The 56,953-nt window shown below is 65.5% G+C and carries 51 protein-coding genes (2 of these 51 only partly in view); 26 read left to right on the top strand and 25 right to left on the bottom strand.

Translation table 11 applies throughout. The annotated features are described in order from the left end of the window. The 3 genes from arsB to glpK all read right to left on the bottom strand — a co-directional run. Window positions 1-160: the beginning of an ACR3 family arsenite efflux transporter gene (arsB, locus tag EPL01_RS13800; RefSeq protein ID WP_135825858.1), read on the bottom strand. 893 nt of this gene lie to the left of the window's left edge; 160 of the gene's 1,053 nt are visible here — the first part of the coding sequence; its start codon is at window positions 158-160; its stop codon lies beyond the left edge, outside the window. Next, window positions 157-567 (bottom strand): ArsR/SmtB family transcription factor, encoded by a 411-nt coding sequence (locus EPL01_RS13795; protein WP_135825857.1) that lies wholly within the window; start codon window positions 565-567, stop codon window positions 157-159. The genes arsB and EPL01_RS13795 overlap by 4 nt, the downstream gene beginning before the upstream one ends. Window positions 568-650: 83 nt before the next feature. Then, a complete protein-coding gene (glpK, locus tag EPL01_RS13790; RefSeq protein ID WP_135825856.1) occupies window positions 651-2,192 on the bottom strand; it encodes a glycerol kinase GlpK in 1,542 nt (513 codons plus the stop codon). Window positions 2,193-2,225: 33 nt separating this feature from the next. On the opposite strand from glpK, the gene EPL01_RS21730 reads away from it, so the two are divergent. The 4 genes from EPL01_RS21730 (at window position 2,226) to EPL01_RS13775 (ending at window position 6,988) form a co-directional block, all read left to right on the top strand. Then, window positions 2,226-2,393 carry a hypothetical protein gene (locus EPL01_RS21730; protein ID WP_168215916.1) on the top strand — a complete coding sequence of 56 codons (168 nt, stop codon included), beginning with the start codon at window positions 2,226-2,228 and terminating at the stop codon, window positions 2,391-2,393. Window positions 2,394-2,608: 215 nt separating this feature from the next. Continuing rightward, the gene (glpA, locus tag EPL01_RS13785) at window positions 2,609-4,357 is read left to right on the top strand and encodes an anaerobic glycerol-3-phosphate dehydrogenase subunit GlpA (protein WP_135825855.1); all 1,749 of its coding nucleotides are present in this window, start codon (window positions 2,609-2,611) and stop codon (window positions 4,355-4,357) included. Next, on the top strand, window positions 4,347-5,663 hold the full coding sequence (glpB, locus tag EPL01_RS13780; protein WP_135825854.1) for a glycerol-3-phosphate dehydrogenase subunit GlpB: 1,317 nt from the start codon (window positions 4,347-4,349) through the stop codon (window positions 5,661-5,663). Before glpA ends, glpB begins: the two co-directional genes overlap by 11 nt. A 2-nt stretch (window positions 5,664-5,665) precedes the next feature. Then, window positions 5,666-6,988 carry an anaerobic glycerol-3-phosphate dehydrogenase subunit C gene (locus EPL01_RS13775; RefSeq protein WP_135825853.1) on the top strand — a complete coding sequence of 441 codons (1,323 nt, stop codon included), beginning with the start codon at window positions 5,666-5,668 and terminating at the stop codon, window positions 6,986-6,988. Between the two features lie 58 nt (window positions 6,989-7,046). Here EPL01_RS13775 and EPL01_RS13770 read toward each other — a convergent pair whose 3' ends face one another. The 10 genes from EPL01_RS13770 to EPL01_RS13725 all read right to left on the bottom strand — a co-directional run bounded on the left by EPL01_RS13770 (window position 7,047) and on the right by EPL01_RS13725 (window position 20,510). Beyond that, window positions 7,047-8,009 carry a DUF368 domain-containing protein gene (locus EPL01_RS13770; protein ID WP_135825852.1) on the bottom strand — a complete coding sequence of 321 codons (963 nt, stop codon included), beginning with the start codon at window positions 8,007-8,009 and terminating at the stop codon, window positions 7,047-7,049. A 640-nt stretch (window positions 8,010-8,649) separates the two neighbouring features. Beyond that, window positions 8,650-11,832 carry an oligosaccharyl transferase, archaeosortase A system-associated gene (locus EPL01_RS13765; RefSeq protein ID WP_135825851.1) on the bottom strand — a complete coding sequence of 1,061 codons (3,183 nt, stop codon included), beginning with the start codon at window positions 11,830-11,832 and terminating at the stop codon, window positions 8,650-8,652. A 67-nt stretch (window positions 11,833-11,899) separates the two neighbouring features. After that, window positions 11,900-13,348 carry a lipopolysaccharide biosynthesis protein gene (locus tag EPL01_RS13760; protein WP_135825850.1) on the bottom strand — a complete coding sequence of 483 codons (1,449 nt, stop codon included), beginning with the start codon at window positions 13,346-13,348 and terminating at the stop codon, window positions 11,900-11,902. Next, window positions 13,349-14,467: a sulfatase-like hydrolase/transferase gene (locus EPL01_RS13755; RefSeq protein ID WP_135825849.1), complete on the bottom strand. Its 1,119-nt coding sequence runs from the start codon at window positions 14,465-14,467 to the stop codon at window positions 13,349-13,351. Between the two features lie 4 nt (window positions 14,468-14,471). Further along, the gene (locus EPL01_RS13750) at window positions 14,472-15,422 is read right to left on the bottom strand and encodes an alkaline phosphatase family protein (RefSeq protein ID WP_135825848.1); all 951 of its coding nucleotides are present in this window, start codon (window positions 15,420-15,422) and stop codon (window positions 14,472-14,474) included. Between the two features lies 1 nt (window position 15,423). Further along, window positions 15,424-16,392 (bottom strand): alkaline phosphatase family protein, encoded by a 969-nt coding sequence (locus tag EPL01_RS13745; protein WP_135825847.1) that lies wholly within the window; start codon window positions 16,390-16,392, stop codon window positions 15,424-15,426. 3 nt (window positions 16,393-16,395) lie between these two features. Further along, on the bottom strand, window positions 16,396-17,355 hold the full coding sequence (locus EPL01_RS13740) for an alkaline phosphatase family protein (RefSeq protein WP_135825846.1): 960 nt from the start codon (window positions 17,353-17,355) through the stop codon (window positions 16,396-16,398). Further along, complete coding sequence (locus EPL01_RS13735) at window positions 17,352-18,587, bottom strand: glycosyltransferase (RefSeq protein ID WP_135825845.1); 1,236 nt, start codon at window positions 18,585-18,587, stop codon at window positions 17,352-17,354. Before EPL01_RS13735 ends, EPL01_RS13740 begins: the two co-directional genes overlap by 4 nt. Window positions 18,588-18,633: 46 nt before the next feature. After that, on the bottom strand, window positions 18,634-19,776 hold the full coding sequence (locus EPL01_RS13730; RefSeq protein ID WP_135825844.1) for a glycosyltransferase: 1,143 nt from the start codon (window positions 19,774-19,776) through the stop codon (window positions 18,634-18,636). Window positions 19,777-19,883: 107 nt separating this feature from the next. Further along, entirely contained in the window at window positions 19,884-20,510 is a 627-nt protein-coding gene (locus EPL01_RS13725; protein ID WP_135825843.1) for an archaellin/type IV pilin N-terminal domain-containing protein, read from the bottom strand. Window positions 20,511-20,781: 271 nt separating this feature from the next. Between EPL01_RS13725 and aglJ the strand changes: the two genes are divergently transcribed. Further along, entirely contained in the window at window positions 20,782-21,687 is a 906-nt protein-coding gene (gene aglJ, locus EPL01_RS13720; protein ID WP_135825842.1) for an S-layer glycoprotein N-glycosyltransferase AglJ, read from the top strand. Between the two features lie 95 nt (window positions 21,688-21,782). After that, a complete protein-coding gene (locus tag EPL01_RS13715) occupies window positions 21,783-23,471 on the top strand; it encodes an acetate--CoA ligase (RefSeq protein ID WP_135825841.1) in 1,689 nt (562 codons plus the stop codon). Window positions 23,472-23,701: 230 nt separating this feature from the next. Here the strand turns inward: EPL01_RS13715 and EPL01_RS13710 are convergent, their stop codons facing one another. Next, entirely contained in the window at window positions 23,702-24,031 is a 330-nt protein-coding gene (locus EPL01_RS13710) for a hypothetical protein (protein WP_135825840.1), read from the bottom strand. Window positions 24,032-24,379: 348 nt separating this feature from the next. Between EPL01_RS13710 and EPL01_RS13705 the strand changes: the two genes are divergently transcribed. Beyond that, window positions 24,380-25,543, top strand: a complete 1,164-nt coding sequence (locus tag EPL01_RS13705) for a thiolase domain-containing protein (protein WP_135825839.1) — start codon at window positions 24,380-24,382, stop codon at window positions 25,541-25,543. Then, window positions 25,540-25,944, top strand: coding sequence for a Zn-ribbon domain-containing OB-fold protein (locus tag EPL01_RS13700; protein ID WP_135825838.1), 405 nt, complete (start codon window positions 25,540-25,542; stop codon window positions 25,942-25,944). The genes EPL01_RS13705 and EPL01_RS13700 overlap by 4 nt, the downstream gene beginning before the upstream one ends. 30 nt (window positions 25,945-25,974) lie before the next feature. Here EPL01_RS13700 and EPL01_RS13695 read toward each other — a convergent pair whose 3' ends face one another. Further along, window positions 25,975-26,928 (bottom strand): alpha/beta fold hydrolase, encoded by a 954-nt coding sequence (locus tag EPL01_RS13695; protein ID WP_135825837.1) that lies wholly within the window; start codon window positions 26,926-26,928, stop codon window positions 25,975-25,977. A 539-nt stretch (window positions 26,929-27,467) separates the two neighbouring features. Here EPL01_RS13695 and mvk point away from each other — a divergent pair. The 4 genes from mvk (at window position 27,468) to idsA3 (ending at window position 32,188) form a co-directional block, all read left to right on the top strand. After that, window positions 27,468-28,454 (top strand): mevalonate kinase, encoded by a 987-nt coding sequence (gene mvk / locus EPL01_RS13690; protein WP_135825836.1) that lies wholly within the window; start codon window positions 27,468-27,470, stop codon window positions 28,452-28,454. A gap of 1 nt (window position 28,455) precedes the next feature. After that, window positions 28,456-29,220 carry an isopentenyl phosphate kinase gene (locus tag EPL01_RS13685; RefSeq protein ID WP_135825835.1) on the top strand — a complete coding sequence of 255 codons (765 nt, stop codon included), beginning with the start codon at window positions 28,456-28,458 and terminating at the stop codon, window positions 29,218-29,220. A gap of 546 nt (window positions 29,221-29,766) precedes the next feature. Beyond that, window positions 29,767-31,119: a ribonuclease J gene (locus EPL01_RS13680; protein ID WP_135825834.1), complete on the top strand. Its 1,353-nt coding sequence runs from the start codon at window positions 29,767-29,769 to the stop codon at window positions 31,117-31,119. 7 nt (window positions 31,120-31,126) lie between these two features. Then, window positions 31,127-32,188, top strand: coding sequence for a geranylfarnesyl diphosphate synthase (idsA3, locus tag EPL01_RS13675; RefSeq protein ID WP_135825833.1), 1,062 nt, complete (start codon window positions 31,127-31,129; stop codon window positions 32,186-32,188). Between the two features lie 266 nt (window positions 32,189-32,454). Here idsA3 and EPL01_RS13670 read toward each other — a convergent pair whose 3' ends face one another. Next, window positions 32,455-32,856 (bottom strand): DUF7344 domain-containing protein, encoded by a 402-nt coding sequence (locus EPL01_RS13670; protein ID WP_210424150.1) that lies wholly within the window; start codon window positions 32,854-32,856, stop codon window positions 32,455-32,457. A 283-nt stretch (window positions 32,857-33,139) separates the two neighbouring features. On the opposite strand from EPL01_RS13670, the gene EPL01_RS13665 reads away from it, so the two are divergent. Further along, window positions 33,140-34,420 (top strand): RNA-guided endonuclease InsQ/TnpB family protein, encoded by a 1,281-nt coding sequence (locus EPL01_RS13665; RefSeq protein WP_135825832.1) that lies wholly within the window; start codon window positions 33,140-33,142, stop codon window positions 34,418-34,420. Between the two features lie 50 nt (window positions 34,421-34,470). On the opposite strand, the gene EPL01_RS13660 is transcribed toward EPL01_RS13665, so the two are convergent. Further along, window positions 34,471-36,594, bottom strand: coding sequence for a bacterio-opsin activator domain-containing protein (locus EPL01_RS13660; protein WP_135825831.1), 2,124 nt, complete (start codon window positions 36,592-36,594; stop codon window positions 34,471-34,473). 113 nt (window positions 36,595-36,707) lie between these two features. Here EPL01_RS13660 and EPL01_RS13655 point away from each other — a divergent pair, with 113 nt between their 5' ends. Beyond that, complete coding sequence (locus tag EPL01_RS13655; protein ID WP_135825830.1) at window positions 36,708-38,432, top strand: glutamate--tRNA ligase; 1,725 nt, start codon at window positions 36,708-36,710, stop codon at window positions 38,430-38,432. A gap of 486 nt (window positions 38,433-38,918) precedes the next feature. Here EPL01_RS13655 and EPL01_RS21725 read toward each other — a convergent pair whose 3' ends face one another. After that, a complete protein-coding gene (locus EPL01_RS21725) occupies window positions 38,919-39,080 on the bottom strand; it encodes a DUF8014 family protein (RefSeq protein WP_168215915.1) in 162 nt (53 codons plus the stop codon). 157 nt (window positions 39,081-39,237) lie between these two features. Between EPL01_RS21725 and EPL01_RS13650 the strand changes: the two genes are divergently transcribed. Next, window positions 39,238-39,525, top strand: a complete 288-nt coding sequence (locus tag EPL01_RS13650) for a DdfA family disk-determining factor (protein WP_135825829.1) — start codon at window positions 39,238-39,240, stop codon at window positions 39,523-39,525. A 14-nt stretch (window positions 39,526-39,539) separates the two neighbouring features. Here EPL01_RS13650 and tmcA read toward each other — a convergent pair whose 3' ends face one another. Then, a complete protein-coding gene (gene tmcA / locus EPL01_RS13645) occupies window positions 39,540-41,921 on the bottom strand; it encodes a tRNA(Met) cytidine acetyltransferase TmcA (protein ID WP_135825828.1) in 2,382 nt (793 codons plus the stop codon). 241 nt (window positions 41,922-42,162) lie between these two features. Between tmcA and rpl7ae the strand changes: the two genes are divergently transcribed. The 7 genes from rpl7ae to EPL01_RS13610 all read left to right on the top strand — a co-directional run bounded on the left by rpl7ae (window position 42,163) and on the right by EPL01_RS13610 (window position 47,196). Next, the gene (gene rpl7ae, locus EPL01_RS13640; protein WP_135825827.1) at window positions 42,163-42,525 is read left to right on the top strand and encodes a 50S ribosomal protein L7Ae; all 363 of its coding nucleotides are present in this window, start codon (window positions 42,163-42,165) and stop codon (window positions 42,523-42,525) included. 12 nt (window positions 42,526-42,537) lie between these two features. Next, window positions 42,538-42,765, top strand: a complete 228-nt coding sequence (locus EPL01_RS13635) for a 30S ribosomal protein S28e (RefSeq protein WP_135825826.1) — start codon at window positions 42,538-42,540, stop codon at window positions 42,763-42,765. Window positions 42,766-42,768: 3 nt separating this feature from the next. Beyond that, window positions 42,769-42,960 carry a 50S ribosomal protein L24e gene (locus EPL01_RS13630; RefSeq protein WP_135825825.1) on the top strand — a complete coding sequence of 64 codons (192 nt, stop codon included), beginning with the start codon at window positions 42,769-42,771 and terminating at the stop codon, window positions 42,958-42,960. Further along, complete coding sequence (gene ndk, locus EPL01_RS13625; RefSeq protein ID WP_135825824.1) at window positions 42,957-43,424, top strand: nucleoside-diphosphate kinase; 468 nt, start codon at window positions 42,957-42,959, stop codon at window positions 43,422-43,424. The genes EPL01_RS13630 and ndk overlap by 4 nt, the downstream gene beginning before the upstream one ends. 189 nt (window positions 43,425-43,613) lie before the next feature. After that, a complete protein-coding gene (locus EPL01_RS13620) occupies window positions 43,614-44,267 on the top strand; it encodes a glycerophosphodiester phosphodiesterase (protein WP_168215914.1) in 654 nt (217 codons plus the stop codon). A gap of 98 nt (window positions 44,268-44,365) precedes the next feature. Then, a complete protein-coding gene (locus EPL01_RS13615) occupies window positions 44,366-46,771 on the top strand; it encodes a penicillin acylase family protein (protein ID WP_135825822.1) in 2,406 nt (801 codons plus the stop codon). Beyond that, window positions 46,768-47,196, top strand: coding sequence for a hypothetical protein (locus EPL01_RS13610; RefSeq protein ID WP_135825821.1), 429 nt, complete (start codon window positions 46,768-46,770; stop codon window positions 47,194-47,196). The genes EPL01_RS13615 and EPL01_RS13610 overlap by 4 nt, the downstream gene beginning before the upstream one ends. Window positions 47,197-47,379: 183 nt before the next feature. Here EPL01_RS13610 and EPL01_RS13605 read toward each other — a convergent pair whose 3' ends face one another. Further along, entirely contained in the window at window positions 47,380-48,114 is a 735-nt protein-coding gene (locus EPL01_RS13605) for a helix-turn-helix domain-containing protein (protein WP_135825820.1), read from the bottom strand. An 89-nt stretch (window positions 48,115-48,203) separates the two neighbouring features. Here EPL01_RS13605 and EPL01_RS13600 point away from each other — a divergent pair, with 89 nt between their 5' ends. Next, a complete protein-coding gene (locus EPL01_RS13600) occupies window positions 48,204-49,316 on the top strand; it encodes an MBL fold metallo-hydrolase (RefSeq protein WP_135825819.1) in 1,113 nt (370 codons plus the stop codon). Between the two features lie 3 nt (window positions 49,317-49,319). Then, complete coding sequence (locus EPL01_RS13595) at window positions 49,320-50,612, top strand: MFS transporter (protein WP_135825818.1); 1,293 nt, start codon at window positions 49,320-49,322, stop codon at window positions 50,610-50,612. Window positions 50,613-50,866: 254 nt separating this feature from the next. On the opposite strand, the gene EPL01_RS13590 is transcribed toward EPL01_RS13595, so the two are convergent. Then, window positions 50,867-51,934, bottom strand: coding sequence for a methionine synthase (locus EPL01_RS13590; RefSeq protein WP_135825817.1), 1,068 nt, complete (start codon window positions 51,932-51,934; stop codon window positions 50,867-50,869). Further along, window positions 51,931-52,944 carry a 5-methyltetrahydropteroyltriglutamate--homocysteine methyltransferase gene (locus tag EPL01_RS13585; protein ID WP_135825816.1) on the bottom strand — a complete coding sequence of 338 codons (1,014 nt, stop codon included), beginning with the start codon at window positions 52,942-52,944 and terminating at the stop codon, window positions 51,931-51,933. The genes EPL01_RS13590 and EPL01_RS13585 overlap by 4 nt, the downstream gene beginning before the upstream one ends. A 131-nt stretch (window positions 52,945-53,075) precedes the next feature. Between EPL01_RS13585 and EPL01_RS13580 the strand changes: the two genes are divergently transcribed. Both EPL01_RS13580 and EPL01_RS13575 read left to right on the top strand, forming a co-directional pair. Further along, the gene (locus EPL01_RS13580) at window positions 53,076-53,609 is read left to right on the top strand and encodes a hypothetical protein (RefSeq protein ID WP_135825815.1); all 534 of its coding nucleotides are present in this window, start codon (window positions 53,076-53,078) and stop codon (window positions 53,607-53,609) included. Between the two features lie 112 nt (window positions 53,610-53,721). After that, the gene (locus EPL01_RS13575; RefSeq protein WP_135825814.1) at window positions 53,722-54,417 is read left to right on the top strand and encodes a hypothetical protein; all 696 of its coding nucleotides are present in this window, start codon (window positions 53,722-53,724) and stop codon (window positions 54,415-54,417) included. Between the two features lie 11 nt (window positions 54,418-54,428). Here EPL01_RS13575 and EPL01_RS13570 read toward each other — a convergent pair whose 3' ends face one another. The 3 genes in view from EPL01_RS13570 to EPL01_RS13560 are tightly spaced (each overlapping or abutting the next) and all read right to left on the bottom strand, a layout consistent with a single transcriptional unit that may run on beyond the window. Then, window positions 54,429-55,025, bottom strand: a complete 597-nt coding sequence (locus EPL01_RS13570; RefSeq protein ID WP_135825813.1) for a HemK2/MTQ2 family protein methyltransferase — start codon at window positions 55,023-55,025, stop codon at window positions 54,429-54,431. Beyond that, window positions 55,022-56,203 carry a mechanosensitive ion channel family protein gene (locus EPL01_RS13565; RefSeq protein ID WP_246045701.1) on the bottom strand — a complete coding sequence of 394 codons (1,182 nt, stop codon included), beginning with the start codon at window positions 56,201-56,203 and terminating at the stop codon, window positions 55,022-55,024. Before EPL01_RS13565 ends, EPL01_RS13570 begins: the two co-directional genes overlap by 4 nt. Further along, window positions 56,200-56,953 carry the 3' portion of a 16S ribosomal RNA methyltransferase A gene (locus tag EPL01_RS13560; RefSeq protein ID WP_135825812.1) on the bottom strand. 182 nt of this gene lie beyond the right edge of the window, so only the last 754 of its 936 coding nucleotides appear in the window; its start codon lies beyond the right edge, outside the window — the gene reads right to left on this strand; the stop codon is at window positions 56,200-56,202. The genes EPL01_RS13565 and EPL01_RS13560 overlap by 4 nt, the downstream gene beginning before the upstream one ends.

The following is a 56,953-nucleotide window of genomic DNA, read 5'->3' as shown; positions in this document are numbered from 1 at the left end:
AGAGTCCGACCGCGATGGGGAGACTCGTCCCGTTGAACGTGACCGCGTTCAGCAGGTCGGCGATGCCGGGCACCGCGTAGCCGAGGCCGACGCCGAGGACCATCGCCAACCCGATCCAGACCGTGAGGTAGCGGTCCAGCACGCCGATATCGTCGCTCATTGGTCGCTCACCTCACTCTCCTCACTCGCCCCGCGGTCGGCCGCGGCGAACAGTCCGTCGGCGAGGTCGGTGCTGTCGTAGTAGCGCCAGTTGCCGTCCTTCCGGCGGGAGACAAGTCCGGCGTCAACGAGGTCCGAGAGCGCGTGGCTGACGGCGCTCTCGCTCACGTCTACCAGCGGTTCGAGTTCGCAGACGCAGAGTTCGTCGTCCGCGACGGCGAGGACGCGGGCGAGTCGATACCGCGTCTCGTTGCCGAGAACTGCGAACACCGGCCGACTCGCGTCGTCCGCGAAGGCGTCGTCCGCGAGTCGTTCGAGTTCCGTGAGGCGGCGGTCTACGTCCGCGTCACAGCACTCGCCGAGTTCGTCTGCGACGAGTCGGCGGAGTCGGGATGAAGCAGTAGCCATCGAGTACTGATTGAAGGAGCATTCAGATAACTACTTCGATGTGAATCTCTGTTCAGATAGCCCGCCGTATATTTTCGCAGAACTCACGAATCGCTGTCGGTTGCCCAGTCGCGGGACCGCTCGACCGCCTCGGCCCAGCGGTCGTACTTGGCGTCGGCCTCGTCTTCGTCCATCTCGGAGTCGAACTCGCGGTCCACGCGCCAGTTGTTCCGGAGTTCTTCGAGGTCGTCCCAGTAGCCGACCGCGAGACCCGCGGCGTAGGCCGACCCGAGCGCGGTGGTCTCGTCAACTTCGGGGCGGACGATTTCCGCGCCGATGATGTCGGCCTGTAGTTGACAGAGGAAGTTGTTCTTGACCGCGCCGCCGTCCACCTTCAGGCGGTTCATCTCGATGCCGGAGTCGGCTATCATCGCCTCGGCCACGTCGCGGGTCTGGTAGGCGACGGATTCGAGCGTGGCCCGGACGACGTGGCCCCGGCGCGTGCCGCGGGTCATCCCGACGATGGTGCCCCGAGCGCGCTGGTCCCAGTGGGGCGCCCCGAGGCCCGTGAACGCCGGGACCACGTAGACGCCGTCGGTCGAATCGACGCTCCGAGCGAGGGTCTCGGACTCGGCGGCGTCCTCGATGAGCGTCATGTCTTCGAGCCACTCGATTGCCGCGCCCGTGACGAAGATTGCCCCTTCGAGGGCGTACTGGACCGGTTCGCCCGACCGCTGGAATCCGACCGTGGTCAGCAGGCCGTGGTCGCTGTCCACCGCCTTATTGCCGGTGTTCATCAGGAAGAAGCTCCCGGTCCCGTAGGTGTTCTTGGCGTCGCCCGCGTCGAAGCAGGTCTGGCCGAAGAGCGCAGCCTGCTGGTCGCCGAGCGCGCCAGCGACCGGGATTTCCGCGTCGAGGAAGCTCTCGGGGTCGGTGGTCCCGTAGTACTCCTCGTCGCTGGAGGGCCGGACCTCGGGCAGGCAGGCCTCGGGCACGCCGAACTCGGCGAGGAGGCCCCGGTCCCAGTCCATCTCGTGGATGTCGAACAGCATGGTCCGGGAGGCGTTGGTCACGTCCGTGACGTGGTTGCCCGTGAGGTTGTAGACCAGCCACGAGTCTACGGTCCCGAACAGGATTTCGCCGTCTGCGGCCCTATCGCGGAGGTCGGCGGGCCGGGCGCGCCGGGTCTTGATGGGGTCGGCGTTCTCCAGCAACCACTCGGCCTTGGTCGCCGAGAAGTAGGCGTCGGCTTCGAGGCCGGTCTTCGCGCGGATGGCCTCGGTTTTGCCCTCCTGTTCCAACTGCTCGACCCGGTCGGTCGTCCGGCGGTCCTGCCAGACGATGGCGTTGTGGACCGGCTTGCCGGTGTCGCGGTCCCACAGCAGGGTGGTCTCGCGCTGGTTGGTCACGCCGATTGCGGCCAACTGGTCGGCGTCGAGACCCGCCGTTTCGAGCGCCGACTGGACGACGGACTGGGTGTTCTCCCAGATTTCGAGGGGGTCGTGCTCGACCCACCCGGGTTCGGGGTAGATTTGCTCGTGGGTCTCGTAGGCTTCCGTGACTACGGTCCCGCCGTGGTCGAAGACCATGAACCGGGTGCCGGTGGTTCCCTGGTCGATGGCTCCGACGTACGTTTCGAGTGGCACGCCCTCTCATGGGTGTGCCAGCACGATAAGGATATGCCACGGAATCTCGTCCGGCGAAAGCGGTCGGCGCGCGCTGGCGCGACCCTGTGTCGCGCCATCGTCGCGCGAGGGATGAGGACCGCAGGCCGGAGTGAAACGGAGGCCGAGGACCGCAATCGGTTGGGGAGGACGTGGCCCGCGGTCGCGGGGCGGTTGCGGTGACGCCTCGGTTCGAGCCTAGAGCTAACTTTGCTTTGGCTCCCCTCCGCCGCCGACTAGAAAGAAACAAATGAATTTATTCATATAATTAATACAAGTATTAAACAAATATATTTATTTCCCTCGACCGCAGGCTGTGACCAACGAGACGCACCCCTAAACGAGAGCAATCCCCGACAGCAGTAGACTCAAGTCCGACCAAACTAACCTCAAAGCGAATGACCGACACCGAGGTCCTCGTCGTCGGGGGCGGTTCGACCGGGTGCGGGGTGGCCCGCGACCTCGCCATGCGCGGGGTGGACGTGACCCTCGTCGAGAAGGGGAACCTCACGAACGGGACGACCGGGCGGATGCACGGCCTGCTCCACAGCGGGGGTCGCTACGCGGTCTCCGACCGGGCCAGCGCCGAGGAGTGCATCGAGGAGAACCGGGTCCTCCGGGACATCGCCGGGCACTGCGTCGAGATGACCGGCGGGCAGTTCGTCCAGTTGGAGGGCGACCCCGACGAGTACTTCGAGGAGAAGTTGGAGGGGTGCCGGGAGTGTGGGATTCCCGCGGAAGTGCTGACCGGCGAAGCGGCCCGCGAGGAGGAACCCTACCTGACCAAGGACGTGAAGCGCGCGATTCGAGTCCCCGACGGGGCCATCGACCCCTTCCGGCTCTGCGTGGCCAACGCCGCGAGCGCCCAGCAACACGGTGCCCGAATCGAGACCCACGCCGAGGTCACGGACGTACTCGTGGACGACGGCGGGACCGCCGAGTCGGGCCGCCGCGTCCGCGGTCTGGAAGTCCGCCACACCTCCGGACCGGGCAAGCGCGAGCATCGCCAACCCGGCGAGACGGAGGAAATCACCGCCGAACACGTCGTCAACGCCACAGGCGCGTGGGCCGGGCAAATCGGCGAGATGGCCGGGGTGGACGTGGAGGTCCGGCCCTCGAAGGGCGCGATGGTGGTGATGAACTGCCGACAGGTAGACACCGTCGTCAATCGCTGTCGGCCGAAGGGCGACGCCGACATCGTGGTGCCCCACGAGACGACCGCAATCTTGGGCACGACCGACGTGGAGGTCGAGGACCCCGAGGACTACCCCGAGGAGCAGTGGGAAGTCGATTTGATGATAGACGAACTCTCTCGGTTGGTTCCCATCCTCGACGAGGCCCGGACCGTCCGGTCGTTCTGGGGCGTCCGCCCGCTGTACGAACCGCCTGAGATGGGGACTACCGACCCCACCGACATCACCCGCGACTTCTTCCTGCTCGACCACGCCGACCGCGACGGCCTCGCGGACTTCACCAGCATCGTCGGCGGGAAGTTCACGACCTACCGGATGATGGCCGAGAAAATCTCGGACCACGTCTGCGACAAACTCGGCGTCTCCGCGGAGTGCCGCACCGCCGACGTGCCCCTGCCGGGGAGCGAGGACTTCTCGGTCCTGCGCGACTACATGGACGAGTTCGGCCTGCGCTCGCCCATCGGCAGGCGGAGCGTCCAGCGGCTCGGGAGCAGGGCCGACGACGTGCTGGACACCGACGGACCGAATCCCGTCCTCTGCGACTGCGAGGCCGTCACCCGCGCCGAGGTCCAGGACGCCATCGACCAGTCGGGCACCGACCTGAACGCGGTCCGCATCCGGACGCGGGCCTCGATGGGCAACTGTCAGGGCGGGTTCTGCTGTCACCGGATGGCCGCCGAGTTGCATCCCGAGTACGACGAACCGCAGGCCCGCGAGGCGCTGGACGAGCTTTTTCAGGAGCGCTGGAAGGGCGAGCGCCACGCCCTCTGGGGCGAACAGCTCTCGCAGGCCGCCCTGAACTACGCGCTCCACGCGACCACGATGAACCGGGACCGCGACCCGGCCGACCGCGAGGACGCGATTTCGTTCGAGGAGTTCGACTCGGGCGCGTCAGCGTCGAAGGGCGACGAATCGAAGACGAGCGAGACGAAGGAGGCCCGGCATGGCGATTGAGGACGACGTCCTCGTCGTCGGCGGCGGCCTCGCTGGCATGACCGCGGCGCTGGCGGCGGCCCGGGAGGGTGCCGACGTGCGACTCCTCTCGCACAAGGACTCGACGCTCCGGAGCGCCAGCGGACTGGTGGACGTGCTGGGATACGATTCAGCAGGAACTCTGCTGGCCGACCCCTTCGACGCGATCGCGGACCTGCCGGAGTCCCATCCCTACCGGCAAGCGAGCGTCGGCGAGTCGGGCGTCCGCGAGGGCCTCGCTCTCTTCGACGAGGTCGTCGGCGAGAGCTATCGGGGCGGCCACACCGACCGAAACGCGCTCGTCTCGACTCACGGCGGGACCGTCAAGCCGACCGCCAGATACCCCGCGAGCGCCGCGGCGGGGGTCGCAAGCGACGACCGCGAGGTCCTGCTGGTCGGCTTCGAGACCGTGACCGACTTCGACGCGCCGCTGGCCGCCGACCACCTCCGGGCCGCGGGCGTTCCCTTCGAAGTCGAGGGCGTCACGGTTCCCTTCCCGGGGGACTTCCGGGCCGACGCCGCCCGGACCCGACTCGCCGACGCCCTCGACGCGAACGAGCGCCTCGAAGTCGGGGGGAACCGCCCTGCCGTCTCCACGACGCTCCCGGCCCGGAAGGCCCTCGCCGAGGCGGTCACGGACCACCTCGGGAGCGCCGAGCGCGTCGGCTTCCCGGCACTCCTCGGCCAGCACGAGACAGAGGCGATTCGAGCCGACCTCGAAACCGAACTCGGCGCGGCCGTCTTCGAGGTCCCGATGGGGTCGCCGAGCCTACCGGGGATGCGTCTGGAGGGCAAGTTCCGGAAAGCGTGCCGAGAGGCGGGCGTCCGGTTCACGACCGGGAATCCGGTGGTGGACTTCGAGGAGGACGAAGAGAGCGGTTCAGGGGTGATTGGGGCGGTCCGCGTGGACAGAAACGGCGCGGCCATCCCCTTCCACGCCGACCAGTTCGTGCTGGCGACCGGCGGATTGGTCGGCAAGGGCGTGGACTCGGACCGAAACGGGGTCGAGGAGCCGATTTTCGACTGCCACGTCCCGCATCCGAGCGACCGCTACGACTGGTTCGCCGACGAGGCCTTCGGCGACCACCCCTTCGCGCGATTCGGCGTGAAGGCCGACGACGACCTGCGACCCCTCGACCGGGGAGAGGAGGTAGAGTTCGACAACCTGCGCGCGGCCGGTGCGGTGCTGGGAGGCTGCGACTTCGCCGCGGAGAAGTCCGGGTCCGGCGTCTCGCTCGCCACGGGACTCGCCGCCGGGCGGAGCGCGGCGCGAGAGGTGACTAAGTGACTATGAGTGACGCAGAGAGCGGGGGCGACCCCCACGATGCGAGAAACGAGGAGACGGTCGAAAGCGACGAGTTCGAACCCGTGCAGGTGTTCCCCGAGAGCGAGGAGATGGACCTCAGGCCGGGGAGCGACGACTGCTACAAGTGTTCGACCTGCGACTCGGTGTGCCCGGTCGCGGAGGTGGACGACGAGTTCCCCGGCCCGAAGTTTCAGGGGCCCGAGCAGTGGCGGCTCAAGCGCAAGGACGACCGGGATATCGACGACTCGGTGATGTCCTGCTCGAACTGCATGCGGTGTGACTCGTCGTGTCCCTCCGACGTGCCCCTGAGCCAGATGCACAACACGGCCCGGGGGCAGTTCGTGCAAGAGCAGATGGAGAAGCTCTCCCAGGAGTATCTCCGGAATCGGATTCTGGCGAACTACCGATTCTTCGCCGAGTTGGGAAGCAAGGTGCCCCGCCTCACCAACTTCCTGATGGGCAACGTCGTAGTCCAGTCGGTCAACGAGAAACTGCTGGGCATCACCAGCGAGCGCGAGTTCCCGGAGTTCGCCGACGAGACGTTTCGGGAGTGGTGGACCAATCGGGGCGGAGCAAAAATCGAATCCGACGAGAAGCGCGTGGCCTACTTCCACGGCTGTTACTCCAACTACAACACCCCGGAAGTCGGCAAGTCTTTGGTGCGCCTGTTCGAGTACTTCGGCTACGAAGTCCTCGTCCCGCCCCAGAAGTGTTCGGGCACGCCGATGTTCGCCAACGGGATGCTCGCCGACGCTCGCCGCGCGGCCGAGACCAACGTCTCCGAGTTCGCCGCCGCAATCGAGGAGGGCGCGGACGTCATCGCTTCCTGTACCTCCTGTTCGATGTCGCTCCGACAGGAGTACCCCGAACTGTTCGACTTCGAGGGCACCGCCAGCGTGGCGGCCCAGACCTACGAGGCCGTCGAGTACCTGCGACTCCACGAGGACTTGGCGGCCGAACTCGAACGGGCGGAGGTCGAGGACGCCGACTTCGCCTACCACGCGCCCTGCCACGCCCGGAATCAGGGCCTCGCGGGCCAAGCCGTCGAGATGATGGACCTCCTCGGCGGCGCGAGCGCCGAGGACGTCGGCGAGTCGTGTTCGGGCATCTCGGGCACCTACGGGTGGAAGGCGGAGAAGTACGACACCTCGATGGAAATCGGCGCGGAGATGTTCGACCACATGGAGGACGCCGAGGCCGAGACGGGCATGACCGAGTGTCCGACCTGCGCGATGCAGATGGAACACGGCACGGGCTACGAGATTCGCCACCCGCTGGAGGTCATGGCCGAGGCGTTGGTGGAGTAGCGAGCGTCGAAAATGGGGCGGTGGAAAATCGGAGCGGTGGAAAACCGGAGCGATGGAATCAGTCGTTTCGCGGTGCCGGGGCGGGGTCGGCGCGCTCGTCCTCGACGTAGTCCAAGTCGTCGGTGTAGTAGTCGACCAGCAGGACCGCGAACGCGCCGACCAGACCGGCGATGAGGACGTTGGCGGCGTGAGTCGGCGTCCACGCCGCGGTCTCGCCGATAATCTTGAGGACGGGATAGCGGAGCGCGCCGACCATCAGCGCGACGAGGAAGGTCAGCGTGAGTTGGTGGTAGTTCGACAGCGCCCACTCCACGACGCGGGCGAAGGTGAGGATGCCGACCGCCGCGCCAGCGAGAAAGGCGACGATGTTGACCAGCGAGTCGAGCGCGGTGCCGACCGTCCCCGCGAGGAGGGCGTCGATGAAGCCCTGTAGCTCCCCGACCATGAACTCGTACTGACCGAGGAGAAGGAGCAACAGCGACCCCGAGACGCCGGGTAGGACCATCGCGCTGATGCCGAGCGCCCCGGCGAGGAACAGCAGGGGCACCGCGTGGGGGAGTCCGGACCCCGAGGAGATGCCCGCGACGACGAACGCGAGGCCGAACCCGACGAGTGCGGCCGCGATTTCGCCGGGGGTGTCGAGTCCGACCTCGCTCCAGAGGACGATAGCCGACGCCAGAATGAGGCCCGCAAAGAACCCGAACACGATTGCTGGGGCGGCCTCCAGCGCGTGTTCGAGGAGTCCGGTCACCGCGATGACGGCGGTGATGACGCCGCTTCCGAGGACCAGCAGGAACGCGATGTCCATCTCGCGGAGCATCGCGGCGATTCGCCCGCGGGCCTCGGGGTCGTAGGCCTGCGGCAGGTCGGGCAGCACGCGGGGGTCGAAGGCGGCGATGGCCCCGACGAGGCGTTCGTAGATACCGGTTATCAGCGCGATGGTGCCACCGGAGACGCCGGGCACGGCGTCCGCGGCACCCATGAACACGCCCTTGAGGTAGATGGAGAGCCACTCTCGCATTGGGAGTGGGGTACGACGACGGGCCGGAAAACGGTTTGCTTTCTCGGAGGCGCGCGCGACTGTTAGTCCGACCCTTTAGGATGTTTTTAATATGTTTAGGCATTGTTTTTAATTCTTAAACGATTGTTTTGATTTTTCAGAGGTCTGGTCTCGGGCCGGCGCGCGCTGGCGCGCTCCTCGTGAGCGCGCCAATCCGTGCGAGGGATGAGCATCGCAGGGAGGAGCGTAGCGACGACCGAGAAGCGCAAGAGGTTGGGGAGGTGTGAAGCCCGCGCTCGGTGGGACTTTCCACGGGCAGATACCCGCCGAGCAACCGGCAGAAAGCTCTGCCGAACAAACCACCGCGGGTGGATGAAGGGGCCAGCCGCTGGCGCGTCGTTTAGTCGCTGAGTGACCTCTATCCGACGCAACTACGTCCGTCGGATATGTCGCTCAGCGACCGCCAGCGGCCGGGGGCTTCAAGAGACGTTCACGGCTACGAATCTCCTCGAATCGGTTGCAATCTAACGCCACCGGCTGGGGGCTTCAAGAAACGTTCATCGTGGCTGTTCTGCTGCTCACACTCTCGGTTCCATCGAACAGAAAGCCACGCCAAAAACGGCCGGTTCAAAAACCGACTCGAAACCAAAACGACGCTACTTCAGTCCCGCCCAGCAACCACGAGCGCACCGGCCCACGCGCTGACCAGACCGACGCGCGCCGGGGCGGTCTCCTCGCGGTCGGGCAGAGCGTCGGCGGGCGTCGGTCGAACCTGCGTGCCCGACTCGGCGGCCGCGCTCGGGGCGGTCATCGCCGACGTGTTGCTACTTTGATTGCCCGAGTCCGACCCGTTCGCAACCGAGTCCGTGCCGTTGGGTGCGGTCTCGTTGCCGGAGGCCGTCTCGTTGCCGGGCGCGGTCTGGTTGCCAGACGAGTTGTTCTGGTTCTGCTGGAGGTCGATCGACTGCTGGGTCAGTTCGACCGAGACGTTCTGGTCGGCCTCGCCGATGACCTGTGCCTCGCTGACGTTCGCGGTGGCGTTGTGGAAGTTCAGCGTCCCGTTGTCGAAGTTCCGGGGCGTGTAGAACTGGTAGGGACCCTGCGCTCGCACGCTGACGTTCGTGTAGCCCTGCTCGGGACCCCAGTTCTCGTAGCCCTCCGTCGAGTAGGGCAGGGTCATCGTGAACTGGCCGTTCGGACCGGTCTCGGCCTGCTGGGTGTAGGTGAACGACCCGTTCTGGCCGGACGGCGACATCCGGACCTGCGCCGTGACCGTCGTGTTGGCCGGGGCGGTGCCCGTCACCGTCGCGCCGGGGACGCGCTCGAAGGTCTTGACCCACGACGGCGAGGTGCGGAACAGCGCGTTCGGGTTTTGGATGCCGCCCTGCTGGAGGAGACGGAGTTCGCTCCGGAGCGTCTGGACGTAGCTCCGGGAACTCGTGCCCGAGGCGTTGGACTGCTCGACGACGCGGTAGTGGTTCAGCGCCTTCACCGGTTCGCTGGGGAAGGGACCGATACCGCCGATCTGGGACGTGCTGTCGTTGGCGACGAACGCTTCGGCCTGTTCCATCGACTGGAAGCGTCGGACGATGGTGGCGTTCGGTCCCTGCGGAGCCGTCTTGTACGAGGCGGTCTGTCCGTCGGGCGTCTCGTATGTCTGGGCGTTCCAGTCCACGACGATGGGACTCGCCTCGACGCGACTTCCGTGGTAGAGGTAGAGGCGCGCCACCTGACTCTGGTAGTAGCGCTGGTCTTTCATCCGGAAGGCGACCTGAAGGCCCTGTCCCTGCTGGCTCTGCTGGTAGACGGGACTGTAGAAGTCACCGGCCGAGACGTTCTCGTTGAACACCGTCGGCGCGGAGAACTTCGAGGAGGGCTCGACCATTTTCCAGTCGACCATCACGTAGCGAGTCTCCTCGCTGTCGTTGCTCATCGACTCGAGGACGGTGTTCGCGCGCTGTTCGCTCGGCGCGAGGAGGTAGTTCGCGGCGGTCTTCGCGCCTTCCTGGAAGGGGTTGGCGTTCGGAATCCGGTTGCCCTCGACCGTAATCCAGTGGCCGTAGTCCCACCACGACATCACGCCGTAGGCCCCTTCGGGGTAGTCGAAGTCGCTGTCGCTCTGGTGGTAGGTGCCGTAGTAGTCGAGTTGGTCCGCGTTGTTCGCACCGCCGTAGTCGCCTTCGGCGGGCGTGTTGTTGGCCATCCAGTCGAGCGAGCCGTCCCACTTGGTGACCGCGCCGGGCGCGGTCTGACCGGCCTGCATCGCGGTGTTGGTCTGGTCGATGGAGGCGTAGCCCGACGACCCGAGGTTGGCGGGCCAGACGAGGACGGGGGTCACCAGCAGGAAGACGAACACGATGGCGACCACCTGATAGCCCTCGATGTCGGTCAGCGACTCGCGGCTGGTCAGGTCCGCGAATCCGAGAATCTGCTTGACAAGATACGCGTTCAGCACCGCAATCGGCACCGCGAGGTAGTAGTTGAACCGGACCTGCGTGAACGCCGCCGCGGTGATGAACGCGGCCCACACCAGCACGAGGAGGTACTCCGCGCGGTGGTCGTCGGTGCGGTAGGTCCGCCAGACGAGCCAGAGCGCGCCGACGACGGCCGTGAACAGCATCAGGCCGTACTCTTGGACGATGACGTCGTACCACTCGATGCCGAACCGGGGCTGGGCCCGCGAGAGGAAGGGCTGGGCCTCGCCGATGGTCCGGGTCTCAGCGCCGGTGCTGAACCCGACGACGCGCACGATGTTGTTGCTGACGAGCTGGTAGAGCGACGGGAGCGCGACGTAGACGAAGCCGACGAGCGCGGCCACGAGGCCAGCGACCGTCGCGGGGTAGAGCGCCGTCGCCACGTCGCGGGCGTCGAACTCGCGGGCGAGCCACGCCATGAAGACACAGCCGCCAGCGACCGCGAACGCAAGCAGCGGCTGGAGCGGCGAGAACTTGGTCGGACTCAGGCCGAGCGTGCCCAGCGGGACCAAAAGGAGCAGTCCCGCCACGGTCATGCTGACCGCGCCGACGAACGCGAGGTGGTCGGGGCTGACGCCGCGAGCGTAGTCGGCGGTCAGCTTGATGCCGAAGAAGATGCCGAAGATACCGACCAGCAGGACGCCCGGCGGCCACGTCCAGAGGTAGAAGGCGGTGGCGACGCCAGCCAGCGCGCTGTAAATCATCGGTCGGCGGAGCGCCGCGAAGTCGCGGTCGGCGACCAGTTCGTAGACGGGCTTCTCGCGCTCGCCGACGGTCAGCGCAATCATCATGGCGAAGACGGCCAGTCCCTGGAAGAACGGCTCGGCGATGTTGTGGTCGGCGAAGCCGACGAGACTCCGACGGAGGAAGGTCCCGGGGAACAGCGCCAAGACGATGACGCCGAAGAGGCCGCCGGGCCGACCGCCGAGGCGCTTGCCGATGAGGTAGGTCGGAATGACGATTAGCGCGCCGAAGACGGCGGGCGCGACGAGGAGGGTGATCGCAATCGTCTGGTCGGAGGGGTTACCGAGACCGACGATTAGCGCGGCGGTGGCGACCAGTTGGTCGTAGAGCGTGCCGAACTGCCCCACGCTGGTCCCGTAGGGGAAGTAGGTCCACGGGTCGTAGGGCATCGTCGCGGGCCAGTTCTGCACGGTGTACTGTACTTGCCGGAAGTGATACCAAGCGTCGTTGCCGGAGAAGAACACCTCTCCGTTCTGGATGAATTTTCCGTACGACTGGAGCCGTACCCACAGCATGAACGCCATCGCGGCGGCGAGCACGGGGACGTGATACCAGTCCTCGAACGAATCGAGGACCGAACCGACGGTGTCGGTCGAATCCTCGACCTGCTCAGTCTGCTGGCTCATTGCGTTGAGAAAGTGCCAAAAAGCGCATAAGCCTTGTGATAGCCGTTTCGCGTCGTACGACTCTCAATTACGCGATCTGTCCGACTTGACGCACTATCGGCGAAAGAACGTTGCGAGCGGTGAGCCGGAAGTGAGAACTCGTAACCGACAGGACCGCGAAGTAGACCAGCGCGCCGGTCCCGACGAGCGCGACGACCGGCACCCAGTTGTCGAGCGAGAGGAAGGTTTCGAGCCACGTGATAACGCCGAACATGACCGCGGCGCTCGCAATCTGGGCCGCGATGGGGCGCGGGAAGATGAACCCGTCGAACACGTCCCGGCAGAGATACTGGTAGACGAGGAACATCACGACTTCGCTGACGAGCGTCGCCGCGATGACTCCCAGCAGGCCGTAGGCCCGCCCCAACGCGATACCGAAGGGCAGGTAGCCGATTAGCCCGACGAGTTTCACTCGGAACACCAGTTCCGGCTTGTCGGTCCCGCTAATCGCTGATTCGAGCGGAATCTGGTAGATGTGGAAGACGTAGAACAGCGCGATGCCGACCAGCGCGATTCCCGCGTCACCGAATCCCTTGCCGTAGAACGTCTGCATCAGCACGTCCGGAAGCGCCAGCGCGCCGAAGAACATCGGGATGCCGAACAGCCCCGCGTAGGACAGCGCGTTCGCCACGTCGTCGCGCACCTCCTCGCCGAGCGACGACTGCCCGCTGGCTTTGACGTGGAGCGGGTTGCTGATGGACGCCGCGAGTTGCGAGGCCGGGAGGACCAGTCGGAGCGCGGTCTCGTAGAACCCGACCGCGCTGGCCCCGGCGAAGATACCGATGAGAATCGGGTCTGCGCGCTTGTAGAGGTCTCCGACCATCGCTGTCGGGACGCTCCAGCGCGCGAACTCCCCGGTCGAGCGCACCGTCTCGCGCGTCGGGACCGAGGGCCGGACGCCGCTGGCGACCGCGACCATGGCCGCGGTCAGGACCGTCGCGGCCGCCAGACCGACGAGGAGACCGAACGCTTCCATCCCTATCCAGAGCAGGGCCAACTGGAAGCCGAGCGTGAAGACGCTCCGGACGGTGTCGAACCACAGCGACGCGCCGGGGTTACCGATACCCGAGTAAATCTTGTTGAGGATTTGGAACAGGCCGACGCTCCCCAGCACGAGGAGGATGCCGAGTATCTCCTCGGTGGCGACCTCTTCGAGCGGGAGGTAGGGCGCGAGTAGGAAGGCGAGGACGCCGACGACGCCGAGGTACACCGCGTGGGCGATGAGACCCACCGAGAGGTACTCCTCGGGACTCCTGCCGACCTCGCTGACGCGCTTCTTGATGGCCTTGGCGATGCCCGCGGGCACCCTGACCAGCGAGATGGCGACTGCGAGCGCGAAGTAGTAGCGACCCGCGCCCCCGGGACCGAGGACTCGGGCGAAGATGATGACGCCGACGAACCCGAACACGGACATCGTCAGCTTCGCCACCAGCGAGACCAGCGCCTCTCTGCCGATGTCCAAGTCAGCCGTACTCATTTATAGGTAGCCGAGGGCTTCGAGGTCGTCGTGCGGGAGGTCGTCTTTCGAGACGGGGCGCTCGCCCGACCCGGTGAACTCCTGCTGAGCGCGGGCGAGTTGGGGGTCGTCGGCCGGGTCGCCGTCGAGGGTCCGGACGCCCTCGTCGGTGGCGATGTGGTCGCGGTTCATCGCGGCCTGCCGACCGCTCTGGGCCGCGAAGGCGACCTCGCGGTCGAGTCGGCCCTGTCCGAAGTCCTCGCCCGCGAGGTAGGAGGGCACGTCCACCAGACTCACCACGTCGCTCTCGACCGGGACGTTCCGGGTGGCGAACGGGACCCTGAGGATGCCCGGCAGGAGGTGCTTGTGGTGGCCCCACTGGCCGTCCTCGCCGATGAGTTCGCCGTGGTCGGCGCAGAAGACGACGCGGGTGTCCTCGGGGATGGAGTCCCAGAGTCGCGCGAGTTCGCGGTCTAACTCCTCGACCTCGCCGCGGTAGAGCTGCTGGGCGATGCGGTTGTCGCGCTCGCTCCCCCGACCGTCGAGGACGCGCCGACTGATTTGTTGTGCCTCGCTCCGCGAGACGGGCGCGTCGTTCGGGTTGTACGGGTGATGCGGCTCCATGAAGTGAAGCCAGCCGAACCAGTCGTCCCGGCCGTCGGTCTTGGTCAGGAACTCCTCGACCACGTCGTCGGCGGCCCGGTACTCCCGGCCGACTTCGCCGACTGTCCCCTGCACGCTCTGGACGACGTTCCAGACGCGGGAGGCCACCCCGTAGAGGGTACTCTTGGGGTTCATGTGGCGCGCGACCTTGTCCTTGATTCCTTCCTCCTCGCGGCTGGGTTCGGTGAAGTCGTCGAACCCGATGGTGTAGCCGTACCGCTCGGAGAGGAACCGGTTGGTCGAGATGCCGAGTTTGTACTCGTTGTCTATCGACGGGACGACCGTGGTGTCGGCGTCGATGCCGACCTCGCCGGGGTAGATGCCGCCGATAATCGACTGGAAGCTCCCCGGCGTCGCGGTAATCGTGGCGAACGCCGCGGGGTGGGAATCGCCGAGGAACTCCCGCGTTCGCTCCATGTACTTGTAGTGGTCGTAGCGCAGGGAATCGACGGTCACGAGTAGCGTGTTTGCTGTCATGGTATCACCTGTATCCGAGTGCCTGAAGTCGCTGTTGTACGTCGTCGCCGGTCAGGTCGGCGTCTGCCGTCTCGGTCTCGGGTTCGTAGGTGCCCGAGTCGGTCGCCGAGGTAGTGACCCACGGAACCTCCTTCAGCACCGAAATCGGCACGTGGCGGTAGTGGCCGTACAGGCCCCACTCGCCGAACGCCTCGCCGTGGTCGGCCGTGAGGACGACCGTTTCTGCGTCTATATTCTCCAAGAGCAGTTCCACGTCGTCCAGCACCCACCGGAGATTATCGCGGTAGGCCGCCCAGACCTCCTCGTGAGAGAGTTCGCCGATTTGGAGCAGGTCCCAGACCTTCCCGGCGTCGGCGTCCTGCTGGTCGCCGACGCTCCAGTCCATGTCGAGCGACCGGTAAGGCGCGTGAGGTTGCATGTAGTGGACGACGAGGCGCTCCGGGTCGCGGGTCCGCATCGCGTCGATGGCCCGGTCGGTCACCGGTCGCGGCGGGATGCCGTCGAACTCGTCGTCCCACGCGTACTCCCAGACCTCGTCCAGCAGGCCGAACCACTCGGGGTCGGCCTCGAACTCGTCGCCGAGTCGCCTGGTGTGGGCGTTGCCCGTCACGTAGGCCGTCCGGGCGATCTCCTCGCGGTAGGTCTCGTTGAAGTTGTCGGCCATCCACTCCCACGAGGTCGAACCCAGCGACGTGAACGCCGGGATGCGCTCGGGGAGGAAGTCGTACTCGTCTGCGACCTCCGCGAGGACGTCGGTCCGACAGGTGTCGAGGACCACCAGCACGTCCCAGTCGCGCTCGTAGATGCCGGTCCCCGACTGGTCGAGTCCGAGTCGGTGGCACGCCCGGCGCGCGAATCCGCCCCAGAGGTCCAGTGCGGCCGACTGGACGCCGCCGGAGAGTCCGTAGTCGTCGATTTTGTGCTTCGACTCCCGAAGCCAGTCTGCGAACGTCATGCTACTTGTACCCGAGTGCTTCGAGGCGACTCGACACCTCTTCGTCGGTCAGCGATTCGGATTCGGGTTCGACCTTTGGCTCGTGCTCGCCGGTGTCGGTCGCCGAGGTCCGGACCCACGGGACCTCCTTCACGACGGGCACCGGGATGTTCTCGGGGTGGGCGTAGATGCCCCACTCGCCGAACGCCTCGGCGTGGTCGGCGGTGAGAACCACGTCGTCGGCGTCGATATTCCGCAGGAGCGTATTGATACCGTCGTCCAGCACCCACCGGAGCGTGTCGCGGTACATCGGCCAGAGCTCCTCGCGGGTGATTTCGCCGTGGCGGAGCTTGTCCCAGAGGCTCCAGTCGGTCGCGCAGTGGCGGAGTCGCTCGCCTCGGGCATCCTCCTCGGCTTCGTCCGCCTCGAACCAGTGGGGGTACTTCTCGACCAGTTGCCGGTACGGTTCGTGGGGTTGCATGTAGTGGACGATGAGCCGTTCGGGGTCGTGGTTGCGCATCACGTCGATTGCGCGGTCGGTGACCGGCTCCGGCGGAATCGACTTGTACTCGTCGTCCCACGCGTAGCGCCAGACCTCGTCGAGGAGGCCGAACTTCTCCTCGTCGTGGCCGTCCGAGAAGGGGTTGGCCGTGACGTAAGCCGTCTCGGCGAGGTCGTCGTGGTACTCCGGAGCGAAGTTCTTCTCCATCCACTCGGGCGAACACGACGCGATGGAGGAGGTCGTGGGCACCTCGGCGGGGACGTACTCGTAGTCGTCGGCGACCTCTTCGAGGACGTCGGGGCGGCAGGTGTCGAGGACCACCAACACGTCCCAGTCCTCCTCGAAGACGGGCGTGCCGTAGTTCCAGCGCTCGCCGACGCGACAGAGCATGCCGGTCCAGAACGCCTTGGCGGCCTCGATTCCGCCGGTCTTGACGCCGTGTTCTTCGATTCTATCCTGCGACTCGTTGAGCCAGTCTGCGAGAGTCATTGTTTATGCGTATCCAAGTGCCCGTAGTCTGTCTGTCACGTCGTCGTCGTTGACGTGTATGTCTTCGGGTTCGACCTGCGGTTCGTACTCGCCGGTGTCGGTCGCCGTGGTCCTCGCCCACGGCACGCGCTTGAGGACCGGGAGCGGCGCGGTGCTGCTGTGGCCGTAGTACCAGTACTCGCCGAAGCCCTCGCCGTGGTCGCTGGTGAGGACGACTTTCTCGGCGTCCACGTTCCGCAGGAGGGGTTCGACGCCCTCGTCTAACACCCATCGGAGGTTGTCGCGGTAGCCCTCCCACACCGTCTCGGTGTCGATGCGACCGGTGCGAATCTGCTCCCAGATGGTGAGTCCGGCCCCGCCCTCGCTGTCGAACCCGACTCGCCCGTCCGGAAACCGGTCGAGCATCGAGCGGTAGGGCGTGTGGGGTTGCATGAAGTGGACGACCACGCGGTCGAAGTCGCGGGTACGCGATACGTCTACCGCCCGGTCCATGACCGTTTCGGGCCGGACCGTCCGGTAGTCGTCGTCCCACGCGTACTTCCAGAGTTCGTCAAGATAGCCGAGGGCGTCGGGGTCCGGCAGGGTCCGGGTGTAGGGGTTCGCGCTCACCAGCGCGGTGTTCGCCAGTTCGTCGGCGGGGACCGTCTCGGGTTCGAACGTCTTTCGAGTCCACTCGGCCGACCGGGACCCGACCGACTGGTGGACGTTTCGGTTCGGGTCGTAGCCCTCGAGGAAGTCGTAGTTGCCCGCAATCTCCGCGAGGACGTCGGGGCGACAGGTGTCGAGGACGACCAGCACGTCCCAGTCGCGCTCGTAGACGTTGGTCCCGTAGTTGTAGAGGTGCCGCCCGAGGACGCCCAGACCGCCCTGCCAGAGTTCCTGTAGCGACCCGTAGGTCCCGACCGCGAGGCCGTCGCGGTCGATTCGCTCGCGGGCGTTCTGCGCCCAGTCGGCGAGCGTCATCGCCGGTCCCCCTTCGGCGGCGTCATCTCGCCTTCGCCGTCCTCCTCGCTTCCTTCAGCACCATTTTCCTTTCTTTTAGTAATATTTTCATTACCTTCAGCAACGTCTTCGTTGCTCTCGGAGCCAATCGACTCCACGCCCGGAATCGAAATCTCGGCGTCTTCGACCGCGTCCGCGACGACTTCGCGCATCTCGTCGCGGAACCGGTCGGTGCCGAACCGCTCGGCGAACGCCTGCATCTCGTCGGCGGACCACTCGACGCCCTCGCGCTCGAACTCGGCGATGGACTCGCGGATGCTCCGGGGCGTCGGGTCGTGGGTCAGCCCGTTCTTCCCCTCGAAAATCTGGTACTTGGTGTACCCCTCCTCGACGCCGAGGACGGGGGTCCCGCTGGCGAACGCCTCGACGGGGATGATGCCGAAGTCCTCGTTCATCGCGTTGAACAGGACGGCTTTGGCCTCGCCGAGGCGTCGAACCTTCTCCTCTTCGGACATGTAGCCGACGAACTCGACGTTCTCGGGCGCGAGTCGTTCGAGATTTTCGCTCTCGTCGCCCGCGCCGCCGACGACGAGTTTGGCGTCCAACCCCTCGAACGCCCGGACGATGGCGTCGATTCGCTTCTCGGGAATCAGTCGAGAGTAGGTCAGGTAGTAGTCTTCGGTCTCCCGAGACTCGTACTGCTCGACGTTCACGGGCGGGTAGACGACTTCGACTTTCTCCTCGGGAATCCCCCAGTAGCGCCGGAGGCGACGCGCGACCAGTTCGCTGTTGGCGACGAACCGGTCGGGGAACTTGGTGTTGGCGAGGAACAGCGTCCGCGCGACGAAGGCGTAGAGCCGAGAGAACACCGAGTTCGCGCGCTGCTGGAACAGGTCGTAGGGGACCCGCGGCGTGCTGTGGGTGTAGTGAACGACCACCTGCTCGTCCTCGGGGACGTACCAACTCAGTTCGTTCTTCGAGAGGAGGACCACGTCGTAGTCGGCCAGTTCCGGAATCTGCTGGGCGTTCCACGCGTAGTAGAGGTCCCGCAGGAAAATCGAGCGTTTCACCGCCGAAATCGGCGAGTCCTCGAACAAACTCTGTGCGTCCACGTCGTCGGAGACGTGTTCGTCGCTTCCGAACCCGTAGTACAGCGGCGCGTCGAAGGTCCGGGCGAGTTCGTCCGACAGCGCCTCCGCGCCGCCCCGTTCGAGGTAGTTGCCGTGGGCGATGGCGATAGACTCCTCGGTCATGCTGTGCGGTCCCTCGTCGTTTCGACCGACCGAATTTTAATCGTACTCATTCGAAGGCCTCCCGGAGGTCCTCGTCCACTTCCCACGTCCCGTCGCCCTCGCCCCGGAGGAGTTCGGTCGCGGCGTGGAGCAGCGACACCTGCGAGTCGAAGATGGCGTAGAACGCTTGCAGGGGGCCCAGCAGGTCCTTCTGGCCCAGCCAGACGAACCCGGCGAGCGCGACCGGAATCGCCAGTCCCGCGAGGCCGAAGACAGATATCCCGGCCGCCGTCACCGCAATCACGTCGAGCGCGACCAGCCACGACGAGACGATCATGAACCACCAGTTGAACGGCAACACCACTTTGCCGTAGTTGCCGTACTTGCCGAGCGCGTCCCGATGCTGGGCCAGCAGGCGAATCAGGCCCATCCCTCTGCGGTCCTTCTGAAGCCGTCGCTTGCTGAAATCCGAGTGAGAGGCCTCCTTGTACCGGACCGCCGGGTCGAAGATGACGCGGTCGCCTCCTCGGCGAATCTTCAGCGCCAGCTCGGTGTCGTCGGCCAGCGAGTTGGGGTCGATGGGGACGATGGCGTCGTTCTCGAACGCCGAGAAGGGACCGTGGAAGATGAGCGTCGAGTCCAGATGCGATTCGAGCGTCTGGATGTGGGCCTGTACGCCCCGGTATCCGGCCTCGACTTCACTCCCGCCGAGGACCTCGGCGTTCTGGCCCGTCACCGCCGCCACGTCGGGGTCAGCGAGGTTGGCCGCGGCCTCCCGAAGCGCGTCGTCGGCGACGTAGGAGTCGCAGTCGGTCTTGACCACCATCTCGTTCTCCGCGGCGGCGTAGGCGTCGTTGAGCGCGGGGGCGAGTCCTCGGCGCTCCTGCTCGCGGATGAGATTCAGGTCCGGAGACTCGCGGTCGGCGAAGTACTCCTCGACCAACTCGGGCGTCTCGTCGTCGCTGGAATCGACGACGACCAACTCGACTTTCTCCATCGGGTAGTCGAGCGACACCACGTCGTCCAACTTCTTCTCGATGATGCCCGACTCGTTGTACGTCGGTAAGATGATACTGACCGTCGGTTCGTCGTCGCGCTTGTCGGCGGGCGAACCGCTCGGCCGAACCACAGCGTAGAGGGTGAGATACGCGAGGTACGGCAGGGCCGTGGCGGCGACGAGCGCCCCAGCAGCGGCCACGAGGGGATTCATACGACCGGATATGGAATCGGGCTATAACATACTGTTGGTCGCTGTCGGGACGTATCGCCGAAAAAAGTCGGACAGGACGAAAGTGAGAGGAAGGTCGTTCTGTCCAGTTAGACCGTAACCGCGCTCTCCTGGGAGAGCGACTGCGGGACGTTGGCGCGGTAGAGGGTCACGGCACCGTACTGCGTGGTGAGTTTGAGCTTCACCTCTTCGCCCTCGTCGAGGTTCTCCGAGGCGATTTGGTCGACGTGCATCTTGATTTCGAGGCGGTCGTCCTGCGTGTTCAGGACCGGGTCGGATCCGTCCGGGTCCTTGATTTTCGTGACCTCGAAGATGTTCGGGTTGTCCGTGGCATCGTCGTCGTCGTCCATGTCGTGGGTCAGCGTCTGTGCGGTGTTGGGGCCGATCCACTCGATAGTGGCCGCAGACAGGTTGATGTCGTCGGACCCGGAGCCGCGCATGACCGTCAGGCTGATGTCCGTAACCTCGTTGTTACTGACTTCACCGAACGCGCTGACGACCTGCACGCGGTTCGAGACCTGCGCACTGCTCTCCTGACCAGTCTGTTCGGACTTGGTCTGGAGGAACCCAGCTGTGTTGATGAGGACGCCAGCCGCAATCGCGGCGACCAGCACCATCGCAATGAACACGATGAGCGTACCGATACCCACCTGACCGCGGTCGTTGACCGCGCCCTCGATTCTATCTTTAACTGCCGAGAGACGTTTTCGTGTCATTATTCGGACCGTATTTGTATTCGGGAACTTTCCCAATCGAGACGTACCACCAACGATATATATAACATTCGTCTGTTTTCACCCGTGATAATTGGACTGCGCGATTGGTAAGAACGAACGCAAGAAGTGGTGAAACTTCAGTTTCGTCCCTTGGAGCAGAACTGTCGACATATCGTGATTTTAACAGGGTCTCGGTTCGCGCCGACTCCGAGCGCCCGTAGCGGCGACCGTAGAGTAAGCCTTTTGCGCTCGTGGTGAACACTCCCTGCCAATGGCCGACCGCGAGGAGGTTTGCGTACTCATCCCGACGCTGAACGAGGCCGAGACCATCGGCGAGGTTATCGACGGGTTCACCAGCCGCGGGTTCGAGAACGTCCTCGTCGTGGACGGGCACTCGACCGACGCGACGACCGACATCGCCCGAGACCACGGCGCGCGAGTGATGGAGCAGTCGGGGAGCGGCAAGGGACAGGCGATTCGGGAGGCGATTCGGCACATCGAATCGAAGTACGTCCTGATGCTCGACGGCGACGGGACCTACCGGCCCGAGGACGCCGACGCGATGCTCGAACCCATCGTGGACGGCGAGTACGAACACGTCATCGGCGACCGGTTCGCCGACATGGAGGAGGGCGCGATGAGTCGCCTCAACGAGTTCGGCAACGGGATGTTCAACTGGGTGTTCCGCCACATCCACGGCAAGAACTTCGAGGACATCCTCAGCGGTTACCGGGCGTTCACCCGCGAGTCGGTCGAGAACTTCCTCCTCGACGCCGACGGCTTCGGCGTCGAGACCGAGATGGCCGTCGAGTGCGTCAAGCACGGCGTGCCGACCGCGGTGGTCCCCATCCGATACGAGGCCCGGCCTGACGGGTCAGACACCAACCTCCACCCGATTCGGGACGGCGGCGTCATCCTCCTCACGCTCTACCAACTGGCCAAGACCAGCAATCCGCTGTTCTACTTCGGGAGCGTTGGCGTGCTGAGCGGCCTGTTCGGCGTCGCAGTCGCCGCGTACGTCGGGTACGAGTGGTTCGTGCCGCCCCGGACCTCTCACGAGGTGCTGGCGGTCGTCGCGGCGTTCGCCATCCTGTTCGGGGTGCAGTTGCTCATGTTCGGCGTCCTTTCGGACCTCATCGTGACGCTCCACCGCGAGCAGATGCGGCGTCTCGACTGACCGCGTTCTGCCGACTACGTTCGGTTTCGTTCCGATTCTCGGATGGTGAAAGTGGGCGATACTGTTATTTTTGTGACGCGAGTTGATGGTACTGCATGCCAGAAGGTCACAACCTGCACGACTACGACGAGGTCCGAGCATCGTTCTCTTGGGACGACGTATACGCGGACGCCGACTGGGACGCGCCCGAGGAGCTAAACATCGGCCACGAGGTCTGCGACCGACATGCTGACGACGGAGAGAACGTGGCGCTCCGACAGGTCGGGACCGACGGTGAACTCAGGACGCTGACTTTCCGAGAACTGGCCGACCGGTCGAGCCAGTTCGCCAACGTCCTCGAAGAGTTGGGCGTCGAGGAGGGCGACCGGGTGTTCTCCTACATGCCCCGGATTCCGGAACACTACGTCGCGCTGGTCGGGACGCTCAAGCGCGGTGCCGTCTTCGGCGGCGTCAACGAGCGCTTCGGCCCCGACGGCATCTCCTACCGACTCGACGACTGCGACGCCTCGGTGGTCGTGACGACCAGCGACAACCGAGACACCGTGGCGGACGCGCTCGAAGACGTGCCCTCGGTCGAACACGTCATCACGGTGGACCGCGGGGAGGGAACCGTCGCTGACGGCGACGAGGTCTTCGCCGACGCCCTCGACGGCGCGAGCGCGGACTACGAGGTGGCGAAGACCGGCGGCGAGGACGACGCCCTGCTGTACTACACCAGCGGGACGACCGGACTGGCGAAGGGCGTCCTCCACAAACAGCGGTGGGTCGCGGGCGTCGCGGCGACCCAGAAGTACGCGGTGGACCTCCAACCCGGCGACCTCTACTGGTCCACCGCCGACTTGGGATGGCTGACCGGTCCCATCAACACCCTCGGCGCGTGGTTCTGGGGCGCGAGCCTCTTTACCTACGAGGGCGAGTTCGACCCCGAGACGTGGGCCGACCTGCTGGACGAGTACCCGATTTCGGTGCTGTTCAGCGTGCCGACCGCCTACCGGATGCTCCGCGAGAAGGAACACGTGCTGGAGGGCGTCGATTTGGACCTGCGCCACGCGCTGTCCATCGGCGAACCCCTCTCGGCGGGCGTGGTGGACTGGGGCGAGGAGACTCTCGGCGTGACCATCCACGACACCTACGGCCAGACCGAGACGGGGAACATGATTATCAACAACTACCCGACGATGGACCTGAAGCCCGGGAGCATGGGCAAGCCCCTGCCCGGCATCGAGGCCGACGTGGTGGACCCCGAGACCGGCGACCCCATGCCGCCGGGCGAGACGGGCGAAATCGCCGAGCGCGGCGACTACCCCTGCTTCTTCGCCGAGTACTGGGAGAAACCGGACAAGACCGCCGACTGCTTCGTGGAGGGGTCGGAAGGAGAATGGTACCTCTCAGGCGACCTCGCTCGGAAAGACGAGGACGGCTACTTCTGGTTCGAGGGTCGCGCGGACGACGTGATTATCTCCTCGGGCTACCGCATCGGTCCATTCGAGGTGGAAAGCTCGCTCGGCGAACACCCCGCGGTCGCAGAGGCCGCGGTCGTGCCCAAACCGGACCGCGAGCGCGGCAACATCGTGAAGGCCTACGTCGTCACGAGCGACGACGCCGAGGCCAGCGAGGACCTCGCGGAGGACATCAAGACCCACGTCCGCGACGAACTCTCGGCCCACGAGTACCCCCGCGAAATCGAGTTCGTGGCGGAACTTCCCAAGACCGTGACGGGCAAGATTCGCCGGACCGAGTTGCAGGACGACGCCGAGGAGGAGGCCGAAATCGAGCAGGAGTGAGGTGAGCATCGCGGGTTCGCTAATCGAATTTTACCTTCGTTTCCGGCGCGCGCTGGCGGACCCTCGTGGTCCGCCATCGGCTTCGGCAATAGCTAGCTTCCCGTCTCACGCACCCTATCCTGCGCTCGGTGGCACGAATCACCGACGTACGCGACGTACGGAGTGACTAACTGAACCCTTACCGAACATCAAGAATAGAACCCTCTAAACTCCAAAACACAACCCCCGTCTCAAAGCGGTAGTGCCGCCCGAACGCGCTCGATGACGCTCGGCGTCCGGGAGTTCCGGTAGCGCTCGAACACCGGGTGGAGCGCGTTCAGGAACTCCTGTTTGTCCTCGAAGTGCCCGCGCTCGACTTCCGAGACGGCCTCCGAGAGCGGCACGGTGTGGCCGTCGGCGTCGTACTTGATGCGCGGGTCCGAGAGTACCTGCACGACTTCCTCGCCGCTCGCCGGGAACGAGAGGTCGCCGTCGTCGAGTTTGGCCGCCACTTCGGCGATGCCGAACTCGATGACGTCTGGCCCCTCGTCCGAGTTCGACGGTGGTGGCCTCACGCCCATGGGGGTGGCTTCTCGCTCCCGCAATGAAAAACTCACTACTCGGAAATCCAACGCATCGACGGGGCGCGGCACGTGGATGTTGCAGTTATAGAAATATCTCTACTTCTATAGAAGCTATTTAATAATGTTTAATAAATAATTAGATATTATAAGTCTATTACTTAATTGCTTATTTGAGAGAGCACCCGCCGAGGTGTTCGGTCCCGAACGCCCACACGCCGCCGAGGAGCGCGCGAAAACACGAGACGCCCGAACGCCGCCGCTGGCTGTCGCCTCGCTTTTCTTTCCTCCGGAGGAGCGAACGCAAGACCGATGGCTTTCTTAACTGTCCATCACGTAGATTGATGCATGACAGGCGTACGAGTCGCGGGAGTCGGTCTCACCCACTTCGGGAAGCACCCCGAGCGGACGGGCCGGGACCTCTTCGCGGAGGCGAGCAATCGAGCGTTCGCCGACGCGGGCGTCGACCGTGACGACGTAGAACAGTTGAACTACGGCAACTTCATGGGCGAGTTGAGCGAGCATCAGGGCCATCAGGGTCCGCTGATGGCCGAGGCGGCCGGACTCGACGCTCCGGCCACGCGCTACGAGAGTGCCTGCGCCTCCTCCGGCGTGGCGGTCCGCGAGGCCGTCAAGGACGTGCGAAACGGCGAAGCCGACGTCGTCCTCGTCGGCGGGGCCGAGCGCATGAACAACCTCGGCACCGCGGGCACGACCGAGGCGCTCGCCATCGCGGCCGACGACCTCTACGAGGTCCGGGCGGGCATGACCTTCCCCGGAGCCTACGCCCTGATGGCGAAGGCCTACTTCGACCGGTACGGCGGCGACAAGGAGGACCTCGCGGCAATCGCGGTCAAGAACCACGACAACGCCCTCGAAAACGAGTACGCGCAGTTCCAGCGGGCCATCTCGGTCGAGGAGGCCCTCGACGCGCCGATGATCGCCGACCCGCTCGGCCTCTACGACGCCTGCCCCATCACCGACGGGGCCAGCGCGGCCGTCCTCGTCAGCGACGAGTACGCCGAGGAGAACGACCTCGACGCGCCGGTCTCCATCACCGGAACCGGACAGGGCGGCGACAAGATGGCGCTCCAGGACCGCGAGTACCTCGCCCGGACCCCCGCCGCCGAGGACGCCGCCGAGGAGGCCTACGACGACGCGGGCATCGGCCCGCAGGACGTGTCGGTCGCCGAGGTCCACGACTGCTTCACCATCGCGGAGGTCCTCGCGCTCGAAGCCCTCGACTTCTACGCCCCCGGCGAGGGAATCGGCGCGGCGGCCCGCGGCGAGACCACCCGCGACGGCGACCGACCGGTCAACCTCTCGGGCGGACTGAAGGCCAAGGGCCACCCGGTCGGCGCGACCGGCACGAGCCAAGTGGTCGAGATGACTCGACTCCTCCGGGGCGACCACCCCAACAGCGACGCCGTGCCCGGCGACGTCGGCGTGACTCACAACGCTGGCGGGACAGTCGCCAGCACTACCGTTCACGTGCTGGAGGTGGAAGAATGAGCGACCAGAACGCCGACGACGAGCGAGTCCGCGACGACGGCTACGACGACCTGCTCGACGCAATCGAATCGGGAGAGGGCTTCTACATCGAGTGCCCCGAGGGCCACGGGTCGCTCCCGCCCCGGCGGGTCTGTCCCCACTGCGGCGCGACCGAGTTGGAAGAGGTCCCGCTCCCAGAATCGGGCGAAATCGAGACGTTCACCACGGTCCACGTCGCCTCGCCCGAGTTCGCCGACGACGCGCCCTACGTCACCGCGGTCGCGGACTTCGGCGGAGTTCGCCTGACTGGACAGGTCCGCGGTGTCGAGCCTGAAGCACTCGAAGTCGGTACGGAAGTTACCCCCGACGTGGGCGAGAGCGAGACGGCCGGTGAGCGCGTGCTGATTCTGCGCGCCGACTGAATCCTAACTGCCCTGCTTTTCCCCCGACGGTTACGCTTCTGCGCCGGTCTCGCGTTCCTCCTCGGTCAACTCGTCCAGCAGAACTTCGAGGAAGGGACCGGGGTGCTCGGCGTGGGGGAGCAACTTCGCCTCGTCGAACACGACCAACTTCGCGTCCGCTTTCTCGGCCAACTCCTCGCCCTCCTCGAGCGGCGAGACGGTCGCGTCTCGACCCCAGACGATGGTCACGGGTACGTCGAGGTGGGCGAGTTCCGCGCCCAAGTCCACGTCGGGGTCGAGATAGCCCGAGACGAACGAGGCCGGGGCGAACCGCGCGCCGGGTTGGTGGCTGGTCTGCCACTGGTACTCGACGTCGCGCTCGGTGTAGGACGCCTCGGTCGAGTAGGCCTCCCGGTTGTCGAAGAAGTACAGCGAGCGCTTGCTCGTCAGGAGGTTGAACAGCGCCTGCCCGACCAGCGGCGACCGGAACAGCGACCTGACCCACGTCCGGCGCGAGCCGGTGTCGCCGGTCGGCGCGACGAGGAGTAGTCGGGAGAACGCGCCGGACTGCTGTTGGGCCAAGGTGGCGTAGGCTCCCGTCAGCGAGGTCGCCACGCAGGCGGCGTCCTCGGTCAGGTCCTCGGCGAAGTCGGTGACGAAGGCGGTGTAGAGCGCCGCGGAGTAGGTCAGCGGCGGGCGGTCCGAGCGCCCGAATCCGGGCAGGTCGGGCGCGATGACGTGATGGGTCTTCGAGAGTTGCTTGAAGATTTGGTCGAACTCCTTGTTCGAGGCGGCGGCGTGGACCCCGTGGAGAAGGAGTACGTCGGGGTCGTCGGAGTCGCCAGCCTCGGTGTAGGCGACGTCGAACCCTCGCCAGCGGTAGGTCCGCTGGTCGCCCTCCAGCGCGGGTTGGAGGTCGGTGGCCTTCCACGAGAGCAGTCGATTGCCGAGCGCGGCGGCCCCGAGTCCGCCCGCGACGCCAGCGACGACGTTTCGTAGCTTCATACCCGAATCTTCACCGGCAGGAAAGTTAGCCGTTGTGCCGGGGGCTTCGGATTCGACCGAGTCGCCCGGTCGGACATGCCCTGATTGGCCGCCCGTTCGCAGATAAACTTCGAGGAGTGGGCAAGTCGAGGAGTACAGGATTAGAGACAACTAATTAATTACTGAGAAAACGTTTTTATTTCTTTAACATCTGTTTTCGTTGCTTTCTGCTCCCTCCACTCGGCGCGCGCTGGCGCGGCCTCCTGTGGCCGCGCCAAACCGCGCGAGGGAGTCGGTCGCCTCGCGCGACCGACGAGGTTGGGGAGGCGTGAGGCCCGCGGTCGCGGTGCGGTTGCGGAGACGGCTTGGCTCACGCCTGAAGCTAGCTTCTCTCTGGTTCTGACTTCAGCAGTCGCCTTCCGACCTCAGCAGTCGCCTTCCGACCTCAGCAGTCGCTTCCTGACTTCAGCAGTCGCTACCGGAACCCGCTCACCCCTCCACCGCCGCCCCTCGGAATCGCCTTCGCAAACGTGTTAACCCCCGGAGAGAAACCCTCTCGCATGGTCGTTTCGAGCGCTCCGGGCAAGGTCTACCTGTTCGGAGAACACGCGGTCGTCTACGGCGAACCGGCGGTCCCCTGCGCCATCGAGCGCCGGGCGCGAGTCACCGCCGAAGCGCGCGACGACGGCCGCATCCGAGTACACGCCGAGGACTTGAGTCTGAACGGATTCACGGTCGAGTACAGCGACGAAACCGACGCGCCCGACGTGGACGCCTCCGAGTCGCTGGTCGAGGCCGGAATCAGCTACATCGACGCGGCGGTCGAGCAGGCCCGCGAAGCCGCGGGTGAACCCGACGCCGGGTTCGACATCACCGTCGAGAGCGAGATTCCGCTCGGCGCGGGACTCGGCTCCTCGGCGGCGGTCACGGCGGCGGGCATCGACGCCGGGACGCGCGAGTTGGGCGTCGAACTCACCGCCGAGGAGGTCGCCGAGCGCGCCTATCAAGCCGAACTGGAAGTACAGGACGGCGAGGCCTCTCGCGCCGACACCTTCTGCTCGGCGACGGGCGGCGCGGTCCGCGTCGAGGGCGACGACTGCCGGTCCATCGAGGCCCCGGACCTGCCGTTCGTCATCGGCTTCGACGGCGGCGCGGGCGACACCGGGAAACTCGTGGCCGGGGTCCGCGCGCTCCGCGAGGAGTACGACTTCGCCGCCGACACGGTCGGCAACATCGGCGACATCGTGCGCTCCGGCGAGGAGGCCCTCGCGGAGGGCAACGTCGAGGAACTCGGCAAGCTGATGAACTTCAACCACGGCCTGCTGGAAGCGCTGGGTGTCTCCTCGCGCTCGCTGGACCAGATGGTCTGGGCGGCCCGCGACGCTGGCGCGCTCGGCGCGAAGCTAACCGGCGCGGGCGGCGGCGGGTGCATCGTCGCGCTCGACCCGACAGACGCCACCGAGACCGCGCTCGGTTACACGCCGGGGTGCGAGGACGCCTTCCGCGCCGAACTGGACACCGACGGCGTGCGCGTGGAGGAGGCCTGAGATGGCGACGAACGACACCACGGTCGTCAAACTCGGCGGGAGCGTCATCACCGACAAGGACCGCGCCGAGGCGCTCGACGGTCCGGCGCTCGACCGCGCGGCCGACGCCATCGCCGCGGCGCTCGACGGCGGCGAGGTCTCGGACCTCGTGGTGGTCCACGGCGGCGGGAGCTTCGGCCACCACCACGCCAGCGAGCACGGCGTCTCGAAGACCGAGGGGACGGCCGACGCGGGCGCGGCGCTCGAAATCCACGGCGCGATGAAGACGCTCAACGAGTTCGTCCTCGCGCGACTCCACGACCGAGACGTGCCCGCGGTGCCGGTCCACCCCTTCTCGGCGGCCTGCCGGGACCGCGAGGCAGAGCTGTCGCTGATGACCGAGCAGGTCGAGACGATGCTCGGCGAGGAGTTCGTCCCGGTCCTCCACGGCGACGCCGTGGTCCACGAGGGTGAGGGCGTCAGCATCCTCAGCGGCGACGAGGTGGTCACGGCCGTCGCCGAGGGCATCGACGCCGAGCGCGTCGGCTTCTGCTCGACGGTGCCGGGCGTGCTGGACGACGCCGACGACGTGATTCCGGAAATCCGGTCCTACGACGAGGTGGCCCAGTTCCTCGGCGGGAGCGACGCCACCGACGTGACGGGCGGGATGGCCGGGAAGGTCCGGGCGTTGCTGTCGCTCGACGCGCCCGCCACGATTTTCGGCCCCGACGACCTCCGGGGGTTCCTCGCGGGCGAGAACCCCGGCACGCGCATCGACGGTCGGTAGGTTGCGGAGCAATATACGGGGTAAATGTCCGTCGATTCAGCATTCTCGACTAATTCTTGGCTCAGCCCTCTCGGGGTAGTCGGACTGGCGGTCCCCGGCCTCGACTACCGAACGACCGCGCGAAACGTCCGGGCGGGATTCGCCCCGGCCTCGTATTTAAAACCTCGTCCGGGCGGTGCACCACGGTTAGAGGCACGAACGCACTTTTATTCCGCAGGTTCTCGATATTATATAGACCGAAGTCCTCATACGTTGCTCTCGCTCGGTCAATCCCGGCAGTTTTTATTACCGGGACGCGTAAAGCCCCCATAGACCGATAGCTCGCGGAAACGTGGCACTTGCCACCGGGCGGTCCCATCGACGGCTGTAAGACGCCGCGGCGGGGACCGTGACGCCGCGCGCAGGTTTACGTGAGTACGGACGCCACGTAGCGTGGTATTGCCACGGCCGCTCGTGTGGCTTCGCCACCGGACAGCGTGGCTTTGCCATCCAGACGGCGTGGCCTGCCACAAACACGACGTGGCTTTGCGTACATAAGGTGAAACTATGGAAATCGAAATTGCAACCATCGGCGGTTACGAAGAAGTCGGACGGCAGTGTACTGCCGTGCGCGCAGGCGACGACGTTGTCATCTTCGACATGGGGCTGAACCTCTCGAAGGTTCTCCTCCACGACAACGTCGAGACAGAGAAGCTGCACAGCTTGGACCTCATCGACATGGGGGCCATCCCGGACGACCGCGTAATGAGCGACCTCGAAGGCGACGTGCAGGCCATCGTGCCGACCCACGGTCACCTCGACCACATCGGAGCCATCTCGAAGCTGGCCCACCGGTACAACGCGCCCATCGTCGCCACGCCCTACACCATCGAGCTGGTCAAACAGCAGATTCAGGGCGAGGAGAAGTTCGGCGTCGAGAACGACCTCGTGAAGATGGAAGCCGGGTCCACGATGTCCATCGGCGACTCCGGGCAGGTCGAACTGGAGTTCGTCAACGTGACTCACTCCATCATCGACGCCATCAACCCCGTCCTCCACACGCCGGAGGGCGCTGTCGTCTACGGTCTCGACAAGCGCATGGACCACACGCCGGTTCTGGGCGACCCCATCGACATGAAGCGGTTCCGCGAAATCGGCCGCGAAGGTGAGGGCGTCCTCGCCTACATCGAAGACTGTACCAACGCCGGTCGGAAGGGTCGCACCCCGAGCGAGTCGGTCGCTCGCCGCCACCTCAAAGACGTGATGCACTCCATCGAGGACTACGACGGCGGTATCGTGGCGACGACGTTCTCCAGCCACATCGCCCGCGTCAAGAGCCTCGTGGAGTTCGCCCACGACATCGGCCGTCAGCCGGTGCTGCTCGGGCGCTCGATGGAAAAATATTCGGGCACCGCCGAGCGACTCGACTTCGTGGACTTCCCGGAAGACATGGGGATGTTCGGCCACCGCAAGTCCGTGGACCGGACGTTCAAGCGCATCATGAAGGAGGGCAAGGAGAACTACCTCCCCATCGTCACCGGCCATCAGGGCGAGCCTCGCGCGATGCTCACCCGGATGGGCCGCGGCGAGACGCCCTACGAACTGGACGACGGCGACAAGGTCATCTTCTCGGCCCGGGTCATTCCGGAGCCGACCAACGAGGGCCAGCGCTACCAGTCCGAGCGCCTCCTGAAGATGCAGGGCGCGCGCATCTACGACGACATCCACGTCTCGGGCCACCTCCGCGAGGAGGGCCACTACGAGATGCTGGACGCGCTCCAGCCCCAGAACGTCATCCCGGCACACCAGGACATGAAAGGCTTCGCGCCCTACGTGGACCTCGCCGAGAGTCAGGGCTACAAGATGGGCCGCGACCTCCACACGACGCGAAACGGCAACCTCATCCAACTCGTCGAGTAACGAAACCATGACAGACGCGAGCGCCGAGACACTGGAAGAGCAGGTGATGGGAGCGGTCGAACAGCGACGCGAAATCGTCAATCGGGCCATCGACGAGGACCTCCCGATGGACGACCCGGAGCGCCTCTACGAGGCGGTCCGCTACCTGCTCGAAGCGGGCGGCAAGCGACTCCGGCCGACCGTGCTGTTGCTGGTCGGCGAGGCGCTCGCGGACGTCGAAGCCGCTCCGAGAGACCTCGACTATCGGAACTTCCCGGACGTTGAGGGCGACGACATCGACCTGATGGCCGCCGCGGTCAGCATCGAGGTCATCCAGTCGTTCACGCTCATCCACGACGACATCATGGACGACGACGACCTGCGCCGGGGCGTTCCCGCGGTCCACCGGGAGTACGACACCGCGACCGCGATTCTGGCGGGCGACACGCTCTACTCGAAGGCGTTCGAGATTCTCATCGAGAGCGACGCGCCCGCCGACCGCGTGGTCGAAGCGACGGACGTGCTGGCGACGACCTGCACCAACATCTGCGAGGGGCAGGCCTGCGACATCGCCTTCGAGAGTCGTAACGACGTGCTCCCCGAGGAGTACCTCGACATGATTGAACACAAGACCGCCGTGCTGTACGGCGCGGCGGCGACCATCCCGGCCATCATGCTCGGTGCCGACGACGAGGCCATCGAGGAACTCTACCAGTACGGCATCGACGTGGGTCGGGCCTTCCAGATTCAGGACGACGTGCTGGACCTGACCGTCCCGAGCGAGAAACTCGGGAAACAGCGGGGGAGCGACCTCGTAGAGGACAAACAGACCATCATCACGCTCCACGCCCGGGAGCAGGGCGTGGACGTGGACTCGCTGGTCGGAACCGACAGCGTGGACGACGTTACAGAGGAGGAAATCGACGAGGCGGTCGCCCGCCTTCGAGAGGCCGGAAGCATCGAGTACGCGGAGAAGAAGGCCCAAGAGTTGGTCACGCAGGGGAAGAACCGGCTGTCGGTCCTGCCCGAGAACGAGGCCCGCGACCTGCTGAAGGGAATCGCGGACTACCTCATCGAGCGCAGCTACTGACCGCGACCCCCATTTTTCGTGCCGGTCGCTGGAACGACGTTCGCCAGTCGATTCTTCGGATGCGAACCCGGTAGTCCGATTCTTCGAGTGCCAACTCGCCAGTTTTGACCCGTGGGTCAAAACTGGCGAACTCATCGAAAGCAATCTGGAGCAATAAATGGATAGGTTAGGGCAACTAATAGCAGGCTTAGAGAAGTAATTAGGATTCTGAAGGAGCGGAGTAGTGGGGAGATGGCGGAGGGCGGGCGTCAGCGGAGCGGACGGAACTACTCGTCGGGGAACTCCTTGTAGTGAGTGTGTTCGAGATACTCTTCGAGCGTCGGTTGTCGCCAGTAGCGTGCGACGTCGCTCCGGTCGTCGTACTCGATGATGTCGGCCTCGGCCAGACAGGGGAGATGCGTCTCCCGGAGTTCCTCCCCGATTTCCTCGCGGAGTTCCTCCGTAATCGTCGCGTCTCCCGTCCGGGCTTCCCACATCGCTACCTCGTCGGCCAACGTCTCCACGTCGGCGAGACCGTCCTCGGCTCCTACGAGCGCGTACAGCGCGTACCGTCGGTGGCTATCCGCGAGGAGGTCGAAGAGCGTGTCGAACGAGGGCGTGGTGACTGCGCGACCGTTCTGGAGGGCGTGGTCGCCCTCGATACCCGTCCGGAGCGAATCGTTGTTCATGGCGGGTGACCTCCACCAGAGTCTATTGCCAGAGGGGACAACAAACCCATGCCTCAATAGTAAGGTAACCCCGCGAGAGCGTGTCAAACGCCGAATATCAACTGTTTTAGAGGTTGAACGAACGTTCACTCGGCCAACTATTACGGAGAATCGAGGAGAAAGCCCCGGCCTTCAGGGCGGGGATGAATCCGACACGACCCTTCACAAGCCACCGTTCGATGGCATGGCAGGATATTCCTCGCTTCTCGGAACTATTAAGTAATATTGACTATATAGGTTACGTATGGCGAAACAGGTCGTCACCCGCACCTACACTGCTTCCATCAGGAACCAGCAACAGGTGTCTGGCGACCTTGATGTCCTCGGGTTCGCCGCGTCCAAGCTCTGGAATGTCGGACGGTGGGCAATCAGTCGCGTCTGGGACGAAATCGACTACATTCCAGACCACGACGAACTCACCGCCTACCTCAAGCGCCACGAACGCTACGATGACCTCCATTCTCAGTCAAGTCAGCGCGTTCTTCAGAAACTCGCTGAGGCGTTCGCCGGCTGGTACGGCAAACGACGCAACGGAGACACGAACGCGAACCCGCCCGGCTACCGCAAACGCGGCGACGACCACCCCCGAAGCACGGTCACATTCAAGAACAAAGGCTTCAAACTCGACACCGAGTACAACCGCGTCCGACTCAGCAAAGGCTCGAATCTTAAGGAGTATTGGTCGGACTTCATCCTCTGTGAATACCAGACCCGTCCCGACGTTGACCTCTCCACCGTTGAGAACGTCCAACAAGTCCGGGCAGTCTGGACTGGTGAGGAGTGGGAACTGCACTTCGTCTGCAAAGTCGAAATCCAAGTATCAGCGGACCCCGGTGAGCAGACTGTGGGTGTTGACCTCGGCATCAACAACTTCGCCGCACTCGCCTACGAAGACGGCCACAGCGAACTGTATCCGCTCAACTGCCTGAAGCAGGACGACTACTACTTCAGCAAACGCATCGCTCGCTGTGACGACTCGGACTCCGAACAGGCCACGCGGCTAAATCACAAAAAGTCGGCTCGCCGCACCCATTACTTCCACACGCTCTCGAAGCACATCGTTGAGCGATGCGTGGACGAGGGAGTTGGGACGATTGTAGTGGGCGACCTTTCTAGTATCCGTGAAGACGAGGAGGACAGCGAGGCGAAGAACTGGGGCACGCACGGCAACCTCGACCTGCATTCGTGGGCGTTCGACCGCTTCACCGACCTCCTCGAATATAAGGCCGAGATGGAAGGCATCACGGTCGAACAGGTGTCCGAGCGGGATACCTCGAAGTCGTGTTCGTGTTGTGGTCGGAAGCGTGACGCGAACCGTGTTGAACGCGGGTTGTACGTCTGTGATGAGTGCGACTTGGTGGCGAACGCGGACGTGAACGGTGCTGAGAACATTCGACAGAAAGTATCTCCGAGTCCCGCCACGGATGGCGGTGATAGGAGTAACGGCTGGTTGGCACAGCCATCGACGTTCCTGTTTGACAAGGAAACTGGTGCGTTCGCACCTCGAGAACACGTCACGTCGTAAACCACAATATCCCAACGCGGGAATCCTCGCCCTTCAGGGCGGGGAGGATGTCAACGGTCGAAGAACGTCGAGACGAGTTTGCGCTGGGCCGCGCTCAGGTGCTGGTGGAGGGTGGGCGAGGAGATGCCCAGCGACTCGGCGACCTCCTCGCCCGTACTCTCTCGGGGGTACTCGTAGTAGCCCGCGAAGTACGCCGTCTGAAGCGCGGTCTGCTGTTTCTCGGTCAACTTCTCGGCGAGCGTCTGCTGGAACTCCTGTGAGGTGTGGACCGGTCGGTCTACCTTCTGCTTGCTGACGAGTTTGGCGTCGGGGTAGGTCGCTCGGAAACTGTCCACGACGGTCCGGACGTTCACGTCCGAGGAGGCCTCGGCGACGTACCGGACGATGCCGTCCTCGGCGCGGGCCGACTTGACGACGGTCCCGGCCTTGACGAGTTGGTTCACGCCCGACCCGGTGAGTTCGACTTCGAGCAGGCAGTTCTCGTCGTCGTCGGAGATGACCCGACTCTCCTCGACCGCCTCGATGTCCTCGAGTTCCGAAAGCACCGTCTCTGCCGACGCGCCTTCGATGGAGACGTATTCGAGCAGTCGGTCCTCGCCGACCGAGACGACGCCCTCCAGCGAGAACTCGGCGTCGAGTTCGACCGAGAGGCGGCCGAATCCGGACCTGTCGCTGTCGACTTTGAACTCCAACTCGACCGCGGTGTCCGACAGCAGCAGGTTCCGGTTCTTGACCGCGTTGATGGCGAACGCGACGAGTTCGCCGAGGGTTTCGAGCGCGGTCAGTTCCCGCTCGCTGAACGTCCCCGCGCACGCGCCGCTGATGCCGAGGACGCCGTACTTCGTCGTCCCGTAGGTCAGCGGCACGAGGACCGCGGAGGACATCTCTAAGTCGAACATCGCCTCTCGCTCGCGCTCCGAAAGGATGTCCGACTCCGCGATGTTCGGCACGACCACCGACTCGCCCTCGCGGACGACCCGTTCGAGGGAGTTTTTCTCCTCGGTGCGGGCGGTGGTCGCGCCGACGAGTCGCTCGATTTTCTCGCGGTCGGCCCCGACGACGACGCTCGGGGTCATCCGCTCGTCTTTGACCCACGGCCCGCCGACCCACGCGAACTGGTAGAACTCCGAGTTGGCCAGTCCCTCGCAGACCGACCGCTCTATCTCCTCGCGGGTGGTCGAGGCGACGAGCGACTGGAGGATGCTGTTTATCAGCCCGTTGATGCGGTTGAGTCGCGTGAGTTCGTCCCTGCTCTCGGCGAGTTCGCGCTGGCTCTCCCGGCGGTCGGTCACGTCGCGGGCGACCCAGACGACCGCCTCGCGCCCGTCGATGGTCTCGCCCAGCGGCGCGGTCCGGCCCTCGTACCACCGGTCGCCCGCGGCGGTCTCGGTCCGGTACTCGATGGTCTCGACCCCGCCGGTTTCGAGCGTGGTCTGGATGTGGTCGAGGAGCTTTTCGGCCTGCGGGGTCGGGAAGGCGTCGCGGAGATTGGTCCCGACCAACTGCTCCTGTTCGACGGTCTGGAGGTCCGCGGTGCCCGGCCCGGACATGACCTCCAGATACCGACCGTTCTCGTCGATGATGAACGCCACGTCGGGGAAGGCGTTGGTCAACTCCCGGAGCCGGTCGCCCGAGACTCCCGACTCGGTCTCGACGCTGGCGGCGGCGACTGTGCGGCCGACCCGTTCGCGGAGTCGCTGGCCGCCCGCGTCCTTCGGGAGGTAGTCGTTCGCGCCCATCCCGATGGCCTCGCTGGCGACCTCCTCGCTTCCCGAGTCGGTGAACACGACGAACGGGAGGTTCGGGTGGTCGTCGCGGACCGATTCGAGGAGGTCGAGGCCGTCGCTCTCGGGCAGGTCGTACTCGCTGACGACGCAGTCGACGCTCCCGTCGGCGGCGAGGCGATTCCGGGCGCTCTGTGCGGTCGAGACGGTCGTGAGCGCCACGTCGTCGGCCTCTGTTAGTGCGGCAGGCGGGTCGCCGTCGTCCACGTAGAGGATTCGGACGGTCCGAGTCGCGGACGGGGTCTGTCTCCTGTCGGTCGTCCGCGGTGGGTCAGTTTTTCGCGGTGGGTCGGTCGCCCGCTGTGGGTCGGTCTCCTGCTGTGGGTCGGTCGTCCGTGGCGGGTCGGTTCCCCGAGACGAGTCGGCGGGCGCGGTCTGCTCGGAAGTCACGCTTTGGAGGTGGTACGCTCCCGCGAAGGTAAGGACCTTGGTTAGAGACTTGACTCGTCGGGGGCGACGCGAATCCGGACGAGTTTTCCCGCAGACCGTCCAAGCGGAAGGTAATGAACGACGAACTCCGCGAGCGAATCGAGACGGAGGCAGAGAAACACGCCCTCGTCAACGCGGTCAAACACGAGAGCGAGGCCGACGTCGGCGCGGTCATGGGACCGCTGATGGGCGAGAACCCCGACTTCCGCCAGCACGGCGACGAGATTCCGGGCGTCATCGCGCCGGTCGTCTCGAAGGTCAACGACTCGACCGGAGAGGAGCGCCGCGAGCGACTCGCCGAACTCGCGCCCGACTGGTTGGAGGAGATCGAGAGCGAGGACGAGGAGGACGACCAGATTCTCCCCGACCTGCCCAACGCAGAGGAGTACGACGAGATTCGGATGCGGTGTGCGCCGAATCCCAACGGCCCGTGGCACATGGGCCACGCTCGGATGCCCGCGGTCATCGGCACCTACGCCGAGGAGTACGACGGCGAGTTCATCGTCCGGTTCGACGACACCGACCCCGAGACCAAGCGCCCCCTGCTGTGGGCCTACGACGAGATTCTGGAGGAGGTCGAGTACCTCGGTTTCGAACCCGCCGACGTCTACCGGGCCAGCGACCGCCTCGAAATCTACTACGACCACGCGCGGGACCTCATCGAGAAGGGCGGAGCCTACACCTGTTCCTGCTCGGGCGAGGAGTTCTCCGACATGAAGAACTCGGGCGAGGCCTGTCCCCACCGCGACAAGGACGCCGAGACGACGATGGCGGAGTTCGAGGCCATGATCGACGGGGAGTACGACTCCGGCGAGATGGTCCTCCGGGTCAAGACCGACATCGAACACAAGAATCCGGCCCTGCGCGACTGGGTGGGCTTCCGCATCATCGACACGCCCCATCCCCGCGAGGAGGCCGAAGAGTACCGATGCTGGCCGATGCTCGACTTCCAGTCGGGCGTGGACGACCACCTGACGGGCGTGACCCACATCATCCGGGGCATCGACTTGCAGGACTCCGCCAAGCGCCAGCAGTTCGTCTACGACTACTTCGGCTGGGAGTACCCCGAGGTCATCCACTGGGGCCACGTGCAGGTAGACGAGTACGACGTGAAGATGTCCACCTCGACCATCCGGGAACTCATCGAGGACGGCGAGTTGGACGGCTGGGACGACCCGCGAGCGCCGACCCTCCCGAGCGTCGAGCGCCGGGGCATCCGCGGCGAGGCCATCGTGGACGCGATGGTCGAACTCGGGACCTCGACTTCCAACGTCGATTTGGCGATGAGTACGGTCTACTCGAACAACCGCGAACTCATCGACGACGACGCCGACCGCTACTTCTTCGTGCGCGAGGACCACGTCGATTTCACGCTCGCTGGCGACCACCCCGAGGAGGCACACCCGCCGGTCCACCCCGAACACGAGGACCGGGGGACACGGGACATCGACGCCGGGAACCGCGTCCGCGTCGAGGCCGAGGACGTGCCCGAGGACGGCGAGCGCATCTGGCTCAAGGGCTTCGGATGCTTCCGGCGCGACGGCGAGACGTTCGAGTACGCGGGCGACGACATCTCGGCGGTCCGCGACGAGGGCGTGGACGTGATTCACTGGGTCCCGGCCGACACGGCGGTCCTGACCCGGATGCGGACCATCCACGGCGACCAGATTGGCTACGCCGAACCGGGCTTCCGCGACACCGAGGAGGACGAGATGGTCCAGTTCGAGCGCGTCGGCTTCGTCCGCGTTGACGACCACGAGGAGAGCGACGAGTCTGTGGCGTACTTTGCTCACGAATAGACCGAGACTTTCTATCAGCTACTGGCGGCGTGCGCTCGGTGTGACAGACCGCGAGGATGCGCTCGGTTGAAAAGCCACCGTGGGGCGGATGAAGGGGCCGCCTGGTCGCGTTCACTTTAGTCGCTCCGTGACCCCTATCCGAGGTCGGGCAGTGCGGAGAGACCGAGGATATGTCGCGGAGCGACCGCGAGCGGTCGGGAGCTTCAATAAAACAACACCAACCTATTCTGCTGCTCTACTCTGCTCTCGTTTTCCCGAAAGTCCAGATGAAGCTAGCTATTGCCGAAGCCGAGGAGTCACCGCAACCGCACCTCGTCCTCCCCAACCTCCTGCGTTGCTCGCTTCGCTGCGCTACTCGTCCCTCGCGCGACGGCGGCGCGCTCACGAGAGAGCGCGCCAGCGCGCGCCGAACCGCACCCACAATTATTTACAATTCTATTGGGATTAAAAGCATTGCTTAAACAGCTACAGAGTCACTCCAAAACCTCACGGCCACTCACCGTCTGCATCCTCCAGCGGGTCAGCGACAACGCCGTCCTGTTGCGCTAACACCCGAGCGTGAGCCGCACAGACCGCCCGATTCTCGTCCCACGGGACGTGCAACCGGACCGCCGCGGGTTCCGAACAGTCGGATTCGGCGCACTCCATCACCAGCGACTACGGCCTCGACGTACATCGACTTACCGATAAATTCGATTTGTCTCCGTCATGGACTCGACCTCCATCAGCCGACCGACACACTCAACTTAAAGAGTTTACATGGGAAAGCCTTCGACTCACTATCCCCGCGCCCTACCTGTCAAGTATGAACAACGGCCGAGCCACCAGTGGCGGTGGCCCAGAGGGGGAGTTCGAGGTGGTGGGCGAGCGGCCGAGCGAGACGATTGTTCGCGCCGTCTCGGAGGTCCGCGAGTGCGACCCTGTCGAGTTGCCCCCGCTTCACAGCGCGCTCGACCCCGACGCGCTGGACGAACTCTTCGAGGACACGGTGAGCGGGCGTCCGCGACGCGGCGGGTCCCTCGCGTTCGAGTACGCCGACTGCCGGGTCAGCGTCCTCGGCGGCGAGACGATTCGGGTCGAGGAGACCGACTGATTTCCCCGTCGCTCTCACTCCACGTAGCGCCGTTTCTCCGCCTCCGCCGCCTCGTTGCCGTACCGGTCCACCAGCGGTTCGTAGGCGTCGCCGAGCGCCCGCATGCACTGGCCCGCCGAGTGAAACCCGAGTTCGTCGGCCACTCTCGGCCACGGGTGGCCCTGTAGGACCTTCCGGACCAGCAGGCGCTCCTCGCGGGCCGACAGCGATTCCGAATCGCCACCCTCCGACTCCACGAAGTACTTCAGCGCCACCCGGCGGAAGGGCCGCGGCGCGGCGTCGTACAGGCCCGGCCCGTAGGCGCTCGACGCAATCGTCCGCCAGTCCCAGTCCGACAAGTCGAGCGAAATCGGGGCCGCGACCGACCGGAGGAGCGCCCGGACCACGTCGGGGTCGGCGTCCCGCAGGGGGTCGGCCAGCATCGACGCGACGCGGGAGGCGAACCACCGCGAGTGGCGCTCGTGGAGGGCCGCGCCCGCCTCCGAGAGCGGGTCGAGCATCAGCGCCGAGTACTCCCCGCTGGTGTCGTTGCGGGTGGTCGAGAGCTGAATCGTCCGGTAGCCGTTCCGACGCCAGAAACCCAACAGTTCCGGGGTCGCGCCGTAGCCGACGCCGAGCCAGTCGATTTCGCCCTCGAACTCGGCCCGAATCTCCGAGAGCAGGCGCGACCCCAGCCCGCGCGACCGAACCGCGTGGTGGGTTGCGATGCGCATGACGCGCCGCCCCTCCGGAATCCCGGCCTCCTCGTCGCGCAGTTGGGAGGTCAGCACGTCGGGGAGCATGTTGCCCCGGACGCGGCCCCCTTCGTACATTTCTTCGCGCACGCTCGCGGGGAGATTCCCCTCCCGGGCGAGCAGCGCGACCCCGACGACGTGGTTTCGATTACCTGCCGACCCCTCGTCGCTCCGCACCAGCGCCCGGACCGCCAGATTCGGCGCGTCCAGCAATCGCGCCAAATCGTCGGGTTCGGTCCGGTAGTGGGCCAGCACGAGCAGGCCGAACACCTCCCGCAGGAGGGTTTCGTCGGCGAGCAGGTCGGCGGGGGTGTAGGCCCGGTACTCGACCGATTCGGGGTCGGCGTCTCGGACCACCTCCTCGACCGGGGGTCGGGCGTCGAGCAGGAGCGCGCGGAAGGCCCAGACCTCCACGGGGTCGCCCGCGGCGTACCGGATGGGGTCGTCGAGTCGCGTCTCGACGACTTCGTGGTCGCTCTCGGCGAGGCGGTCGCGGAACCGGACCGAGAACCCCCGGCCCGCGCCCTCGTAGCCGTGAATCGTCGTCGTGAACGCGACTCGGGGCGAGGCCAGAAACCGTTCGAGCAGCCGGACCGAGAGCGCGGCCGCCTCGTCCACGAAGACGGCGTCGGGCGTGCCTGCCGGGGCGTCGGGCGATTTCGGCGATTCCGGCGCGCCGGAATCGCCCGACTCACCGAGCAGGGCGGGGGCCTCTCCGTCTACTATCTCCGCGGCCTCGGTCGGGTCGGCGAATCTAATGGTCCCACCGCCGGGAATCTCGATGGCTCGCGGCGGGTCGTGGTCGGTCTCGACTTCGTGTCCTAGGGTCTCCAGCAGGTCCTCGGCCCGGACGAACACCTCGCGGGCGCTCCGGTACTCCGGGGCCGTGACCAGCACGTCGTCGCCCTCGGCGGCCAGACTCCCGGCCGCGAGGCCCGCCGCGCTGGACTTGCCCCGGCCGCGGTCGGCCTCCACGACTACCGCGGTCGGGTCGGCTCGCTCCCGGCCATCGCCGTCTCCTCGCAGGGCCTCTAATTCGCGGACGACTGTCATCTGGTCGCCCGTGAGGCAGGCGTCGTAGGCCGCGTCGGGGAAGGCGCGTTCCGGCGGAAACTCTATCGACTCCTCCGTCGAGAGCCGCGGCGCGGGGTGGGTCAGCCCGTCGCGCTCGACGGTTTCAGAATCCACGTCCACGATTGCGATGCCGGGGTGGGCGCGCAGAGTCTCGGCGAACCGCCGCCGGAAGTTGCCCGAGACCGCGTCGAGGTCGTCGGGCGGCACCGCCAGCGTGCGGTCGAAGTCGGTGCGCTCGTCGGGCCACGAGTCGAGGTCGGGGGCCAAGAGGACGAACAGGCCGCCGCCGTCCACCGCGCCGACGACCCGGCCGAGCGCGTTCGGCCGGAAGTCGGCGCGAGCGTCGAAGACGACGCACTCGCGGGTGGTCCCCAGCAAGCGGTCGGCGCGCTTCGGCCCGACGCGCTCGCAGTCGAGGGTTCCGGTACCGACGAGCGTGGTCTCGGCGCGGTCCACCCCGGCGGCGTCGAGCGCCCGGTCGGCCGCCGAGTAGCAGGCGTCTCGACCGCCCGCGAGGACCAGCAGTCTGCGCTCGTTGGTCGCCTCGGCCTCCTCGCGGAGCGCGGCGACGACCTCGGCGAAGTTCATGTCCGGGGGTTGGCGGGAGGGAGGGAAGCCATTTTCGTAACCGCCTGCTTTCCCGTGGCTCCTCGTTCCGGCCCCTGTGCCTGTGTGTTCCTTTCGCAAGCCGTCGGGGCATTTGAAAGCGCTTTTAAGGGGTGACGAACTACGGATTGGTACGACCTGCGCGCGGTTGATGATGCTCCTAGCCGCACAGGATTTGCCCGGCAGGGGAGCCTGAGCCGACGTGCAGGGAGGTGAACAACCTATGCCAGTATACGTAAACTTCGACGTTCCAGCCGACCTCCAGGACCGCGCCGTCGAGGCGCTCGAGGTCGCCCGAGACACCGGTACCGTCAAGAAAGGAACCAACGAGACGACCAAGGCGGTCGAGCGCGGTAACGCGGAACTCGTCTACATCGCCGAGGACGTCCAGCCCGAGGAGATCGTCATGCACCTGCCCGAACTCGCCGACGAGAAGGGCATTCCCTTCATCTTCGTCGAGACGCAGGACGACATCGGTCACGCTGCCGGGCTGGAAGTCGGAAGCGCCGCCGCGGCCGTCACCGACTCCGGCGAGGCCGAAGACGACATCGAGGACATCGCCGACAAGGTCGAGGAACTTCGCTGAGGTGGTTGAGTCATGAGTGCAGAGGAAACTGAAGAAGGAGGCTCCACGCCCGCCGAAGTAATCGAAATCGTCGGCAAGACGGGGATGCACGGCGAGGCCATGCAGGTCAAGTGCCGCATCCGCGAGGGCGAGAATCAGGGCCGCATCATCACGCGGAACTGCCTCGGCCCCGTCCGAGAGGGCGACGTGCTTCAACTGCGCGAGACCGCCCGCGAAGCCGACTCCATCGGAGGTCAGTAAACAATGCCCAAATCCCGAGTCTGTGACTTCTGTGGCGACGACATCGAACCCGGCACGGGCACGATGTTCGTCCGCACCGACGGTAGCACGATTCACTACTGCTCGGCGAAGTGCGAGAAGAACGCCGACCTCGGTCGTGAACCCCGAGACCTCGAGTGGACCGAGGACGGGAGTACCGAGGAGGCCGAGCAATGAGCGACGAGACCGAGCGAACTTTCGTGATGGTCAAGCCCGACGGCGTCCAGCGCGGCCTCATCGGCGACATCGTCTCCCGATTCGAGGACCGCGGTCTGAAGATGGTCGCGGGCAAGTTCATGCAGATAAGCGAGGACCTCGCCCACGAACACTACGGCGAACACGAGGGCAAGCCGTTCTTCGAGGGCCTCGTTGAGTTCATCACGTCCGGTCCCGTCTTTGCGATGGTCTGGGAAGGCCAGGACGCGACCCGACAGGTCCGCAAGATGATGGGCGAGACCGACCCTGCCGAGTCCGCGCCCGGTACGATTCGGGGCGACTACGGTCTCGACCTCGGTCGCAACGTCATCCACGGCTCCGACCACGAGGACGAAGGTGCGAACGAGCGCGAAATCGACCTGTTCTTCGACGAGGAGGAACTGGTCGATTACGAGCGCATCGACGAGACGTGGCTGTACGAGTAACGACGTAGCGCGGTTTTCGTCCCGTTTTTCGGCGTTTTCTTCGACGGCGGAGCGTCGGCTTCAGGTTCTAGGCGAGCGAGGAGACGATGAAATACAGTTCTCTTGCAAATATTTGTATCCTTTAGCCCATTGTACAGTAACTTCTCGTCCGCCGCCAACCCCTTGCCCCTTCGCCACCAACGTATCGACGTGCAAATCACCGCCCACCGAGCCTTCGGCGAGCAACACCCCGAGAACACCGTCGATGCGGCCCGCCGAGCCGCCCGCTTCGCCGACGCGGTGGAACTCGACGTGCGGCGGTGCGGGTCGGGCGAACTCGTCGTCTCCCACTGGGACAACGTCGAACTCGTCACCGACGGCCGGGGCGACGTCGAGGACCTCTCGGCCACGGAACTCGCGGACCTCGACGTGGAGGACTCGGACTCCGGCATCCCGCTGCTGACCGAGGTCACGGAAGCCATCCCGCCGAGCGTAGGCCTCAACCTCGAAATCAAGGAGACCGGCGTGGTCGCCGACCTGCTGGCGGTGCTGGAGGCCGTCGAGAACGACGTGGTGATTTCGTCGCTCCACCCCGACCCGCTCTGGCGCACTCGGATGCTGGACGAGTCGATTCCGCTGGCGTTCAACTTCGACGTGCGCCCGGAAGCCAACTTCGAGACCGCCACGACGCTCGACTGCGAGTACGCCAACCCCCACTGGACGCTCTGCTTTGGGACTGACCTCGTGGAGCGCGCTCACGAGGAGGGGATGGAGGTCCACGCGTGGCCGGTCGATTCTCGGGTGCTGGCGTGGGCGCTCGAACGGCGGGGGGTCGACGGACTGATTATGACCCAACCGGTCTGACGCGATACTAACACAGACCCCGAACGGGACCGTAGAAACTGTTTTCAACCTACTTGCCGTGGAACAGCGATTTTATGTGAGAGCCCCCACATCTCGGTATGGACATAGATACCACGCGACGGGCACTCGTGGCCGCCATCGTCGGCGGCGGAGCGGTCGGCGGGTCGCTCTCGCCGGTTCGGGGCTATCTTGACCGGTTCGCCCCGTTTTCGGGGTCGGCGTGGCAGGACGCGACGGACCGGACGAATCGCCGGGTCGAAAGTCCCTACGGCGAGGCGACGGTCCGGTACGACGACCACGGGACTGCTCACGTCGAGACCGAGGAGTCCGGAAAAACCGGAGAGCAGGCGCTCTACTTCGCGGTGGGATACGCGCAGGCCGCCGACCGACTCTTCCAGATGGACCTCCAGCGCCGGGTAATGGCCGGGGAACTCTCGGCGGTCGTCGGCGAGGCCACCCTCGACTCCGACGAGTTCCACGTGAAGATGGACTTCGTCGGCGGTGCCGAGGCGAATCTGGAACTTCTAGAGGGGACGCCGACCGGAAGGGCCGCCGAGGCCTTCGCCGAGGGCGTCAACGCCTGCCGGGAGCAGGAGGCTCTGCCCCTCGAATTCGGCCTGCTGGACTACGAACCCGACCCGTGGGCCCCCACCGACACGATGCTGATGGAGCAACAGATTTCGTGGGGGCTGACCGGGAGTTTCTGGACGCTCCGGCGGGAGTTGCTCGCCCGGAAGTTCGACCAGAAAACCGTCGAGGGACTCTACCCCTTCCGGATGGACCACGACGCGCCGATTATCCGGAACGGCGATGGCGATTCGGCGACTCGCAGTCGCCGAATCGCCAGCCCTTCCGGAGAGTTCGCAGGCGATACCCGTGGACTACTCGACTGGCTCTCGGCCTTCGAATCCCCGCCCGGCGTCGGGTCGAACAGTTGGGTCGTCTCCGGTGACCAGACCGCGTCGGGGTCGCCCATCGTGGCCAACGACCCCCACCTCACGCTGATGGCCCCGCCGGTCTGGTACGAGATGAACCTCCGGACCGACGACGTGAGCGTCCGCGGGGTGACGTTTCCGGGCGTCCCGTTCGTCGTCATCGGCGAGAACGACTCGGGCGCGTGGGGGTTCACCAACGCCGGGGCCGACGTCATCGACTTCTACAGCTACGAGACCGACGACGCCGGAGACCGGTACCGCTACGAGGACGAGTGGAGGGACTTCGAGACCGAGGAGCGCACGATTCGGGTCGCCGACGGCGAGGACCGGACCGTCACGGTCCGGAAGACGGTCCACGGGCCGGTCCTCGAACGCGAGGGCCAGCAAGTCGGCGTCTCGTGGACCGGCCACACCGCGACCCGGACCTCGCTGGCGATTCACGAGTACAGCAAGTCCGAGGGCGTCGAGGACTTCCTCGATTCGACCGAGAAGATGGACCTGCCGACACAGAACGTCGTCTACGCCGACCGGGAGGGCAACACGCTCTACTACGTGACGGGGAAGATTCCGATTCGGACAGTGAATGGGGAAGAAGTCTGGGGAACGCGCGTCTTCGACGGGTCGGCGGGCGAGGCCGAGTGGGAGGGCTTCGAACCGTTCGGCGTCTCGTCGTGGGAGGGGTTCGTCCCCTTCGAGGAGAAGCCACACGTCCGGAATCCCGACTATCTGGGCACCGCGAACCAGCGAATCGAAGACGGCCCCGAACACTACATCGGCGAGCGGTACAGCACGCCCTACCGAGGTCAGCGCCTCTACGAACTGCTGGACCGGCGGGCCGAATCCGAGAAGTCGATGGACTCCCAGTTCATGCGCCGCCTCCAGCGGGACGCCAAGTCCGCCCGAGCAGAGCAGTTGGTCGGCGAACTCGTCGCGGCCGCCGAGGAGGCCGACGGTCTCTCGGACGCGGTCGAGACGCTCCGGAACTGGGACGCACGGATGGTTCGGGACTCGCGGGCCGCGCTCGTCTTCGTCCGGTGGTTCGACCAGTTCCGCCGGGAGACGTTCGCCGACGAGTTCGAGGAGCGCGACCTCGGCGAGGAGTACTACCCGAACGACTGGGTGCTGGCGACGCTGCCCGACGATAGCCGGTGGTTCGGCGACGAGGGCCGCGCCGCGGTGATGGTCCGCGCGCTCCGGAAAGCCCTCGACGAAGTCGAGGACGGCGCGACCTACGGCGACTACAACACGACCGCCGCGATCACCCATCCCTTCGACCAACCGTTTCTCAACTACCCCGAGTACCCGACCGACGGGTCGGCCTACACCCTGAACAACTACCGCGAGGAGTCGTCGGTCGGGAGCAGTTGGCGGATGATTTGCCCGATGGCCGACCGCGAACGGTCGATCGGCGTCCTGCCGGGCGGCAATAGCGGGGCGTACTTCTCGGACCACTACGACGACCAGCTCCGACTCTGGGCCGACGGCAAGTACAAGTCGATGAGCCGGGAGATTCGGGGCGAGACGGCCATCGAGTTCGAGCGCGGCGACGCCGGAGGCGAGGACCGATGAGCGAGGTTCGGGAGGACGATACGGCGGGTCGGCGCGGAGACGACGACCCGGCGGGCAGGGAGGCGGACGCCGGTTCCGGCGCGATTTCGAGCGCGCTCGCCGAAATCCGAGGCGACGCCAGAGCGCGGTGGGCCGCGCTGGTCGCCGGGACCGTTCTGGGTCTGGCCGCGGCGTGGGTCCACTGGTACGGATTCCTCCTCGGCGGCGCGCTGGTGGGACTGGCCTCGAAAGACCTGAAGCGTGCGCTCGCCGCGGGACTGGGGTTCGGCCTGCTGGCGTGGGGCGTGTTCGTCGGGTTGGTGGCGTCTGGCAGTGGATTCGCTGGCGTCGTGCAGTACGCCGAGACGGGGCGACTCCTCTTCCTGAGCGCCGGGATTCCGGTCGGCCTGTCGGCGCTCGGGTCGCTGGTTCGGGGCGTAGTCTGATATGAGAGCCTTGATATTATTTCTTAAACACTACCGTACCGGTTTTAGATAAATAATTATATTCCTCTACGCAGCTGCGAGGGGAGACGACCCCCGAATCGTCGGCGTCCCCGACGAGGCGCTCGCCCCCGGTTGAGACCCGTTCCGGAGTACGACGGGCCGGTTAGTCCGTCGTCTGGTCGGTCAGTCGGCCGCCTGTTCGGCCTCTCTAATCTGTTCTACGCCTAAGGGGTCCGCCGTCGATGTCGCGGTGACCAGTCGCAGGAACTGGCCCGCGTTCGTGAGGAGCTTGTTCTCGGCCTTCCGGAGGTGCTCCTCGTACGTCGAGCGAGCGACGGCAGTCTGGTCGGCCAGTTCCCGGAGCGAGGTCTTCCGCGGCTGTTCGTAGTAGCCGCTCTCTAGGGCCAATCGAAGCGCCGCCAGCTGTCGCTCGGTCACGTCCTCGAACAACTGGTCGACCGGAGCCAACATGCTGTGCGGGATTTGCTGTTCTGTGATAGCGGTTTTCGAGAGCACTTCGATGTCACGGTCAGCCTCCAGGTCGCGGAGGAGAGCCCGGACGTCGCTCTCGTCGAACGCGATGACCGTGTAGTGTTCCCAGCCCTGACGATGAACCGTCGGCGGCTGGTACAGGCAGTTGTACTCCTCGAACCGGTCGATGATGGAATCTTCCAGTGAGCAGAGACAGGACTGCGTGACGACGTGGAGACCCGAGTCGTCCACCGACTCGTGGAGAATCGTTCCCAAGTGACCGATCTCGTCGAGGAGTTCGTCAGCTGGCGCTTCGGGAGATGTGATTTCGATCACTTGGCAGTCGCTCAGGTACCACTCCCGGATCGTGAGGTCCGGGTAGCGCTCCGAAATTTCTCGATACGGGCACTCGTGTCTGACCCGGAACGAGGCCTCGTACAGACTCATACACGCATATTTGTGCTGCTATCAATTAATGGCACCGGTCATGTCCGGCACCACCTATATCCTAATACCTCCCCTATCGGTGAATACTGATGTCAGAGATAACCCCCGAGAAGCTTAGTGACCGATTACAGGCCGACGAAGATGACTTGCTCGTCGTCGATATTCGCCACGAGGGAGAGCACGACGACTGGCACATCCCGGACAGCGTCAACGTCGATGTCTACGACGAACTGACCGACAACCCCGACGCGGCAAAAGACGCCCTCGCAGAGCTCCCTGAAGAGAAGGAGATTGTTACCGTCTGCGGGGCAGGCGTCGCTGCGGCGACGGCAGCCGACGTCCTTCAAGAGATGGACTACGATGCGACGACGCTCGCCGACGGGATGAACGGCTGGAGTCGCGTTCACCGGCACGCGCCAGTTCGGGCTGACCTCGACGGCACGCTGATTCAGGTTGCACGACCCGGAAAAGGCTGCCTCTCGCACGTCCTTCTCTCGGGCGGAGAGGCCGCCGTCTTCGACCCGTCGCATTACCTTGAGGAGTACGAGGCGATTCTCGACGAGTACGACGCCGACCTAGTCAGTGTCTTCGACACCCACGCTCACGCCGACCACGCCTCCGGCGGGGCAGAACTCGCCGACCGACACGACGTTCCGTACTACCTTCACTCGAAGGATGCACTCGCTATCGACGCAACGCCTCTCGAAGACGGGCAAACCGTGACGGTCGGCCAGTTGAATATCGAGGTCGTCCACACGCCGGGACACAGCGAGGGGAGCGTCTCGTTCGATATCGAGGGTGCGGCGCTGATTACGGGCGACACGCTCTTTCACGAGAGCGTCGGGCGCGTCGAACTCGGCGTCGAAGCAGGCATCGAGGACTCCGACGTCGAACAAAACGCCGCGACGCTCTACGAGAGCCTCCAGCGGTTACTTGACCGACCGGACGACGCACTCGTCCTGCCAGCACACGACCCCGGGTCGCCCGAACCGCCAGTAACCGCGACCCTCGCTGAAGTCAAAGAACGGAACGGGGATCTCGGACGCGCCCGCGAGGAATTCATCGAGGAACTCGCGTCGGACATCCCGGATCACCCGCCGAACTTCGAGCGCGTCAAGCGGACGAACGTGGGACAGGAATCGGTTCCCGCCGACGAACTGGCCGACCTGGAACTGGGCCCCAACAACTGCGCAGCGGAGTAATCAATGAGTACGGAAACTGAACTCAAACAGGGCATCCGCGAACACCTCGGGCAGTTCTCGCTACACGTCCTGCTGGTGTTCGCCACCGGGCTGACCATCGGGTCCGAACGCGCCGTCGTGCCCGTTCTCGGCCGCGACGTGCTCGGCGTCGAGTCGCTGTTCGTCATCGGGTCGTTCGTCGTTTCGTTCGGCTTCGTCAAAGCGCTGCTCAACCTCTACGCTGGCAAATGGGGCGGCGAGTACGGTCGCAAGCCGGTCCTCGTCGCTGGCTGGGCGACCGCGCTTCCGCTTCCGGTCATCCTCATCTTCGCGCCGAGTTGGGGCTGGATTACGGTCGGGAACATCCTGCTGGGCATCAACCAGGCGCTGACCTGGAGTATGGCGATAAACGCCAAAATCGACCTCGCAGGCCCCGAACAACGAGGGTTAGCCGTCGGCATCGACGAGGCGTTCGGATACACCGGCGTCGCCGCCGGTGCCTGGATTACGGGCGTCATCGCTAGCCGGTGGAGTCTCCGACCCGAGCCCTTCTACTTCCTCGCAGTCGTGGTCGTGCTGGCGTTCCTCGTCTCGATCTTCCTGATCAAGGAGACCGTCCAGTACGCAGAAGTCGAGGTCGATGACGACGACCACCACGACGCGAACCTCCCGTTCGTCGAGGTACTCAAGCGGGCGACCTACGGCGACAGGACGTTGTTCGCCGCGGCGCAGGCGGGCCACATCGAGAAGTTCGTGGACACGCTGTTCTGGCTCGCCGTCCCGCTGTATCTCACGAGTCAGGGGCTCGGAATCGCGGCGGTCGGGTTCGTCGTCGGCGTTCACAGCGCGATGTACTTCCTCCAGGTTGCGACCGGCGGACTCGCGGACCGAATCGGTCGCCGCCCGCCCGTCGTCGCCGGGATGTTCCTCGCTGGCGCGGGCATCCTCGGGATGGTTCTCGTGAATGGCTACCTCCCGTGGGCGGTTCTCTCGGGCGTTTCCGGCCTCGGGATGGCGATGCTCTACCCGAACCTGATGACGGTCCCGGGCGACGCGGCCCATCCGACGTGGCGAGCGACCGGGATGGGCGTCTACCGGATGTGGCGCGACTCCGGCTACGGCGTCGGCGCAATCCTGATCGGTCTCTCGATGGAGTTCGTGAACGCCGAAGCCGCGTTCTACGCGACGGCCGCCCTGATGTTCGTCTCCGGAGCAGTCGTGTATTTCTGGATGGAAGAGACTCACCCCGAGTTCGGGACCCACGAGCCGCCCGCCCCGGCGACGCGCCAATCGAATCGAGTCGCAACCGAGGACTAACTCCACGGACCGGTCTCTTTTGTTGCCATCCTATCCGACAGTACCGGCCAAATTTGAAGTAGGAAGACGGGACCAACCCGGCCCGTGACCTGAGAACTGCCGCGAGGAGTCGAGGCGGGAGCGCGGCTCGCTCCTCGCGGTCGAAGCAGCCCACGCGCCGCCTGTCAGCCCCTCCGTCGAGAGGCGTCAGTGAGCCGAAAGACGCCAGTAGGACCAGAAGCGCCAGCGGGGTTCGGGCGAGTCGAGTCGCGCGGTCAGTCGTCGGCGGTCACGGCCGACCGCTCGACGTCTATTTCCCCGGCGTCGAGTTCCTCCTCGACTTCGCGGGCCGCGGTCACGAGATTCGCCATCTTCTCGTAGGCCACCTCGCGCGGGAGGAGCTTCAGCCCGCAGTCCGGGCTGACGGTCAACTGCTCTGGCGGGACGACTTCGAGGCCCTTCTGGATGTTCTCCTTGATCTGCTCGACCGACTCGACTTCGGCGACGTGAGCGTCCACCACGCCGAGCGCGAGGTCCGCGGTGAACTCGGGGTCTTTGAACACGTCCAACTGCTCGTAGTCGCCGTTGGCGAGTTCGAGGTCGAACTCGTCCACGGGGAAGTCCAGAATCTCGGGGTAGATGCGCGAGTAGTCGCCGTAGCAGACGTGGAGACCGATGCGCACGTCCTCGGGAATCCCGTCCGCGATGCGCTCCAGACAGTCGCCGACGATGGCGTGGTCGTCGGGGGTCGTCGCCAGCGCGGGTTCGTCGATCTGGACGTAGCGAGCGCCAGCATCGACCAGCCGCTCGACCTCCTCGTTGACGAGGTCCGCGAGGTCGTGGGCCAGCGCCTCGGTGTCCTCATAGGCCTCGTTGAACGACCAGTTCGCCAGCGTGTACGGGCCGGTGATGGGCACCTTGACCGGCTTGTCCGTCACGCTCGCGGTGAACTCGTACTCCTCGACCAGCCACGTCTCGTCGTACTCCACGTCGGAGACGACCGAGGGCTTGTCGAAGGTGTTGTGGCCCCAGACCTTCACGGGGCCGTTGAACTCGTAGCCCTCGATTCGGTGGGCGAAGTACTCGACCATCTCGTTGCGCCGCATCTCGCCGTCGACGACCACGTCGAGACCGGCGCGCTCGTGTTCGTCGGTGATGAGCCGCGAGGCGTCGTCTTTGGCCTCCTGCCACGCGTCGTCGTCGAAGTCGGCCTCGGGGTCCTCGTGGAGGTCGCGGGCGCGGTCCACCCACTTGGGCTTGGGGTAGCTTCCCACGACGGTCGTCAGCAGGAAGTGGTCGTTGGGGTGATTCGGGGGTCGGAACTGGTCTCGGTTCTGGCTCATGCTTTCACCTCCGCGATGTCGGTCGCTTCGCCCAGCGCGGCGAGCTTCTCCTCGAACGTCGAGTACGGCAGGTAGAACAGCTCCGTGTTCGGCGTCAGGTACATCGTCTCGAACTCGGCCGCTGGGGTGTTCTCCTCCAACCAGTCGGCCCGCTCGGCGATTTTCTCGGGGTCCTCGACCAGCGTGTTCTGGCCGTCCACGACGCCCGCCGCGATGGAGTCTTTCGTCCCGTACTCGTTGATGTTGTAGAGGTTGTCCTCGGAGTTCGAGACGAAGTCGTAGCCCAGCGCGTCGAAGTCGGCGTCGAGCAGGTGGGCGTGGACTTTCTCGTCCAGCGCGCCCCAGTAGGTCTGGACCACGACGTCGGTGTCCGACCCGACCGCGCCAGCGACGGCATCGACCGCTTCGCTGGCGCGCTCGTCCTCGTCGGCCTCCTCACCGGGCGGATTCTCGACCAGCGAGGGTTCGAGGACGAACAGCGTCTCGACCTCGGGGAAGGCCTCGACCTCACCCGCGAGGAAGTCGGCGACGGCGTCCAAGAAGTCGGCCTCGTCGCCGTAGTGTTCGTCGGTGGCGAGGTCCGAAAGCGAGTAGGGACCGGGAACGACCGCCTGCAGTTCGTCGTCCTCGACCAGTTCGCTCGCGGCCTCCAACTCGGCGGCGATGTCGCCGTCGAAGGTCAGGTCGCCGGTCACGACCGGGTCCCGGTAGAAGTTGTTGTTGTCGTAGTACCGGACGATGCCGCGTGTCTCGACGGCGTCGTGGACCGCGAGGGGATGGGCGAGCATGTCGTCCCAGCGGAGTTGCCCCTCGACCGCGCGGTCGAGTCCGGCCGTCTGCTGTCGGGCGACGACCTCTTCGCGGGCTTGGTCGTAGACATCTACGATTTCTTCGCTCTCGGTGCCGTCGATGAGGTCGTGCTTCTGGTGACCTTTCAAGTCCGCCAAGTCGTCCTTGGCCCAGTCCGGAAGCGGGAACACTCCCGGTGTAGTTGCGACGCGCTCTGTCATGTACCCCGTCCTACGAAATGCTGACGCTTAATATTTTCCTCTCAGGAAATTACCTATGAGCATAGTGTTGAGGTAACACACCGCACAGAAAGGTGATAATCTACCTAGGTTATCGTCGGGATTATTACCCCATGACGCGTCTCTCCTCGGCGGTCGTCCCCGCGTTCGCCCTCGGTCTCGTCGCCGGAGCGGTCGGCGGATTGGGTTTCGGCGGTCAACTCGCTCCGACAGATGCTGGTCCGGACTCCGGATCGCCACCTTACTCGCTGAGCAGTTCCGGCCCGAACTGCCCCGACGTGCGGTCCCACGCCGGATGGGTCCACGAGGTCGCGGTCGGCGACTCTTTCGCGGTGACGCTGAACGCGACTGTGGTCAACGACCGCGACCAGCGCGTCTCGGCGAACGTAAGTCGCGTCACACCGGAAAGCTACCGAATCGACTTCCGGACCGTTCCGGAGACGACCCGCACCTCGGACGCAGGCGAGCAGAAACCACCGCCGGGCGACTGTCGGGTGGCGACCGACCTGCAATTCAGTACGAGTCTGCCGACCGACTACCGGGAGTTCGAGGTCACGGTGAACGGGCGAACGCTCCTGACCGTCGAGAACGAGGACACGACCGCGGACCTCTATCAGTTGCCAAATCCCGTCAACGCCAGTCAGTAGTCTGTCTCGGCCCGGCAGGCAGTAGTCTGGCCTCGGCCCGTCAGTCGGTAGTCGACTCCCGACTCGACAGCCCCGGGTTAGATTTTTGTTTCCGCTGTCGGTCGAGGTAGGTATGTCCGATAGGAAAGTCGTCATCTTCGAGACCAGCGGCGTGGACGCCGAGGAGGAACTGATACGCGAGTACGTCGTCCCCGCCTTCCGCCGCCTCGAAGACAGCGACGACGTGAAGTGGCTCACGTTCGCCCGGTACGGTCACGACCCGTCGGTCGAGGACGGCGAAGTCACGTTCTACATCTACGGCGACCCCGAGGCGGTGGCCGAAGACGAGCGCGACCGCTGGGACGAACTCGTCGCCGACGGTTTCGCGGAGGAGTGGTGGACCGACGACACCGAAGTCCGAATCGACGACCTCGACGAGAGCAAGCGCCTCCACGTCCGCCTCTGGGCCACCGCGAGTCGCATGGCAGTCGCGTTCTTCGAGGAGTTCGACGAGGTACCGGACGCCGTCGCGGAGGTCGAACGCGACGGGGAGTTCGGCGTCGGCTGGCGAGTCGGTCTCCACCACCTCATCAACGACCTCAGCTATCAGGAGGGCGACGGCGAGGAGGAAATCGACCTCCTCTTCGAACTCGTCCGGAGTCGCCTGTTCGCGCTCTCGACGGCCCTCGACCCCGACTGGTCGGTCGAGAAGGCCGACGAACTGGTCGAACGACTCGAATCGCTCCCGCCGGAGCTACGGGAGTTTCGAGAGAAACACGGGAAACACCAGCACAGCTACGCCGACCGGGAGGCGTTTGAGGAGGGATAGTCAAGCCGAGGCTATCGCGTCAGTTTCAGCACCGTCAGCGTCTCGAAGGGGAAGGACTCGTCGCTGAGCGCGACTGCGGAGAACCCTTCTGCCGCTGCGAGTTCGACTACTTCCTCGACGCCCGTGAGACTGCTGACCAGCAGGTAGACCGCGCCGTCGGGGGCGAGGGGGCGTCCGACCGACGCGAGGAAGGGTTCGATGACCGCCCGGCCGTCCTCGCCGCCCGAGAGCGCGACTTCCATCCAGTCGTCGCGCTCGTCGTCGGGGTCGGTCGGGAGGTAGGGCGCGTTGAACAGCACCACGTCGAGGGCGTCGTCTCGGAAGGGTTCGAGCAGGTCGGCTCGGACCGCTTCGACGCCGCGCTCGCGGGCCTGCGCGCAGGCGTGAGGATTTATATCTGACCCCAAGACTCGCAGGCCGGTCTCGTCGGCGACCGTCTCGGCGACGTAGCCGGACCCGGTGCCGACCTCCAGCGCGAGGAGGTCGTCGCGGGCGTCGTCAGCGAGCGATTGCAGGTCGGCAATCGCGGCCTCCGCGAGCAAGTTCGAATCCTCGGCGGGTTGGTACACCTCGGTCTCGGCGTCTCGGCGGTCTGCGAGGTCAGTCATTCGCTTTCCTCCGACTCTCCGGTTTCGGCGCTCTTTTCGTCGTCGGTTCCGCCGTCAGTCGTCGGTTCCGGCGCGACCGGGGCCTCGCCCGTCAGTTGGAAGCCGCCGGACTCCTCGCGCCCGGTGAGTTCCTGCTGCGGGAAGGGAATCTTGATGCCCTCGCTGTCGAAGGTGCGCTTGACCGACTGGATGATGGCGGTTCTGGCGCGCCACTGCCTGCGAGCGCTGGGTTTGTCTATCCAGCACCGGAGGACGAGCGTGACCGCCGAGTCGCCGAACTCCTTGAGGACCACCTTCGGCGTCGGCACCGTCAGCACCTCGTCCAAGTCCTTCATCGTCTCCTCGGCGAGGTCGGCCGCGCGCTCGACGTCGGCGTCGTAGTCCACCCCGACCTCCACCTCGATGCGGAGTCGCCCCTTCCGGCTCTTGTTGACGATTTTCTCGCCGCTCACGATGTCGTTGGGAATCATCACGTACTCCCCGGCGAAGGTCTGGATGCGGGTGTTGACGATGGAGATGTCGGTGACGATGCCCTCCTCGCCGTCGATTTCGACCCAGTCGCCGATCTCGAAGGGGCGGGAGAACATCAGCACGAACCCGGCCAGCAGCGCGCCGAGGGTCTGGCGGGCGGCCATACCGACCACGATACCGAGGAACCCGGCACCGACCAGCAGGCCGCTGAGGTCCACGTCCCACATCCCGAGGATGATGGCCCCGGCCGAGACGTAGATGGTGAGTTGCGAGACGCGGTAGACGATTTCGCTCTGGTGCTGGCTGATGGTGTCTTGCTCCTCGACCAACCGGTCGATGGCCGTCTTGACGAACCCGGTGACGATGTACGCGCCCGCCGCCACGGCCAGCGCGAACAGGACTTGGAACCCCTTGCCAGCGGTCGCGCCGATCTGGTCCAGCGCGTTGGCGGCGTTGGTCCCCTTGTTCCAGAGGACGATGAGACTGACCGTCGCTACGAACAGAATCGCCGCGATACCACTGAGGAGCGCCACGTCGCCGACGCGATGCGGGAGTCGCTGGCGGATTCGCGGTCGAACGTACCGCCCTGCCCAGACGGCCGCGAGGACCCCGAGGACGATAGCAACCGTCGCGGCGACTTGCTCGGTCGGGGTGAAGTTCGTCAGTTGGTCGATGACTGAGAAGAATCCCGTCAGGAGGCCGCTCACGTGGTCTCACCACCTCGCTCGGCGTCGGCGTCGTCCTCACCGCCTCGCTCGTCCTCGCTCTCTCGCCCGAACTCGTCGGCGGCCGTCGCCAGCGCGGCGAACGTCTCGGGCGGAATCTTGCCCGCGCGTTTGCTCAGTACGTCGGGATTCAGGTCGGTCTGGTCCTCGGAAATAGCATCGACCACGGCGTCGGCGTCGTCGAGTCCGGAGATGTGGGGCGTGTTCCGAATCGCGTTCCGGAGGGTCTTGCGGCGCTGGGTGAACACGGCCTTGACGAACCGGAGGAAAAAGTCCTCGTCGCCGACCTCGTAGTCGGGGTCGCGGGGCGTCGTCCGGACGACCGCGCTCTCTACGTCCGGCGGCGGCGAGAAGGCCTCTTTCGGGACTGGCTCGACCACTTCCACGTCGGCGTAGTGCTGGGCCGAGACCGAGAGGCGGCCGTAGTCGTCGGTGCCGGGGTCGGCGGCCATCCGCTCGGCGAACTCCTTCTGGAACATCAGGACGGTGGGCTCGCCCTGCGGGAGGAGTCGGAAGGTGATTTCGCTGGAGACGCCGTAGGGGAGATTCGAGACGGAGGCCGTGAACTCGGGGAGTTCGACTTCGAGCGCGTCGCCCGAGACGACCGTGAGGCGGCCGTCTGCAATTTCGTCGGCGAACTCCTCGCGCAGGAAGGCGGCCAAATCGCGGTCGCGCTCCACGACGGTCACTTCGTCCGCGACAGCGAGGAGTCGGTCGGTCAGCGCGCCCGTC

This window comes from Halorussus ruber (assembly GCF_004765785.1).
GTDB lineage: Archaea > Halobacteriota > Halobacteria > Halobacteriales > Haladaptataceae > Halorussus > Halorussus ruber.
The sequence above is the reverse complement of the archived record's forward strand: the minus strand, read 5'-3'. Positions and strand labels throughout refer to the sequence as shown.

Coding starts and splice junctions, on each gene's coding strand:
- EPL01_RS13795 (WP_135825857.1), bottom strand. CDS start 567: ATGGCTACTGCTTCATCCCGACTCCGCCGACTCGTCGCAGACGAACTC.
- EPL01_RS21730 (WP_168215916.1), top strand. CDS start 2,226: ATGCCACGGAATCTCGTCCGGCGAAAGCGGTCGGCGCGCGCTGGCGCG.
- glpA (WP_135825855.1), top strand. CDS start 2,609: ATGACCGACACCGAGGTCCTCGTCGTCGGGGGCGGTTCGACCGGGTGC.
- glpB (WP_135825854.1), top strand. CDS start 4,347: ATGGCGATTGAGGACGACGTCCTCGTCGTCGGCGGCGGCCTCGCTGGC.
- EPL01_RS13775 (WP_135825853.1), top strand. CDS start 5,666: ATGAGTGACGCAGAGAGCGGGGGCGACCCCCACGATGCGAGAAACGAG.
- EPL01_RS13770 (WP_135825852.1), bottom strand. CDS start 8,009: ATGCGAGAGTGGCTCTCCATCTACCTCAAGGGCGTGTTCATGGGTGCC.
- EPL01_RS13765 (WP_135825851.1), bottom strand. CDS start 11,832: ATGAGCCAGCAGACTGAGCAGGTCGAGGATTCGACCGACACCGTCGGT.
- EPL01_RS13760 (WP_135825850.1), bottom strand. CDS start 13,348: ATGAGTACGGCTGACTTGGACATCGGCAGAGAGGCGCTGGTCTCGCTG.
- EPL01_RS13755 (WP_135825849.1), bottom strand. CDS start 14,467: ATGACAGCAAACACGCTACTCGTGACCGTCGATTCCCTGCGCTACGAC.
- EPL01_RS13750 (WP_135825848.1), bottom strand. CDS start 15,422: ATGACGTTCGCAGACTGGCTTCGGGAGTCGAAGCACAAAATCGACGAC.
- EPL01_RS13745 (WP_135825847.1), bottom strand. CDS start 16,392: ATGACTCTCGCAGACTGGCTCAACGAGTCGCAGGATAGAATCGAAGAA.
- EPL01_RS13740 (WP_135825846.1), bottom strand. CDS start 17,355: ATGACGCTCGCCGACTGGGCGCAGAACGCCCGCGAGCGAATCGACCGC.
- EPL01_RS13735 (WP_135825845.1), bottom strand. CDS start 18,587: ATGACCGAGGAGTCTATCGCCATCGCCCACGGCAACTACCTCGAACGG.
- EPL01_RS13730 (WP_135825844.1), bottom strand. CDS start 19,776: ATGAATCCCCTCGTGGCCGCTGCTGGGGCGCTCGTCGCCGCCACGGCC.
- EPL01_RS13725 (WP_135825843.1), bottom strand. CDS start 20,510: ATGACACGAAAACGTCTCTCGGCAGTTAAAGATAGAATCGAGGGCGCG.
- aglJ (WP_135825842.1), top strand. CDS start 20,782: ATGGCCGACCGCGAGGAGGTTTGCGTACTCATCCCGACGCTGAACGAG.
- EPL01_RS13715 (WP_135825841.1), top strand. CDS start 21,783: ATGCCAGAAGGTCACAACCTGCACGACTACGACGAGGTCCGAGCATCG.
- EPL01_RS13710 (WP_135825840.1), bottom strand. CDS start 24,031: ATGGGCGTGAGGCCACCACCGTCGAACTCGGACGAGGGGCCAGACGTC.
- EPL01_RS13705 (WP_135825839.1), top strand. CDS start 24,380: ATGACAGGCGTACGAGTCGCGGGAGTCGGTCTCACCCACTTCGGGAAG.
- EPL01_RS13700 (WP_135825838.1), top strand. CDS start 25,540: ATGAGCGACCAGAACGCCGACGACGAGCGAGTCCGCGACGACGGCTAC.
- EPL01_RS13695 (WP_135825837.1), bottom strand. CDS start 26,928: ATGAAGCTACGAAACGTCGTCGCTGGCGTCGCGGGCGGACTCGGGGCC.
- mvk (WP_135825836.1), top strand. CDS start 27,468: ATGGTCGTTTCGAGCGCTCCGGGCAAGGTCTACCTGTTCGGAGAACAC.
- EPL01_RS13685 (WP_135825835.1), top strand. CDS start 28,456: ATGGCGACGAACGACACCACGGTCGTCAAACTCGGCGGGAGCGTCATC.
- EPL01_RS13680 (WP_135825834.1), top strand. CDS start 29,767: ATGGAAATCGAAATTGCAACCATCGGCGGTTACGAAGAAGTCGGACGG.
- idsA3 (WP_135825833.1), top strand. CDS start 31,127: ATGACAGACGCGAGCGCCGAGACACTGGAAGAGCAGGTGATGGGAGCG.
- EPL01_RS13670 (WP_210424150.1), bottom strand. CDS start 32,856: ATGAACAACGATTCGCTCCGGACGGGTATCGAGGGCGACCACGCCCTC.
- EPL01_RS13665 (WP_135825832.1), top strand. CDS start 33,140: ATGGCGAAACAGGTCGTCACCCGCACCTACACTGCTTCCATCAGGAAC.
- EPL01_RS13655 (WP_135825830.1), top strand. CDS start 36,708: ATGAACGACGAACTCCGCGAGCGAATCGAGACGGAGGCAGAGAAACAC.
- EPL01_RS21725 (WP_168215915.1), bottom strand. CDS start 39,080: ATGGAGTGCGCCGAATCCGACTGTTCGGAACCCGCGGCGGTCCGGTTG.
- EPL01_RS13650 (WP_135825829.1), top strand. CDS start 39,238: ATGAACAACGGCCGAGCCACCAGTGGCGGTGGCCCAGAGGGGGAGTTC.
- tmcA (WP_135825828.1), bottom strand. CDS start 41,921: ATGAACTTCGCCGAGGTCGTCGCCGCGCTCCGCGAGGAGGCCGAGGCG.
- rpl7ae (WP_135825827.1), top strand. CDS start 42,163: ATGCCAGTATACGTAAACTTCGACGTTCCAGCCGACCTCCAGGACCGC.
- EPL01_RS13635 (WP_135825826.1), top strand. CDS start 42,538: ATGAGTGCAGAGGAAACTGAAGAAGGAGGCTCCACGCCCGCCGAAGTA.
- EPL01_RS13630 (WP_135825825.1), top strand. CDS start 42,769: ATGCCCAAATCCCGAGTCTGTGACTTCTGTGGCGACGACATCGAACCC.
- ndk (WP_135825824.1), top strand. CDS start 42,957: ATGAGCGACGAGACCGAGCGAACTTTCGTGATGGTCAAGCCCGACGGC.
- EPL01_RS13615 (WP_135825822.1), top strand. CDS start 44,366: ATGGACATAGATACCACGCGACGGGCACTCGTGGCCGCCATCGTCGGC.
- EPL01_RS13610 (WP_135825821.1), top strand. CDS start 46,768: ATGAGCGAGGTTCGGGAGGACGATACGGCGGGTCGGCGCGGAGACGAC.
- EPL01_RS13605 (WP_135825820.1), bottom strand. CDS start 48,114: ATGAGTCTGTACGAGGCCTCGTTCCGGGTCAGACACGAGTGCCCGTAT.
- EPL01_RS13600 (WP_135825819.1), top strand. CDS start 48,204: ATGTCAGAGATAACCCCCGAGAAGCTTAGTGACCGATTACAGGCCGAC.
- EPL01_RS13595 (WP_135825818.1), top strand. CDS start 49,320: ATGAGTACGGAAACTGAACTCAAACAGGGCATCCGCGAACACCTCGGG.
- EPL01_RS13590 (WP_135825817.1), bottom strand. CDS start 51,934: ATGAGCCAGAACCGAGACCAGTTCCGACCCCCGAATCACCCCAACGAC.
- EPL01_RS13585 (WP_135825816.1), bottom strand. CDS start 52,944: ATGACAGAGCGCGTCGCAACTACACCGGGAGTGTTCCCGCTTCCGGAC.
- EPL01_RS13580 (WP_135825815.1), top strand. CDS start 53,076: ATGACGCGTCTCTCCTCGGCGGTCGTCCCCGCGTTCGCCCTCGGTCTC.
- EPL01_RS13575 (WP_135825814.1), top strand. CDS start 53,722: ATGTCCGATAGGAAAGTCGTCATCTTCGAGACCAGCGGCGTGGACGCC.
- EPL01_RS13570 (WP_135825813.1), bottom strand. CDS start 55,025: ATGACTGACCTCGCAGACCGCCGAGACGCCGAGACCGAGGTGTACCAA.